The 57,671-nt window shown below is 47.8% G+C and carries 52 protein-coding genes (1 of these 52 running past the window's edge); 17 read left to right on the top strand and 35 right to left on the bottom strand.

The genetic code is table 11. The features are described from left to right. The 7 genes from AB1552_06295 to AB1552_06265 form a co-directional block, all read left to right on the top strand. On the top strand, positions 1 to 214 hold the final stretch of the coding sequence (locus AB1552_06295) for a hypothetical protein (protein MEW6053387.1). 287 nt of this gene lie to the left of the window's left edge; only the last 214 of its 501 coding nucleotides appear in the window; its start codon lies off the left edge, out of view; it ends in the stop codon at positions 212 to 214. Between the two features lie 36 nt (positions 215 to 250). Next, positions 251 to 670 (top strand): universal stress protein, encoded by a 420-nt coding sequence (locus AB1552_06290; GenBank protein ID MEW6053386.1) that lies wholly within the window; start codon positions 251 to 253, stop codon positions 668 to 670. Positions 671 to 723: 53 nt separating this feature from the next. Next, positions 724 to 879: a hypothetical protein gene (locus tag AB1552_06285; protein ID MEW6053385.1), complete on the top strand. Its 156-nt coding sequence runs from the start codon at positions 724 to 726 to the stop codon at positions 877 to 879. 14 nt (positions 880 to 893) lie between these two features. After that, positions 894 to 2,192, top strand: a complete 1,299-nt coding sequence (locus AB1552_06280) for a putative sulfate exporter family transporter (protein MEW6053384.1) — start codon at positions 894 to 896, stop codon at positions 2,190 to 2,192. A 291-nt stretch (positions 2,193 to 2,483) separates the two neighbouring features. Continuing rightward, positions 2,484 to 3,047 (top strand): nucleoside-triphosphatase, encoded by a 564-nt coding sequence (locus tag AB1552_06275; GenBank protein ID MEW6053383.1) that lies wholly within the window; start codon positions 2,484 to 2,486, stop codon positions 3,045 to 3,047. 50 nt (positions 3,048 to 3,097) lie between these two features. After that, entirely contained in the window at positions 3,098 to 3,388 is a 291-nt protein-coding gene (locus AB1552_06270; protein ID MEW6053382.1) for a hypothetical protein, read from the top strand. Positions 3,389 to 3,486: 98 nt separating this feature from the next. After that, positions 3,487 to 5,301, top strand: a complete 1,815-nt coding sequence (locus AB1552_06265; GenBank protein ID MEW6053381.1) for a carbon starvation CstA family protein — start codon at positions 3,487 to 3,489, stop codon at positions 5,299 to 5,301. A 68-nt stretch (positions 5,302 to 5,369) separates the two neighbouring features. Here the strand turns inward: AB1552_06265 and AB1552_06260 are convergent, their stop codons facing one another. The 7 genes from AB1552_06260 to AB1552_06230 all read right to left on the bottom strand — a co-directional run bounded on the left by AB1552_06260 (position 5,370) and on the right by AB1552_06230 (position 11,934). Beyond that, entirely contained in the window at positions 5,370 to 6,587 is a 1,218-nt protein-coding gene (locus AB1552_06260; GenBank protein ID MEW6053380.1) for a tetratricopeptide repeat protein, read from the bottom strand. Continuing rightward, positions 6,557 to 7,489 carry a peptidylprolyl isomerase gene (locus AB1552_06255; protein ID MEW6053379.1) on the bottom strand — a complete coding sequence of 311 codons (933 nt, stop codon included), beginning with the start codon at positions 7,487 to 7,489 and terminating at the stop codon, positions 6,557 to 6,559. Before AB1552_06255 ends, AB1552_06260 begins: the two co-directional genes overlap by 31 nt. A gap of 6 nt (positions 7,490 to 7,495) precedes the next feature. Then, on the bottom strand, positions 7,496 to 8,206 hold the full coding sequence (locus AB1552_06250; GenBank protein ID MEW6053378.1) for a uracil-DNA glycosylase: 711 nt from the start codon (positions 8,204 to 8,206) through the stop codon (positions 7,496 to 7,498). 26 nt (positions 8,207 to 8,232) lie between these two features. Then, positions 8,233 to 9,084, bottom strand: coding sequence for an NAD(+)/NADH kinase (locus AB1552_06245; GenBank protein ID MEW6053377.1), 852 nt, complete (start codon positions 9,082 to 9,084; stop codon positions 8,233 to 8,235). Then, positions 9,059 to 9,505, bottom strand: coding sequence for a tRNA (adenosine(37)-N6)-threonylcarbamoyltransferase complex ATPase subunit type 1 TsaE (gene tsaE, locus AB1552_06240; protein MEW6053376.1), 447 nt, complete (start codon positions 9,503 to 9,505; stop codon positions 9,059 to 9,061). Before tsaE ends, AB1552_06245 begins: the two co-directional genes overlap by 26 nt. A gap of 10 nt (positions 9,506 to 9,515) precedes the next feature. Beyond that, positions 9,516 to 10,193: a peptidoglycan editing factor PgeF gene (gene pgeF / locus AB1552_06235; protein ID MEW6053375.1), complete on the bottom strand. Its 678-nt coding sequence runs from the start codon at positions 10,191 to 10,193 to the stop codon at positions 9,516 to 9,518. 151 nt (positions 10,194 to 10,344) lie between these two features. After that, entirely contained in the window at positions 10,345 to 11,934 is a 1,590-nt protein-coding gene (locus AB1552_06230) for an NAD(P)H-hydrate dehydratase (protein MEW6053374.1), read from the bottom strand. Positions 11,935 to 12,149: 215 nt separating this feature from the next. On the opposite strand from AB1552_06230, the gene AB1552_06225 reads away from it, so the two are divergent. From AB1552_06225 to AB1552_06200, 6 genes are all read left to right on the top strand, one after another. Beyond that, positions 12,150 to 13,733: a PilT/PilU family type 4a pilus ATPase gene (locus tag AB1552_06225; GenBank protein MEW6053373.1), complete on the top strand. Its 1,584-nt coding sequence runs from the start codon at positions 12,150 to 12,152 to the stop codon at positions 13,731 to 13,733. A gap of 151 nt (positions 13,734 to 13,884) precedes the next feature. Further along, entirely contained in the window at positions 13,885 to 15,321 is a 1,437-nt protein-coding gene (locus AB1552_06220; protein MEW6053372.1) for a cytochrome c biogenesis protein ResB, read from the top strand. Next, a complete protein-coding gene (gene ccsB, locus AB1552_06215; protein MEW6053371.1) occupies positions 15,322 to 16,404 on the top strand; it encodes a c-type cytochrome biogenesis protein CcsB in 1,083 nt (360 codons plus the stop codon). 104 nt (positions 16,405 to 16,508) lie between these two features. Next, positions 16,509 to 17,471, top strand: a complete 963-nt coding sequence (locus tag AB1552_06210; GenBank protein ID MEW6053370.1) for an NAD(P)-dependent oxidoreductase — start codon at positions 16,509 to 16,511, stop codon at positions 17,469 to 17,471. Beyond that, positions 17,462 to 18,658 carry a pyridoxal phosphate-dependent aminotransferase family protein gene (locus AB1552_06205; GenBank protein ID MEW6053369.1) on the top strand — a complete coding sequence of 399 codons (1,197 nt, stop codon included), beginning with the start codon at positions 17,462 to 17,464 and terminating at the stop codon, positions 18,656 to 18,658. The genes AB1552_06210 and AB1552_06205 overlap by 10 nt, the downstream gene beginning before the upstream one ends. Next, positions 18,658 to 19,764: an N-acetyltransferase gene (locus AB1552_06200; protein ID MEW6053368.1), complete on the top strand. Its 1,107-nt coding sequence runs from the start codon at positions 18,658 to 18,660 to the stop codon at positions 19,762 to 19,764. The genes AB1552_06205 and AB1552_06200 overlap by 1 nt, the downstream gene beginning before the upstream one ends. Before the next feature lie 3 nt (positions 19,765 to 19,767). Here the strand turns inward: AB1552_06200 and AB1552_06195 are convergent, their stop codons facing one another. Continuing rightward, a complete protein-coding gene (locus tag AB1552_06195) occupies positions 19,768 to 20,568 on the bottom strand; it encodes a hypothetical protein (protein ID MEW6053367.1) in 801 nt (266 codons plus the stop codon). Between the two features lie 470 nt (positions 20,569 to 21,038). On the opposite strand from AB1552_06195, the gene AB1552_06190 reads away from it, so the two are divergent. The 3 genes from AB1552_06190 to AB1552_06180 all read left to right on the top strand — a co-directional run bounded on the left by AB1552_06190 (position 21,039) and on the right by AB1552_06180 (position 22,873). Then, on the top strand, positions 21,039 to 21,758 hold the full coding sequence (locus AB1552_06190) for a lipid-binding SYLF domain-containing protein (GenBank protein ID MEW6053366.1): 720 nt from the start codon (positions 21,039 to 21,041) through the stop codon (positions 21,756 to 21,758). A 179-nt stretch (positions 21,759 to 21,937) separates the two neighbouring features. Then, positions 21,938 to 22,477 (top strand): hypothetical protein, encoded by a 540-nt coding sequence (locus tag AB1552_06185; protein MEW6053365.1) that lies wholly within the window; start codon positions 21,938 to 21,940, stop codon positions 22,475 to 22,477. A gap of 234 nt (positions 22,478 to 22,711) precedes the next feature. Then, on the top strand, positions 22,712 to 22,873 hold the full coding sequence (locus AB1552_06180) for a hypothetical protein (GenBank protein ID MEW6053364.1): 162 nt from the start codon (positions 22,712 to 22,714) through the stop codon (positions 22,871 to 22,873). Here the strand turns inward: AB1552_06180 and AB1552_06175 are convergent. The 26 genes from AB1552_06175 to AB1552_06050 form a co-directional block, all read right to left on the bottom strand. After that, positions 22,847 to 24,301 (bottom strand): radical SAM protein, encoded by a 1,455-nt coding sequence (locus AB1552_06175; GenBank protein MEW6053363.1) that lies wholly within the window; start codon positions 24,299 to 24,301, stop codon positions 22,847 to 22,849. The genes AB1552_06180 and AB1552_06175 overlap by 27 nt on opposite strands. Before the next feature lie 112 nt (positions 24,302 to 24,413). After that, positions 24,414 to 25,655: a cytochrome C gene (locus AB1552_06170; GenBank protein MEW6053362.1), complete on the bottom strand. Its 1,242-nt coding sequence runs from the start codon at positions 25,653 to 25,655 to the stop codon at positions 24,414 to 24,416. 58 nt (positions 25,656 to 25,713) lie between these two features. Continuing rightward, positions 25,714 to 27,351: a PKD domain-containing protein gene (locus AB1552_06165; protein MEW6053361.1), complete on the bottom strand. Its 1,638-nt coding sequence runs from the start codon at positions 27,349 to 27,351 to the stop codon at positions 25,714 to 25,716. A 10-nt stretch (positions 27,352 to 27,361) separates the two neighbouring features. Next, positions 27,362 to 28,420, bottom strand: a complete 1,059-nt coding sequence (locus AB1552_06160; protein ID MEW6053360.1) for a peptidylprolyl isomerase — start codon at positions 28,418 to 28,420, stop codon at positions 27,362 to 27,364. A 77-nt stretch (positions 28,421 to 28,497) separates the two neighbouring features. Next, positions 28,498 to 29,958, bottom strand: a complete 1,461-nt coding sequence (locus AB1552_06155) for an IPT/TIG domain-containing protein (protein ID MEW6053359.1) — start codon at positions 29,956 to 29,958, stop codon at positions 28,498 to 28,500. 378 nt (positions 29,959 to 30,336) lie between these two features. After that, on the bottom strand, positions 30,337 to 30,822 hold the full coding sequence (locus AB1552_06150; GenBank protein ID MEW6053358.1) for a hypothetical protein: 486 nt from the start codon (positions 30,820 to 30,822) through the stop codon (positions 30,337 to 30,339). Between the two features lie 91 nt (positions 30,823 to 30,913). After that, positions 30,914 to 31,099: a hypothetical protein gene (locus AB1552_06145; protein ID MEW6053357.1), complete on the bottom strand. Its 186-nt coding sequence runs from the start codon at positions 31,097 to 31,099 to the stop codon at positions 30,914 to 30,916. Continuing rightward, entirely contained in the window at positions 31,099 to 32,307 is a 1,209-nt protein-coding gene (locus AB1552_06140; protein ID MEW6053356.1) for an acyl-protein synthetase, read from the bottom strand. The genes AB1552_06145 and AB1552_06140 overlap by 1 nt, the downstream gene beginning before the upstream one ends. Positions 32,308 to 32,406: 99 nt before the next feature. After that, on the bottom strand, positions 32,407 to 32,751 hold the full coding sequence (locus AB1552_06135; protein ID MEW6053355.1) for a hypothetical protein: 345 nt from the start codon (positions 32,749 to 32,751) through the stop codon (positions 32,407 to 32,409). Between the two features lie 16 nt (positions 32,752 to 32,767). Next, the gene (ccsA, locus tag AB1552_06130) at positions 32,768 to 33,595 is read right to left on the bottom strand and encodes a cytochrome c biogenesis protein CcsA (protein MEW6053354.1); all 828 of its coding nucleotides are present in this window, start codon (positions 33,593 to 33,595) and stop codon (positions 32,768 to 32,770) included. A gap of 130 nt (positions 33,596 to 33,725) precedes the next feature. Then, positions 33,726 to 35,183, bottom strand: a complete 1,458-nt coding sequence (locus AB1552_06125; GenBank protein ID MEW6053353.1) for a cytochrome c biogenesis protein ResB — start codon at positions 35,181 to 35,183, stop codon at positions 33,726 to 33,728. Between the two features lie 9 nt (positions 35,184 to 35,192). Then, complete coding sequence (locus AB1552_06120; GenBank protein ID MEW6053352.1) at positions 35,193 to 36,797, bottom strand: hypothetical protein; 1,605 nt, start codon at positions 36,795 to 36,797, stop codon at positions 35,193 to 35,195. 66 nt (positions 36,798 to 36,863) lie between these two features. After that, entirely contained in the window at positions 36,864 to 38,054 is a 1,191-nt protein-coding gene (locus tag AB1552_06115; protein ID MEW6053351.1) for a hypothetical protein, read from the bottom strand. A 22-nt stretch (positions 38,055 to 38,076) separates the two neighbouring features. Beyond that, entirely contained in the window at positions 38,077 to 39,384 is a 1,308-nt protein-coding gene (locus AB1552_06110) for a cytochrome c3 family protein (GenBank protein MEW6053350.1), read from the bottom strand. Further along, positions 39,377 to 41,161: a cytochrome c3 family protein gene (locus tag AB1552_06105; GenBank protein MEW6053349.1), complete on the bottom strand. Its 1,785-nt coding sequence runs from the start codon at positions 41,159 to 41,161 to the stop codon at positions 39,377 to 39,379. The genes AB1552_06110 and AB1552_06105 overlap by 8 nt, the downstream gene beginning before the upstream one ends. A gap of 237 nt (positions 41,162 to 41,398) precedes the next feature. Beyond that, positions 41,399 to 43,114, bottom strand: a complete 1,716-nt coding sequence (locus tag AB1552_06100; protein ID MEW6053348.1) for a peptidyl-prolyl cis-trans isomerase — start codon at positions 43,112 to 43,114, stop codon at positions 41,399 to 41,401. Beyond that, on the bottom strand, positions 43,105 to 44,175 hold the full coding sequence (locus AB1552_06095; protein ID MEW6053347.1) for a hypothetical protein: 1,071 nt from the start codon (positions 44,173 to 44,175) through the stop codon (positions 43,105 to 43,107). Before AB1552_06095 ends, AB1552_06100 begins: the two co-directional genes overlap by 10 nt. A 20-nt stretch (positions 44,176 to 44,195) precedes the next feature. Next, on the bottom strand, positions 44,196 to 44,777 hold the full coding sequence (locus AB1552_06090; GenBank protein MEW6053346.1) for a hypothetical protein: 582 nt from the start codon (positions 44,775 to 44,777) through the stop codon (positions 44,196 to 44,198). Positions 44,778 to 44,827: 50 nt separating this feature from the next. Then, on the bottom strand, positions 44,828 to 45,490 hold the full coding sequence (locus AB1552_06085; GenBank protein MEW6053345.1) for a GNA1162 family protein: 663 nt from the start codon (positions 45,488 to 45,490) through the stop codon (positions 44,828 to 44,830). A 63-nt stretch (positions 45,491 to 45,553) separates the two neighbouring features. Further along, a complete protein-coding gene (locus AB1552_06080; protein MEW6053344.1) occupies positions 45,554 to 47,776 on the bottom strand; it encodes a hypothetical protein in 2,223 nt (740 codons plus the stop codon). Between the two features lie 150 nt (positions 47,777 to 47,926). Beyond that, entirely contained in the window at positions 47,927 to 49,504 is a 1,578-nt protein-coding gene (locus AB1552_06075; protein ID MEW6053343.1) for a YncE family protein, read from the bottom strand. Next, positions 49,497 to 50,477: an NHL repeat-containing protein gene (locus AB1552_06070; protein ID MEW6053342.1), complete on the bottom strand. Its 981-nt coding sequence runs from the start codon at positions 50,475 to 50,477 to the stop codon at positions 49,497 to 49,499. The genes AB1552_06075 and AB1552_06070 overlap by 8 nt, the downstream gene beginning before the upstream one ends. A 77-nt stretch (positions 50,478 to 50,554) precedes the next feature. After that, entirely contained in the window at positions 50,555 to 51,670 is a 1,116-nt protein-coding gene (locus AB1552_06065) for a cytochrome c3 family protein (GenBank protein MEW6053341.1), read from the bottom strand. A 516-nt stretch (positions 51,671 to 52,186) separates the two neighbouring features. Continuing rightward, positions 52,187 to 53,296 (bottom strand): cytochrome c3 family protein, encoded by a 1,110-nt coding sequence (locus tag AB1552_06060; GenBank protein MEW6053340.1) that lies wholly within the window; start codon positions 53,294 to 53,296, stop codon positions 52,187 to 52,189. Positions 53,297 to 53,373: 77 nt separating this feature from the next. Continuing rightward, a complete protein-coding gene (locus AB1552_06055) occupies positions 53,374 to 54,390 on the bottom strand; it encodes a cytochrome c3 family protein (protein ID MEW6053339.1) in 1,017 nt (338 codons plus the stop codon). Between the two features lie 250 nt (positions 54,391 to 54,640). Continuing rightward, a complete protein-coding gene (locus AB1552_06050) occupies positions 54,641 to 55,387 on the bottom strand; it encodes a segregation/condensation protein A (protein ID MEW6053338.1) in 747 nt (248 codons plus the stop codon). A gap of 355 nt (positions 55,388 to 55,742) precedes the next feature. Here AB1552_06050 and AB1552_06045 point away from each other — a divergent pair, with 355 nt between their 5' ends. Next, complete coding sequence (locus AB1552_06045; GenBank protein ID MEW6053337.1) at positions 55,743 to 56,375, top strand: alpha/beta hydrolase; 633 nt, start codon at positions 55,743 to 55,745, stop codon at positions 56,373 to 56,375. A gap of 98 nt (positions 56,376 to 56,473) precedes the next feature. On the opposite strand, the gene AB1552_06040 is transcribed toward AB1552_06045, so the two are convergent. After that, on the bottom strand, positions 56,474 to 57,520 hold the full coding sequence (locus AB1552_06040) for a hypothetical protein (GenBank protein ID MEW6053336.1): 1,047 nt from the start codon (positions 57,518 to 57,520) through the stop codon (positions 56,474 to 56,476). Positions 57,521 to 57,671 lie beyond the last annotated feature (151 nt).

Raw genomic sequence — 57,671 nt, 5'->3', positions numbered from 1 at the left:
CCGCAATGAGGATGTGCCTTACTGGCTGAGAGGCCTGCAGAACTACATGGCCATGGAAACAGGCCGCGGAAGGTTCATGAAGTGGTTTCTCGACAGGTTCTGGCTCAGGATGACCCCGTCCCAGAGAAGGATTGCGCTCATCGTCCTCATCGCAGAAGGGATCGGGCTTGCAGCGTTTATTGCAGTGGTAATCGTCCTGCGGCTCATGAAGTAGTAAATACCAACTTCAACCATGAGAGGAGGGTGAACAGTGCAGAAGATTGTTGTGGCAGATGACGGGTCAGTTTTCGCCCAGAAGGCGATCGAAAAGGCCATTGAGTATGCAAAAAAGGAAGAAACCGAGATCATCTGTGTAAATATTATGGAAGATTTCTGTCCTATAGGTCTCACTGAAATCGACTGCAACGTGGTGAGAGAACTCCAGGTAAAAGAGTCAACCACCATTACTGCAAAGGCCATGGAGAGGTTCAAGAAAGAAGGAGTCAATGCAAGAGTCATCTCAGAGACCGGCAGTCCTGCAGAATCAATCATTGCCGTCGCAAAAAAGGAAGGCGCCGACATGATCATTGCCGCATCTCACGGCAAGCACGGGGCAAAAAAGTTCGCCCTCGGGAGCGTCACCGCACGCCTTATTGAGCATTCACCGGTACCGGTCCTGGTGATGAAGTGAACCTTTATTCTCCAGTGAGAACACTTCTCTGAAATTTTTCATGGAGGAAAGAAATGGCAGAAACCAGAGAATTTGAAGAGAAAGCAAAAAAAGTTTTTTCCGCTGAACGAAAAGAGGACATCTGGGTGCTTATCCTGGCCGCAATAACAGTCATTCTGGGGCTGACCGGGGTCATCACATCCAAAACATTTACATCGTTGTTCTTTTAAACGGGGGGCGATAAATGCAAGATACGAATGGCGGTATCATAAAGTATGTACCGGGTTTTATTCTTTGTATCATTCTGGGATGGCTGGCCCTCCAGTGGGACCAGTCAATACATAAATGGCAGAAGAATTTTCAGGAGTCGGAAAAGATCCTGAAGGCGTCTGAGAAAGAAGGCGGGGTCTTTTTGCCGTATTCTGAATATAAGGCTGCGGGCGAGGCAAAGTATCAGGATAAAGTCGCTGCATTCGAGCGTGGCGAGATAAAGGAAAAACCAAAGAAACCGTATTTCCTCAAAGAAAAGGATTACGAGGCTCTCGCGGCAACACAAAAAATTCAGTCCAGGTTCCGGTTTGGTGAAAGGATGATACAGTTCCAGCTTACCTATGTTGCAATCCTTCTGCTGGGAGGAATGCTCATACGGAATACAATCGGGCTCCCGAAGATCTTTCAGCCAGGGGCAGTCATCGCACGGCCTGTTATCAAGCCCGGAATTATCCTGCTCGGCGGCTATTATCTCTGGTCGAATCTCCTGAAAGTCGGGGTGTTCGCCCTCCTTTTAGTACTGGTGTTTATTTTTGGCACCACAGTCATGGTAGCAGTCCTTGGAAGAAAGATGAAGCAGGACAATGGATTGATGGGGGTCATGGCTGCCGGAACCGGCATCTGCGGCGTTTCCGCTGCGGTCGCGGTTGCACCGGTCGTGAATGCCAAACCGAGGGACTTTTTTTACGCAGTCGGTACAATTCTCCTTTTTGGAACGGTAGCCCTCTTTACATTTCCATATATCGGTAAGGCACTCGGCATGTCAGAGCCGGTCTTCGGCGCATGGGTAGGAACTGCCATTCTGAACACCGCCCAGCTCGTGGCTGCTGCAACATGGTATGGGCATGATTCACTGCTTACCGCAAACATCATAAATATTGTCCGGGTCGGGTTCATCCCTCTGGTCGTTATCTTCTGTATCTGGTACTACGTTATCAGGCAGGCGACCTCCGGAGAGAAGAAGGAAAAGATCAATACCTGGCAGGTAATAAAAGAAAAATTTCCTCTCTTCATTCTTGGGTTCTTCGCGATGGTTACACTGAATGAGCTCGGTGTTTTCACCGAGGAGCACAGAACCATTTTCGGCAAGCAGTTCCTCCAGATATTCTTTGCCATCGGATTTGCAGGGGTTGGTCTCAACATATCCTTTGATGACCTGAAAAAAGCCGGGGGCAAGGCTTTTCTGATCGGCTTCCTTGCTGCCACGATTAAAGCGGTGCTCTCTGCAATAGTGGTCATACTGATCGGCACAGAGGCCTTCAGGGTCAAGTGATGATCTGATAGGGTTTTTTTTCTGAAACTGGCGGTGCAGACCGGACTGTGAAATGCTCTATGATCAGGAGGCTAAGCCGTTCCTGTGGCATGCAGACAAGTGTGCACTGAGCAATGGAATAGTACCCAAATCCAGCGATAATAATCATTGCGAGTGTAACGAAGCAATCTCGTTTTTTCATGTGAGATTGCCACGTCCCGAATGCTTTCGGGACTCGCAATGCCTTGGTTATCAGATGTTTGAGTTTATTTATAACTGGATCTGGGTAGTATATATACGCAGAGTATCCTTATGCATGTATCTGCACAGCATATCCTCATTACCGGACAACCGGGCGTCGGCAAGACAACACTCATCAGAAAACTTGCCGGGCATCTGATGGTGCTCAATCCGGTCGGTTTCTACACTGCGGAAATACGTCAGGATAGAGTCAGAACGGGATTCGAACTTATCAGCCTTGCCGGACCACGAGGCATACTCTCCCACACAGATATCAAAAGCCCGCACAGAGTAGGCAAGTATGGAGTAGATGTTAAGGGTTTTGAGGACTTCCTCACTGCTATCCCGTTCCTTTCAGAACATACTGCTCTGATCATTATCGACGAAATAGGAAAAATGGAATGCTTGTCCGGGGTATTCAGGAGACTGATAAGGGATATTCTTGATTCGGACCTTATGTGCATCGCGACTATTTCCATGAAAGGCGGTGGTCTGATTGCCGAGGTAAAAAATCGGGCGGATGTCACACTCTTTGAAATTTCAATTGCTAACAGGGATACGCTGATACCGGATATCTTGCGGGTTATAGAACCCAAACGCCGGGACACATGGCAAAGAGGCTCATGCAACCAGTGACCGATGGATTCCGGGGAGCTTTTTCCTCACAAAAGAGGATACAATAGTGAATGCATTTCGTCGTGTCATGGGAGATTACTCCAACAGTTACTCAATACGAAGAAATCAATAATACATTGATCGAGGTGTTCCGCGGGTATTCCTGGCTTCGTCTCCTCCCGTCATTTTATATACTCGAGGCAGATTCCCAGAATGAATGGAATGTCATACATCAGAACTTGCTGACGATTGCCCAGAAGTATGAGGGTGAGGTAAATTTCCTCATGAGTCCCCTTTATGATGTTGACTCGGAATATTTCGTCTATCAGATGCCTGATAGAGGCTTCTACAGGAATTCATAAGATATCATATGCTGCAAAAGGTCATCTGGATTCTCATTTCCTTTGCGGTCGCATTGTCTCTCGCGGTCATAACAGAGGTTATTCACCCTTCGGAAAAGGTGAACGCCCTCTGGCTGCTTGTTGCTGCCGGATGTTTCTATGCCATATCATACAGATTTTACGCTTCCTTTCTTGCCGCAAAGGTCCTCACCCTTGATCGAAACCGTACTACCCCTGCAAAGAAACTGTTCGACGGAATTGATTATCAGCCCACAAACCGCTGGGTGCTCTTCGGTCACCACTTTGCCGCGATTGCAGGTGCAGGCCCCCTAATAGGTCCCATGCTTGCGGCCCAGTTTGGTTTCCTCCCGGGATTCCTCTGGATACTGATAGGTGCAACAGTCGGCGGAGCTGTGCATGACATGGTAATCCTGTTTGCTTCAGTAAGAAGGGGAGGGAAATCTCTTGCGCAGATCGCAAGGGATGAAATAGGTCCCGTGGGCGGGATTGCCGCAGCACTGGCGATTCTTTTCATTCTTATCGTCGCCCTTGCCGGTCTCGGCCTGGCAGTGGTAAATGCCCTTGTGAAGAGCCCTTGGGGCACATTTACCATTGCACTTACTATTCCCATAGCGTTGTTTATGGGAATCTACCTCTATCGTATCAGACCCGGGAAAGTCGGCGAGGTGAGTGTGATCGGGGTCATACTCCTGCTCTTTGCGGTCTTCTCCGGCCATTATATCCCCGGTTCATTCCTCGATCCCCTGTTCAACCTCTCAAGAAACACAATGGTATTTTCGCTTGCCGCATACGGGTTCATCGCGTCTGCGCTGCCTGTCTGGCTTCTGCTCGTCCCACGGGATTATCTTTCGACCTACATGAAGATAGGCACAATGCTCCTGCTTGCCATCGGGGTAATGCTTATTGCGCCAGATATACAGATGCCTTCTGTTACGAGGTTCGCTCAGGGAGGAGGTCCCATTATCCCCGGCACCTTATTCCCCTTTATGTTCATCACCATTGCCTGCGGCGCCATTTCAGGATTTCATTCCCTTATATCTTCAGGGACAACCCCCAAAATGCTCATGAACGAGAAAGATATTCCGTTTATCGGATATGGTGCAATGCTGGTTGAGGGCTTTGTGGCTGTAATGGCGCTTATCGCTGCAACTATCCTGATACCGGGTGATTATTTTGCCATCAATACCAACCTGTCTCTGGAGGCAATAGCGGATTTTGGCTTCCCTGCTGAAAGAATCAGCGAATATTCGTCGATGATAGGAACTGATGTGGCAGGGAGACCGGGCGGTGCGGTTTCTCTTGCAGTTGGCATGGCTTCAATCCTTTCGGGCATTCCGGGCATGAAGGGACTCATGCCTTACTGGTATAATTTCGCTCTGATGTTCGAAGCGCTGTTCATCCTCACAACGGTTGATGCTGGCACACGGGTCGCACGGTTTCTGCTGCAGGAACTCGGAGGAAAGATATACACGCCACTTGCAAAGACCGGCTGGTTACCCGGCAATCTTGGTGCGAGCTTTCTGGTTGTCTGTGCCTGGGGGTATCTCATTCATTCCGGGAATGTTTCCTCCATCTGGCCGATGTTCGGCGTTGCGAATCAACTCCTTGCCGCAATTGCCTTTGGGGTTGGGACAATGTTTCTCGTCAAATCAGGGAAGGTCCGGTATGCATGGGTGACTTTCCTTCCCATGGTCTTCATGTTTACCACCACCCTTACCGCATCGTGGGAACTGCTCTGGATATTCAGAGGTAAGGCGTTGAAGGCTGCCTCGAAGGCCGAGGCACTCACATTCCAGATAGATGCGTTCCTTGTGCTGCTGATGGCTGCGCTTGCGATAATCGTCCTGACAGATATGTCATACAGATTCTACAGATTTATTTCTGTTCGGACAGAAACGGTCAGAAAGATGTGAGGGGTAGCCGCTCCTCGTTGTGCAGGGATAATGAACCCGCCGTCTCTCTGCATAGCAAGACCGATGCTTCATTTCTTTTCTCGAAGCAATTCTCCGATAAGGGCTTTTATCCTTTTTTTCGTCTCGGGGAGAACTTCACTGTCCGGATGAAAGTCAGGTGTGCGCACAATAGGCTTTGCAATCACATACCCGTCCTCCGACCAGATAATTTCTATATCCCCGATACCTAAATTCTGGATTCTGTCCCTGATGGTTTTCTCAAGCTCATGGAACCTGCGGAAGCTGAATTTTGCAACATCAGGATATGACTGATGAACGTCCTGAAAAGATGTTCCGCTTTTTGCCATTTTTATCAGTCTCTCCGAGAGCATGATCTTTGTATATTTGTCAGTCTGTTCGTATCTCACATCCAGCATCTCAATGACTCTGTCTTCCGTAATGTCTTCCGGCATTTCCCTGAGCTTCGTGTTTATGAGGCTGGAGATAGCGAGGAATCTTGCAAGATATTCAGCCTGTTGCCGGGTGAACTTGTGCGTATCGATCATATCCTGCTGATACTTTGCATCTTCAGATATCCCGAGAGTTCTTGCCGTTTCATAGAGTATGTTCTCATTGATATAATCATCGAGGATATTTCCAGTCCGCCAGAGCACCTCCCTGACTCCCAGTTTGGTGAGGACAAAAGAGGAATTTACCATGTACGAGATAATTGTTTCATACCCGGTTATCTCAGACCGCAACTCTTCCGACTGCTTTTTCTCTCCTTCCAGAAGCGCCCTGAGATTTTCCCGCTCCTCTGCTGCGTTCAGAATCTCTTCCTCCATGAGCTTGATCTGTCTTTCTGTTTCCAGCAGCTTTTCATCCGCAATATCCTTCTCCTTCTTCATATCATCGGCTGATACAACGCCGTGCGTTCCGGGATCTTTCGGTCTGCCGATCTGTGCGATTTCCCGTGCCGCATATGCAATAAAAGGACTCTTCGGGAACTGCTGCTGCAGGGCAGAAAAAACGTTTTTTGCCTCATCAGCGGAATTGAGCCGGAGGAGGGATTTGCCGAGCCAGTACATGGCAGCATCTGCCGCTGAACTTTTCGGAAACTCCTTCAGGAAAGTCCTGAATTCTTCAACTGCCTTTTCCGGCATATAGGACAGGTATGCATTATATCCCTTGTCGAAAAGTGCATATTCATTCATTGCCGCCTGCGCATCTGCAGCAGCAAGCATCATGAACACCATGAACGGAAATAATTTCTGATTTATTTTACTGAGACAGAAGACTTTTCCCATAGCGTTTTAAGCCAAAAATTGAACATCTGCTCCCTTTTTTGTTCATACAGGGCATTGCGCAGTTCACCTCTGACTTCCTTATACTGTCTGAATTTCTCCGGGGTCCTTTCTTTGAGTTTCAGGATATATGCGCCTTCACTGACCCACACAGGTTCGCTCACTTCCCCCTCCTTCAAGGCAAACGCTGTTCCATCCAGGGGGGCAACCAGCGATCCTCTGACGAAAGTGCCGAGCAGCCCATCCTGACTCTTGAGTGGTTCATCTGAATACTCTTCCACAAGCATGTCAAAGCTGTACCCCTCATCCAGGAGAGAAGCTATTTTCAACGCCTTTCTCTTCAGGTCAGTAATCTCGGTAACCGTTGCATCATTGTTCAGCCTGAGAAAGATGGCATGTATTCTGAGAGTTTCCGGGGTACTCAGAAAATCCTTCTTATGTGTCTGATAGAAATCTTCCATTTCTTTTTCCTCTATGATAACCTTTGAGTCCACCTCAAGGCTTACAAGACGGGATATTACCAGTCTGTCTTTCAGCATATTCCGGTACTCCTTCATGCTGATATTTTCCTCCTGCAAAAAAACTGTCAGATCCTCATCAGAAAGGCTATTCATTGCTTTGAACTCTTCGATGGCCAGGTCAATATCAGCTTCATCTGCCTCTATCCCCTTCTTCCTGGCCTCATGGATGATGATTTTTTCCTCTATAAACCTTTTCAAAATATCCTCATCAATCTCGTCAGCAAGAGGTATTTCCCCGATCCCTTTTACAAATTGCCGGTAGTCCGCGATGGTAATCACTTCTTCGCCCACAGTCGCAAGTACACGATCGACTGTTGCTCCACGTGCAACATGCGGAAACTGAAGGACAGCAAGGATAACAATTCCCAGAAGCGTTGTCTTCATCCTGCATTATCCTTTCTTTCCCAGTCGTTCGAGCACTTCCTGCATATCGCTCCATGTCAGCCATTTGTCCTTCGGGTTTCTGATGAGGTAGGCAGGATGGAAGGTAGGCATAAAAGGTATTCCCTTATAGTCAAAAAACTTACCCCGTATTGCGGTTATCTTCAATTTGTCATTTCCGATGAGGGTGAGTGCAGATACTCTCCCAAGTGCCACAATAACCTTGGGTCTGATGATTGTTATCTGACTTTCCAGAAATCCTCTGCAACATTCGATCTCGTCAGGTTCAGGGTCGCGGTTCATCGGCGGCCTGCATTTCACAATATTGGCAATGTAGACATCCTGCCGCCTGTATCCCATCTTTTCGATCAAACGTGTAAGCAATTTCCCCGCATCTCCCACAAAGGGTCTTGCCTGCAAATCCTCCTCCCTTCCGGGCGCTTCCCCGATGAACATGAGTTCGGCCTCCGGATTTCCCTCGCCAAACACGATGGTCGTCCTTTTCTGGCTAAGTTTGCATCTCCTGCAGTCACCGATCTCCTCCTGTAAGGTTTTGAGGGCATCCCTGGGGTTTCCGGCCGGCATTCTCATGGTGACTGGCTCTCTGCCCATTTCTTGAACTCTGATCGGGAGGGTTTCAACACCCAGTGCCTGAAAAAACGCAATACTTTTTTTCAGGTTCTCGATCAAATCTTTTTCCTGCACCTTTGCGTCCTTCATGCTGTGCTAAATGCCACGGGTGGCACTCATCTTTCTCCCCACTTCAGTTTTGTTCTCAGAATATGATAATAATCCCGTTCACAGGGGACAAAAAACCTGGCCTTGAACTCGGACTTTCGTACCTCAACAGTATCACCCTGTCGCAAAGAGAATCCCACCTGGCCGTCTATGGTAAGAAAGACGTCTTCATTCCGGGATTTGAGTACTATTTCGACCAATACCTCATCCGGAAGAACAATCGGCCTGTTGGTAAGAGTATGGGGACATATCGGTGCAAGAATAATGCTCCGCAGAGTGGGGTACAAGATAGGTCCCCCGGCAGAAAGTGCATATGCCGTTGACCCTGTCGGTGTAGAAATTATCAGGCCGTCTGCCTTGAAAGTCGCGACAAAATTATGATTGATATAGGTTTCGAGATCTATTATCCGTGCCAGGGCTCCTTTGTTCACCACCACGTCGTTGACAACAATATAATCTGCAATGCATTCACTGTGCCTGATAACACAGGCCTTGAGCATAATACGTTCCTCAACGGAACACTCGCCGGTAAGAACCTGATCGAGAACCTGATATATGTCATCCCTGTGCACAGCGGTCAGGAAGCCGAGACCTCCAATATTTACTCCAAGTATAGGGACCCCTTTTTCACCAACAAGCCGTGCTGCGCTCAGCATGGTGCCGTCTCCGCCTAGAACAACGATAATATCCGAGAGTAAAGGTATCTGCGTGCGGGGCGTCCCTTCTATGTTCAGGACTGCCGCGGTCTCACTGTCCACATATGACACGCACCCCTTTTGTTTGAGCCAGGGCAAGAGTTTCTGGAGTATTTCGACTGGATCGGGTTGTCCTGTCTTAGAGATTATCCCTATGTTTTTCATAATTTCCCTCAATCACTATCTCCCGTGAATTTTCACCAGAGTATTCCAAGGTTATCTTAATCAAATCCTCCGGCAGCAATGCAGCAGCCCTCTCCGCCCATTCTACGACCGTAATGCAGTCGCCTCCGAGATATTCCCATAACCCCAGTTCATCCAGCTCAGTCTGATTTTCGACCCTGTACAGATCAATATGTGCCAGAGGAGGTACAGTTTCGTATTCAGCGATGATCGTAAAGCTGGCACTGGCAATTTCCCTCTCATTTAAACCCAGTACACTGGCGATACCTTTAATAAGTGTAGTCTTTCCGGCGCCCAGCTCGCCATAGAGACCTACGACATCACCCGGCCTCAATAATCTCCCGATTTCTGCCCCGATCTTTTTTGTTTCATCGGGACCGTGACTGATAAAGTGCTTTCTCATCCCGGAAGTCTCAGAATATCCCAATAAATCCGCCCTGACTCCCGTTGCACTCTCCGCTGAACCTGAAAGAGTAGTAATGTTCAGGATTGCAGTGGGTACAGTCGCCTGATATCCAGATATTTTTCGCCGGGATGCCGGCGGACATCGCCTGAAGCATGTTCACGGAAGCGAGGTCAATGAAGTATTTTTCCCCTCTGCGGACGTAGTATTCTCCTTCGCCGGTTGCCCTGTATACGGCCTCCTTGACTTCAGCACCGACCTCGTAGCAACTGCCCCTGATGCTCGGGCCCAGGGCCATGACAACATTCTCCTGAAGGGACCCGCACTGCGTGACCATGACAGCAATAGTCTTTTGCACAATCTGCGCTGCAGTGCCCCTCCAGCCCGCATGCACCACACCGATGACTGTGTGTTTTGTGTCATGGAGAAGAACCGGAACACAGTCAGCCACCTGCACGCCTATCAACACCCCGCGTTGCCGGGTCACCACGGCATCAGCCACTACAGGACTGAAATCACCATCAAGAAGGTAAACCCTGTCAGTATGTTTCTGCTGCGGCAGATAAAGAGAACCCTTCCTGACAGAAAGCAGCCTGCTGATCTTCTCCGCATCAACCCCTACTTCTTTCCGCGTAAAAAATGCCCTAACCGCTGCCCCGAATATCCCGGGAAAAATCAATGTATCCATAGCAGTGAACATGCCTATTGATTATAAAACAACTCAGCAGCTGCATGCAGACACGGTGTTGTCGTGTATTGGTACTGAATGCCAACATGAGTTAAAACGATCTGCATTGCCGGCAGAATTACATACACGACTTGGTCATCCAAAATAAAGATCAGATGATGCAAGAATTATCCTGTTTCATTGAACGGAAAGCCGCCGGCAATGCATCGATTATGTCAGTCGCGACAAGCGAGTGCTGGCCTTTCTTTTCAGCTGCGATATCTCCGGCAAGGCCGTGCAGGTACGACCCGAGAACCCCGGCCTGACTCAGGCTGACGTTCTGTCCGAGAAATCCGGACACCATTCCGGTCAGCACATCTCCGGTGCCACCGGTAGCCATCCCTGCATTTCCGGTCGAATTTATATAAGCTTTTCCGTCAGGAGAAGCAATGATGGTCGGAACCCCCTTAAGGACAAGAACCGTCCCGGTTTCCCCTGCAAAGGATATCGCCACGGCAATCCTGTCCCTCTCTATTTCATCACGGATGTCAAGCACTGTTTGTCTCCCCTTGTGCTGCCCCCGGTGTATCAGCCTGGCCATTTCACCGGGATGCGGTGTAAGAATTACACCTTTTTTTGCCCTGGGCAATACATCCTGATGGTGTTCAAGAGAATTGATGCCATCTGCGTCAATAACTATCGGACAGTCCGCATATTCCACAAGCCTCTTTACAAGTTTCCTTGTATCCCCAGAAACACCCATGCCCGGTCCTATGGCGAGGATGTCCGCAGAATTGCGGAGAAACCCGAGGATTGTCTCATATGCCCTTGCTGAAATCAAACCGCTGCTGCTGTCAGGCAGGCCAAGCACCATTTCTTCCCTGACGACCGACTGAAAAATTCCCTCAAGCGATTCAGGAACCCCGATCGTTACAAGGCCGGCTCCTGTCCTCAGGCATGCCCTTGCCGCCATGAGCGCTGCCCCTGTCTTCCCTTTTGACCCTGCAACAATAAGCACATGACCGTAGGTTCCCTTGTGCGAATATTCGCTTCTGAGAGGCATAAGTCCGGAGACAAATGTTTTTTCGAGCAATTCGGGATCGGATTTTCCGGCAAGGAGCAGTTGCCGGGGAAAGCCGATATCCGAAACAAACAGTTTGCCGGTATATTCTGCTCCGGGGTATAACAGGTGGCCTCGTTTGGGGAGACCAAATGTAACCGTGCAATCCGCCCTCACCGCATCACCCATAACCTGTCCGTTATCTGAAGATATCCCTGACGGGATATCCACGCTTATCACAGGCAATCCAGACTTATTGATGAATGCGATCACTTCCAGGAGCAACCCGGAAACTTTCCTGCGCAATCCTGTACCAAATACCGCATCCACAATGAGTGAATGACGGCCGATTACCGGTGCGTGTCCGGCCAGAAGTTCCTGCACAGGTCGTACAGGCACCCCAAAGTTCAACGCAGCCTGATACTGCGCCAGTGCATCTCCCTGCAGGGATTCGGGAGGCGTGCAAAGAAAAACCTTCACATCTCTTCCCTGGTTGTACAGATCCCTTGCAACCACCAGCCCGTCGCCGCCATTGTTGCCGCCTCCGGCTATCACGATACACTTCTTTTTGCCGAACAGTTCGTTGATTCTGGAGGCAACCGAAAGCCCTGCCCTCTCCATCAGTATCAGGCCGGAGAGCCCGAACCCACGAATGGTTTTTGCGTCTATGTCCCGCATCTCTTCAGCCGTAACAATCCTCATTCATGCCTCCCCTTTCCCGTACCGTTCATGGTAGCGAAACAATTTCCCTGCGGTTCATCCGTGCATTTCTGCGATCATGACAGCAACTGAGTTGAATTCATTATAGCATCGCTGCGTATAAAACATACCATGTACAGGACCGATTTTTTCCCTTGAATTGACGATTTTTCCCTCTCAATACTCAACAAAAACAAATTGACAAACAAGAGTTGAAAGTGGTACAAAACTTTATGCCATTCCCCGCAAGAAAGAAACAGCGCCTTGGTGAACTTCTTGTCGAACAGGGATTAATCAACAGCAATCAGCTGAAAGATGCCTTAAGAAGACAGGCTCAGGCCGGTGGACAGCTGGGATCTATCCTGGTGGAAATGGGCTATATCACAAACGATAACCTTCTGAACTTCCTGAGCAAGCAGATGGGCATCCCTTCTGCAAATCTTTACAAAATCGAAATTTCCCCGGAAGTCTTGAAAATCATGCCCCTCGAAAAAATAAAATCGATGAAAGTCATGCCGATCAGCTATGATGAGACTTCCATAACCCTTGCGATGGTGAATCCAAGGGATATGATATCCATACGGGACATAGAGTTTTCTCTCGGGAAAAAGGTCATCCCTGTCGTAGTGCCTTCTTCACAGATGGAGGTCGCAGTAGAGAGCCTCCTGACAAACCCGGGAGCCGGTCTCACCGGGGAGACTCTCGAAAAACAGATTCAGAGGGCTGAGCTGAAAAAAGCCGCGCCATTGATGTCTCTCCTGAAATATCTTGCGGGGTCTCCTGCCACTGACATGCTTCTGACCGCCGGGGTTCCTCCCTGCATCAAACTCAGCAACGACATAAAAAGGGCCTCCATGGACCCTTTGTCCCCTTCCGATTGTGAACGGTATGCAAAGGAACTGATGTCAGGGAAAGACTGGGAAACATTCACGCAGAAGGGCGATCATGATCTCGCGGTAACCTATCCCGAGATCGGCCGCTTCAGAGTCAATCTGTACAAACAGAGAAATTCCATTTCAATCACCCTGCGTCACATTACTGATATACTCTCTTCTCCCGAGGAACTGCACCTGCCTCCCTGGTTAAAGGAATTTGTCCTTCTCCCACAGGGCCTGATCCTGATATCAGGGCCTGCCGGTCACGGGAAAACAACAACCCTTGCCGCAATGGTAGACATCATCAACAACAACAGAAGATGCAATATCGTGACACTTGAGGATCCGATTGAATATCTCCACAAGCACAAAAAAAGCAATGTCAATCAGCGGGAAATCGGACTGGATACCGAATCGTTCTATGAAGGCCTGAAGCACGTATTCAGACAGGACCCCGACGTGATAGTCGTCGGCGAGATGAGGGATGCTGACAGCTTCGCTATTGCGCTGCAGGCAGCAGATACGGGGCATCTCGTAATTGCAACGGTCCATGCAAGCACCGCTGCATCCACAATAGAAAGAATTATCAACATATTCCCTCCCCATCAGCAAACCCTTATCAGAAACCGGCTTGCAGACAATCTTCTTTTTGTCCTTTCCCAAAGGCTTGTCCCTCTCAAGAAAGGAGAAGGAAGGATTCTCGCCCATGAAAAAATAATCAACAGCTTCGGCGTCAAGAACCTCATCAGAGAAAGCAAAACACACCAGATAAAGTCTCAGATGCTCACCGGCACTGATGACTACAGTTCGCTAGAGGCATCCCTTGCAAACCTTTTTCTCTCCGGTGTGATTAAGTTTGAGGACGGGCTCCTTTTTTCTGAAAATAAGCAGTTCTATAAAGATATGACAAAAACTTCCCAGCCCTGAAAGAGATTTTGACTGGGTGAATATGCGATTCTCCTTCCGGGCATATATAAGTATTCTCCCTTAAGGAATTTTCGGCATCCTGCTATTGAAATTTTCTTGTTATTGTCCAGGTAAAAATTTTAGAATATAAAACTTGAGAGGAAATCGTACCTTGGAACAGGAAAAGAATAAGACAATCGTTGACCGCATTTGGGATTTTCTTGCGTCAGTCAAACTTGCGATCATCATCTTCGCGCTTATTTCCCTTACATCTATTGTTGGAACAGTTCTGGAACAAAAGGGTGATCCGGCCCAGAACATGGAGATACTGGCAAAGCTTTTCGGGCAATCTCTGGCTCCATCCCTGTACAGCATCTTTTTCACACTCGGGTTCATGGACATGTACCACGCATGGTGGTTTATAGGTTTGTTAATCATGTTTTCCATTAATATAAGCATCTGCTCTCTCGACAGACTTCCCGGAATATGGAAACTTGTACGTGAGCCCATAGCGCCGGTATCTGAAGAAAAGCTGAAAAAGTTTCAGATCAACAGGGAGATCGTGCTAAAGGGCAACCCTGAAAAAGTCAGGGATACTGTTTCGGCAGCGATCAAGAATATTCGTTTCCGTTTTATGGAAACCCGGGAAGAAAATGGCTATCAGTTTTACTCCCAGAAAGGAAATTACAGCAGGCTCGGCGTGTATATCACGCATTTCAGTATCCTCATAATCCTCATTGGGGCAATCATAGGGCTTCGTTTCGGATTCAGCGGGTTTCTCAATCTTCCCGAGGGTGCGGTATCCGGTGTTGCCTTCTCAGGCAAGGACAGGGAAATACCGCTGGATTTTGAAATCCGTTGCGATAATTTTGAAGTCACTTTCTACGGCAAATCAGACATGCCCAAAGAATATAAAAGCTGGCTCACCGTAATAAAAGACGGCAAGGAGGTACTGAAAAAATCTATTACTGTCAACGATCCTCTGACATTCGGCGGAATCACGTTCTATCAGTCAAGCTACGGTCTTGTTCCCAACAGTGGCGGCAAGGGGATATTCATATTAAACGCTGTTTCATCGGACGGGAAGGCCTCTGCACTTAACCTGAGGTTTGGAGAAACGTTCCAGATTCCCGGCACCGACATAACAGGCAGGATCATTGACTTCAGCCCTGCGTTAAGGATTGACGAGCATGGACATACTTTCACCTATGCAAATCAGATGAACAATCCCTCTGTGCTTATCGATTTCACCGAAGGGGGGAAAAACAAACTTACCGGGTGGATACTCAAAAGGTATCCGGAGACATGGCATTTGCCGGGTGGACACCGGGTAGAATTTCTTGATTACTGGGGGGTTGAGTTTACCGGCCTACAGGTAAGAAAAGACCCGGGTGTGTGGGTAGTGTATTTCGGATGCATTGCCATGAGCGTTGGCCTTTTTGTCGCCTTTTTCATGAGCCACAGGAAAATATGGGTGAAGCTGGTCGAAGACAAAAACACCACCAGGGTTCTTATTGGAGCTACTTCCAACAAGAACAGGGCCGCCTTTGAAAGGAAGATCGATACAGTCATCGCGTCACTGAATAAAAAACCGGAAGGAGGGAAATAGATGGACAGTTCCCTTTTCTTTGGCATATCCACAATGGCATACATACTGGCCATGATTGTCTATATAACCTTTGTTGCGTTCAGGAAACAGCAGATCGGCATCACCGCAACAGCAATAACAATTACAGGGTTCCTTGCCCAGACTTCCGCAATTATTCTGCGGTGGAATGAATTTGCCGGCCTGAGCGGTCTGGGAATCTGGAAGTCAGCGCCTCTTACAAACCTTTACGAGTCGCTCATATTTTTCGTATGGTGCCTGATCTTGGGATACCTGATAATCGAATTCAAATTCAAGAACCGTTCATTCGGCGCCTTTGTCACACCGATTGCCGGTCTTGCATTGGCCTTCATAGATCTATCCGGTGTTTCAAAGGAAATTCAGCCTCTGGTACCGGCGCTGAAAAGCAACTGGCTTCTTGCACACGTCACCATGAGTTTCATCGCATATGCCGCGTTTTCCATTTCCTTCAGTACCGGACTCATGTACCTCATTATGACCACAGAAAAAAGAACCGAGTCTTCCTACATATTCTGGACCCTTACCTTTGGTATTTTTTCAGTTATCCTGGTTTTGATGAGTATCGATTTTCTCGCCTTTAAAGTCAAAGTAAGACCCGATGTCTTTGTCAAGAGCTATCTTTTCAAAACAACATTTCTCAACCCCTCCATGTTCGTGAAAACCCTGAGCTGGATTCTCTCCCTTGCTGCGCTTTTTCTCATATGGAGGTTCGGTTCGGTGCTCAGGACAATCATCACCAAATTCCATGTAACTGCTGAGATGCTGGATGAAATCACCTACAAGAGCATCGCTGTCGGGTTTCCGATCTTTACCCTTGGCGGACTGATTTTTGGCGCCATTTGGGCTGATCAGGCCTGGGGAGTATACTGGAGCTGGGATCCGAAAGAAACTTGGTCGTTAATCACATGGTTTATTTATGCCTTCTATCTCCATGGAAGGATGATTCGGGGATGGAAAGGAAAAAAGGTTGCAGTCGTGGCTGTCATAGGCTTTATGGCCGTAATATTCACGTATCTCGGTGTGAATCTGCTGCTCTCAGGACTGCATGCATACGGTTCGGCGTAGTGCCCTGCAATCAGTAGCCGATTTCATAGGTATGTCAGGATACTCGCAAACGGTAAAAGGGACTTGACTCTTCCCTGCTTCATTGCCCAAAATATTGACACCTTATGAAGGCTCTTGTCACAGGAGCTACCGGCTTCATTGGAAGCCATTTATGTGCAGAACTCATCAGGAGAGGGTTCGATCTTTCCTGCCTTTCACGGGAAACCTCCAGCCTCAGGTGGATCGAAAATCTGAATATCCGTATCGTGAAGGGTGACTGTACAGACAAGAATTCCCTTCTCCCCGTAATCGGCGGATTTGACTATATTTTTCATCTTGCCGGCATTACAAAATCCTGTACTCCTGGCGAATTTTTCCACATCAATGCAAAGGGGACTGAAAACCTGATAAATGCTATCGCTCAGCGTAATCCGGGAATCAGAAGGTTCATCTACCTGAGCAGTCTTGCAGCAGCGGGTCCAAGCAAAAACGGGGCTCCGGTTCCGGAAGACGCTGCCCCTTCACCCGTGTCCGATTACGGGAAAAGCAAGCTTGAAGGCGAAATGGCAGTCCTGAAATTTAAGGATGTCATCCCGGTGACAATTTTAAGGCCGCCGGCGGTATACGGACCAAGAGACAGGGATATGCTTGTCCTTTTCAGAATGATTAAAAAAGGTTTCTTCTTTGACCTTGGAAAATGTTATTATTCATTACTCTATGTAGATGATCTTGTTCAGGGTATAATATTATCTGCAGAGAGCGAACGGGCAGAAGGCAATGTATATTTCATCTGTGATAATAACTGCTATTCAGGTGAACAGATAGCAAAAGAAATATCCACTGCACTTGATGTGAGGGCAAGGCCGCTGAAAGTTCCTCAGGCTGCCATGCTGTTCTTTGCATTCCTTGGAGAGAGGATAAACAAGCAGGGGATTATCAACAGGGACAGAATAAAGGATTTCAGACATTCGCACTGGATATGCAGTCCGAAAAAGGCAAGAGAACAAATGGGGTATCTTCCAAAGGTCGGAATAAAGGAAGGGATAAAATGGACGGCGGATTGGTACAGGATCCACAAATGGCTGTAAAAAAATCAGCTGACATATTTGAGAAGTGCTATAAATTCGACAAAGCGAAAAAACTCATATCTCACGGTATATATCCGTATTTCCGGACAATCGAGAGTGCCCAGGATCCAGAGATTACCATGAACGGGCGGAAGATGATCATGGTCGGGTCCAATAATTATCTCGGCCTGACAAACCATCCGAAAGTCAAAGAAGCTGCAATCGAGGCGATCAGGAAATACGGCACCGGATGCGCGGGTTCACGGTTTTTGAACGGAACTCTGGATATACATGTCCAGCTTGAAGAGAAACTCGCGCGTTTCATGCGGAAAGACGCCGCCCTGATCTTTTCTACCGGTTTTCAGGTCAATTTAGGGGTAATATCAGCCCTTGCAGGCAAAGATGACGTCGTGCTTATTGATAAGATGGATCACGCAAGCATCATTGACGGATGCAGACTGTCTTTCGGCGAGATCAGGAAATTCAAACATAATGACATGAAAGACCTGGAAAGGGTCCTCACCGAGTATGAGGACAGGGACAAGCTTGTGGTTGTCGACGGGGTATTCAGCATGGAAGGAGATATCGCCCCTCTGCCTGATGTGGTTGCGCTCTCGAGGAAGCACGGCGCCCGGCTGATGGTAGATGACGCACACGGAATCGGCGTGCTGGGAAAAACCGGCAGGGGTACTGCAGAGCATTTCGGCCTTGAAGACGAGGTTGACCTCATCATGGGAACCTACAGCAAGTCACTCGCTTCCATAGGAGGTTTCATTTCAGGATCGTCTGATGTAATCCATTATATTAAGCATCTTGCAAGGTCCCTGATTTTCAGTGCCAGTCCCCCGCCTGCATCTGTCGCGTCAGTCAGCGCTGCGATTGATATCATTGAAAGCGAACCGGAAAGAAGAGAACAGCTGTGGAAAAACACCTTCAGGATGCTGAACGGGTTCAGTGACCTCGGCTTCAAAACAGGCCATAGCGAGACGCCCATAGTCCCGGTCATTGTAGGTGAAGACGAAAAAGCGTTTCTTATGGGAATGATGCTTCAGGATGAAGGCGTATTCGCAAATGTGGCCGTTACCCCCGCTGTTCCCTCGGGCATGGCGCTCATACGGACAAGCTACATGGCAACCCATACGGACGAGCAACTCGATATCGTACTGAATGCATTTGGAAAGGTTGGCAGAAAGCTAGGCATCATATAATGATAGAGGTTATTGAGGTCAAATCCCCAAGAGACCTCAGTGACTTTATACAACTTCCTTTCACACTCTATTCAGCATACCCTTCATATGTCCCTCCCCTGGTCAGGGAAGTGAAAAAGCTCTTTTCTGAGAAGAACCCTTTTTTCCTTCACGCATCTGTCCGTTTTTTCCTCGCAAAACAGAACGGAAGGACAGCAGGCCGGGTCGTCTCTATCATCAACCAGAGACATATCAATTATCACGACGAAAAAGCGGGTTTTTTTGGCTTTTTTGAATCCATGGAAAACACGAAAATTTCCTCAAGTCTCCTTGGCAGAGTCGCAGATATCCTCCGAAAGGAAGGCATGGATATCATGAGAGGCCCGATGAGCTTTTCGACAAACGACGAATGCGGCATGCTGATAGAGGGATTTGACAGCCATCCCATGCTTATGACTCCCTATAACCCTCCATACTACAATGACCTCTTGGAGATGTTCGGCATGACGAAAGCAAAAGACCTGTACGCCTATATCCTTGACATACCGGATGAGCTTCCGCGAAAAATCCACAGGGTGGCTGATCTTGCGATGAAGGCCGGGGTGCGTGTCAGGCCGATAGACAAAAAACGTTTCGGTAAAGAGATGCTCATTTTCAAAGAGGTATACAATTCAGCATGGGCAAAAAACTGGGGATTCATTCCTCTGACTGATGAAGAACTTGCGTATCTGGGAGATAACCTTAAGCCTGTCGTTGTTCCCGACATCACCCTCATCGCGGAAAAAGATGATGAGCCCATAGGCTTTATGGGTCTATTGCCGGATTTCAACTTCGTTCTCAAACATTTGAACGGCAAACTGGGACCCGTCGGCATAGTAAAGGCACTCTACTACGCAAAAAAAATTACCGACCTTAGACTGCTCCTGCTGGGCATCAAGGCCGAATACAGAAATAAGGGTGTCGATGCAGTCCTCTTCCGTGAAGGCTTCAGGGGTGTCAAAAACGGAGGGTATAAACGGGTCGAATTTTCCTGGATACTTGAAGACAATATCCCTACTCAGAGGCTTGTGGAGATGATAGGAGGCAGGCTCTATAAAAAATACAGGATATATGAAAAAACGCTGTAGAGATCATATCACATTGATGACCGCCTTTGCCGACCTTGCACGCCTTTCGACAGATATCGTCGTGAACAGCACGCAATAGCCTCTCGGCATATCATCAGGCATTTTGAACTGGATTGTCGATATATAAGTTCCCCGGGTTCTGATTATCTCCCTTTTTGCGATTTCGATGGTTTTCTCTATCGTTGAGAGTATTCTTGTTTCGGTTACCCGGATTTCATGCGTATCCTCATCGGAAAGCAGCGTATATTGCACATTCGCCTCCACAGTTGCGCCGGGCCTCACCGTCTGGGTTGCAACGAATGATTTCTCGATAAAAAATTTGGCGCTCTTTTCCTCCTTCTTCGTTTCAACCTTCTTCTGTTCTTCCGAAGGTGTTTCAGCCTTCTTCTTGTCCTCCTCTATCTCTCCCACCTTCTTCTGTTCTTCCGAAGGTGTTTCAACCTTCTTCTTGTCCTCCTCTATCTCTCCCACCTTCTTCTGTTCCTGGCGGGGCTCTTCAGCTTTCTTCTCCTCCTTCGGCCTTTCAGCCTCCCTCAGATCTTTGTACTTCCTCGCAGCTTCTTCTCCGTTTTCAATCTGTTTATCGATATATTTCACCGTGGAGATGTTATAGATATCAGTTACAAAGGCTCCCACAATGGCTCCCCCTGTATTTCCGGCAACAAGCGCACCTACCGCGCCCCCGGCAAGCGTGCGCAATGCTTGTTTGCTCTCAGGATCATAGGTGCCGTACCTCCCGGCACATCCGGTAAGGGAGATAAAAAAAAGACACAGGAATAGCAAATAAGAGATATTTTTTTTCATATTTTGCTCTTTCAACACTTGCGACTCTTCACGAAGAGAATGTTTTAAGGCTATTTTACAATTTTTTCAAGAAAATTAGGAAGATATAACATGCCGTAAACAGACAGAAAATTTGCTCCTTCCTGCGGTATGCCCTGAACAGAATGATTGCGTATTCACAAGGAGTCTTTCACCACAATGGAATAACTCACAGCAGTAGCGATACTGTCAAAACTTTCATTGCCTGTACAACCAGGCGTTTCATTAAGTCATCCTGTCTCATTTCGTCCTTAATCCGCCTGATTTGCCATTGGGGAATGCCCGTAAATGAAAATAATTATGTAAAGCGTCTGAATTTTATGTTATAATTCTGACAATAATTCACGCTCGCTACCTCGCAGAAATAGTCGTCTTATCAACTTGTTTCAGTCATGGATTCTCACAAACTGTTTTAGGGGTCACGTATAAACCAGTCAAAAAAGGAGGCAACCATGAACACAAAGAAAATTCCCGTTATTTTACTATGTCTTCTATTTGTGCTCACTGTTGGCTGTGCTGGTACGGGAAAACAGGCGACATCTGAACCTGCAGGAGAGGCAGAATGGGCTGCAAAAGCTGCACAAGTGCTGGAAACCCAAATGACCCAGGATTTTGACAAACGAATTCCAAACAGACTATTGCAGAAATCTGAATGTGTTGCGGTATTTCCATCGGTCCTGAAAGCAGGATTTGTTGTAGGTGCAAAGCGTGGCGACGGTCTGGTAAGCTGCCGTGACAAAGAAACCGGTGAGTGGGGAGCGCCAGCATTCTTCAGGATTACCGGAGTAAGCTGGGGGTTACAAATTGGTGCGAAGTCAGCTGATGTAATTCTGCTCGTTATGAACCAGAAAGGGATTGACGCGCTGTTGAAGTCAAAAATTGCATTAGGTGGTGATATCGGAGTTACCGCCGGTCCAGTGGGTCGTGATGCCGCTGTTGGAACCGATATTCTCCTGAAATCCCCAATGATAAGCTATGCCCGCAGCAAGGGGGTATTTGCCGGATTAGACATTGAAGGATCAACCATCAACTATACCAGTGAGGCGAATGCAAAAATGTATGGCAAAGAAGCTGATGCCCGTAAAATACTGTTCGACACAAAAACAACACCGAATGACATGAAGGTATTTCATGATACATTGACAAAATATGCATCAAAGCCTGAGAAATAATACCCCAACGCATAGTCATTGCGAGTGTAGCGAAGCAATCTCGTCGTATCATCTGAGATTGCCACGTCGCGAATGCTTTCGGGACTCGCAATGACCTGTTTCCCAAACGTTTGAGTTATTTATCGCTGGATCTGGAAATACTTATAGAATGTGTATAAAAAAAGAAAGGAGAAAAAAGGATGATATCAAAAAGGCTGTCGATAATCATTGGCATATGTCTGCTGATCTTCTGCTTTGCAGGTAACAGTTTGAGTGCCCAATCTGCCGGAGACAATGAGGTTCAGATTTCAGGTGGTTTCTTCAAATCACAGGGTGCCGATGTCGGCACAGCAACCCTGGATGTGGGATATGGGTACTATCTCTCAAGGGCCTGGCAAATCGGGATAGCACAAACGTTGAACTACAATATTATCGATGATGCAGATGATACCTGGACCGCCTCTACTATCCCCTTTGTGAACTACCATTTTCTCGGCTTGTCCATGAATGACACGTTCCAGCCCTTCCTGGGGGCATTTATTGGAGCAATCTACAACGATGATGATGCAACCGGAACAGCTGGTCCAAGTATAGGCTTCAAAGCATACTTGAATGAAAAAACCTTCGTAATTACCCGCTACCGCTATGAATGGTTCTTTGACGACATGGACCTTGGTGATGTCACTGACACCAGCCATGGCAATCATGCGGTCACATTAGGATTGGGATTTGTGTGGTAGGTGAAGAAATTAATCATATTGCTGTCATAGAATAAAAAAACAAGGTTACGCCAGTAATTTTCGAAAAAGGTGCCTGAGTCGGTAATTTCACTGCAGGCACCTTCTTTCTTTCTTTGATGCAGGAACCTCTTTGAGCCCTTCTTGAATCGTTTTCTATTCTTATTGCTTCTGTATTCACTGATACATCCATTAAAGTCGCCTGGAAACATTATAGGCATATGTGAAACAGAACGGTTGAAGCAGCTCGAGACTGTCAGAAAAATGCATGACGCAGACCTCAAGGCAGGGTACTCAGGAGATTTTCTGGATGATCTGCTCGAAAAAAAATATCCGCATTTTGGATATGATTATGCGGGAAGACTTCCCGCATCAGGTTCCTACTCCGGCCTTCGTTAACAGTTTTTTTATCTCTTCGGGGATGGCTCCCTTCATATCTTTCGCCAGATATGAGTCGTTGGCGATCAGATCGATCACCTTCAGCATGAATTCCCTTTTGCGTTCGCTCATGCTGTCAAGTGAAAGCAACTTGTGCATGTAGAATTCCCTTGATGCCCTCCCGAGTTCGTCCCTTACTTCAGGGAGCGTCAAGGATTTCGGCCTCACAACCGGCTCGACAAGATTATATCTGCTGTAATCCTGCACTTCTATATACGGAGCCAGAGAGGGATAAATATCCGAATACGGCCATGGTGCTATTGCCAGAAAGAATGCAAGGTCTGGGTTATAGTACTTTGCCAGTTCCACAGATTTCCGGATGGACTCCCGGGTATCATCCGGCATGCCCAGCACAAAGGAGGTTTCTGAAACAATATCATATGCATTGATGATCTCAAGGGCCTTCTTCGATTCCCCAACCCTTATATTTTTTCTGAACATGTCCAGGGTATCCTGCGAGGTCGATTCTACCCCCACATAGATGTGGTCCACTCCGGCTTCCCTGTATTTCCACATGATGCGTTCATCCCGCACTATATCATCCACCCGCGTCTCGAGCAGGAGTTTTGTCCCGATCCCCCTTTCGATCTTCAGGTCCAGGATCCGTTCCCACCTTTCCCGTGACAGCGTTGGTGTCTCATCAGCGATCATCACCACATTTACGCCGTACACATCCCTCAGATATTCAAGCTCTTCAACAAAATTCTCCGCGCTCCTCGCCCTCCACTGACGCTGCCAGAAAAGCTGCTGGGAGCAGAAACTGCACTGCTGGTTGCATCCCCGGGAGGAACTCACAATCGCGAGCACGGAATCCCGCATCGGCTTATACTTGTACATCGGCCACTCTATCAGATCCCATGCAAGAGGAAGGGCATCCAGATCTCTTATGTATTCACGGGAAGGGGTAACGATAATCTCCCCGTCTTTGCTGTATGCTATCCCTCTGACTTTCCTCAAATCATCACTTGCCGAGAGGGTATGCATCAGTTCGACCATCGTCCTCTCACCCTCTCCCCGCACAATAAAATCGACATAATGAGAATGATCCCTGAGAATCTCTTCATAACAAAATGTCGGATGGACATTCCCAATCACCGTAACCGTCTCGGAGTTTAATGCCTTGGCAAGCTTCAGCACCTTCAGGCCGTCCACTATTTCAGCAGTAAACGAGGTCGTCGCAACCACATCAGGCCTGTAATCGGTTATTCGTTTCCCGATCTCTTCATAACCGTGCCAAAGGCTCATGGTGTCATAGATGTAGGGATCATACCCGGCGGCCCTCAGGCTTCCGGCTATGTAAACGAATCCGACATTCATCCACACCCCCGCCGACTCCACGACACCGGAATGATAAGGCGGGGTTATCAGCATTATTTTTTTTCTGTGCACTTCCGGAATTTCTTCCTTTTTTGAATTTATTATGAAAATTATTGCAAAAAATATACCATCTTGAATACAGACTCCTTAAAAATCGTACTCCATGCAGCCAGACAGGGGCAGGTCACGGGTCATAGGCCATTCTGTTGTCTTCATGATCATCACACCCCCATCGTGGTTGTCCTGACTGACCCGGATATGTCTCATTTTTGGGAATATAGCAGTATATTTCGTCATAATTGCTCGGATTGGAGGATTTCTTGTACCCTGTCATAACACCCATCATCCCTCCATGGAAAGAGGAAAAGGATTTATCAGGACCGGTGGTTTTCACATTCCTGTAGTTGTACGGAAACGGTTCATCCTTGTATACAATAAAGCGGCTTCTCTTTGCTCCGTGCGGGATGGTGACATGACACATCACGCATGGCACGCCTGTGTATTTCTCTGATTCCTGAATGCTTGCACCATTTGGATATTTGCTTATTTTGGGCCATTTGTCATTTCCGGTATGATTGCCGTCATCATGTACCTTATTCATAAATTTTCCGCCACTGAACAGTGTATGACAGTTGGCGCAAAAGAGATCGCTGTTCCAGTTGTTCCGGTTATTTTTCAGGTCATACAATGTCCACAGGAGCCCGTTCGTCTTGTTTCGAGGCCAGTATTTCCTGGTTCCTTTCAGTGCGAATTGATACGCTGAGCCATGGGGGCCCGTTGTGCTTGAAACCTCATGACAGTCCGAGCAATTGATGAGCTGATTCCCGACATTTTTCCATGAAGATGACATCTGAGCAGCCGCCAGCGCTCTCGGAGCATACGAACCTGTCATGCTGTCCAGCGTAGCCCGTACCGGATGGGCTGATTTATTGGCCGGATTGAATTCCATTGCCTGATCCGTGAGATTGTATCCGGATGGGCCGACCATGCCGGTCACTCCGTGGGGAACTGCGCCGAATGCATAATAGGAATGGCATGCAAGGCACACCTGGTACTGTTTCTGGGCCGGGTCCGCAGCCGAGAAACTCGTAATCTGTGTCCAGAGGGGAGCTCCGGCCGGTTCCACTCCGGAGTAAATCATCCATTCCGTTATGTATGAAACATGTTTTGCTGTGTGGGTCTCTGTTCCGTGACAGTCCGCACAGTACACGGGTTGTCCTGAAGTCCCTCTGTCAATCGTATCCATGACGATCTGTTCCATGCTCGCGTGGCACTTCCAGCAGGCGGTACTCGAAAACCCTCCGTGTTCATTTACCAGGTTCGGAGTATGGCACACGGTACATTCCGTAAGAGGAATGCCCTGATGTCCTGCGAATGCTGCAGAACTTGCCACTATGAGGAGCAAAAAAATCATATACCTTTTCATCTGCTACCTCCCGCAGTTCATATTGTCATACAGAATTCCGGACATCCGTTTCCGCATGTTACAACACGCTGAATTTTCCTTCAGAGACATGCAGCCTGCTGGTTGTGCAGGTGATACGGAATTTCATCCAGCCAAATCCCTTCAATTTCGGCGCTATCGGGGTCACATCAATCTCCGTCCATCCGGGAGAGTTGATCGTAAAGGATACGGATGAAGCAGAATCTATGCTGATACCGTCAGATTTGTAAGGGTAAATTTTCACGGTCTGGGGCTTGCCATCGTTTAAGGACTTCACATACAGCGAGAGTGATATTCCCGCATAGGATACGCTGTCCTTATTCAGTCTCATCGCGATTACCTTGTTCTCATCCGGTTTATTTTCTATGGTGAATGTTTCTCCGAGGTAATTGTCCCTGAATTTTGCGGTGATATCCGACTTTGACCCGGCGTTATCCGAATAGGAGACTGATTTCAGTTTCTGTATCCACAGTACCTGATCAGCATAGACCGCAACCGGCTCCGGCAATGCCTCAACCGTTATGACCGCAGTATCCGAAGCAGTTGCTCCGCCATTATCGGTCACTGCTAAGGTGACTGCATAGATACCGGCAACCTTGTACACATGTGATACTGAAACTCCGTTCTCTGTGTTTCCATCTCCGAATTTCCACGTGTACTGCACGATGGTTCCATCCGGGTCATAGGATCCTGAACCGGAAAAATTCACGGTTTTGCCAATCTGGGCTTTTTGATCAGCTCCCGCATTGGCATGGGGAGGCTGGTTGGTTTTGCCATGGTGGGCCGGGTGACAGGCGCTGCATGCAATGTTGCCGCCTGCCATGCCATTATCGATTGAAACCTTTACCACGGGGTCAGCACTGGCATGACAGCTGAAACAGTAGTTCGGTACAGTATTGTTTTCATGCTCGGTAACCACATTCGAAACATGACAGTTTGCGCATCCTGGTGACGGCAGGGATGTCCGGTCATGCTGACTCGTGTGGTTTCCAAAGGAGACGTGGCAGTCCGCACAGTAAACCTCCTGCCCGTTTTTGCCTGCTGCTATTGCATTGATGACAGCCGGATCACTGCTTGAATGACAGACCGCACAATCCAGATACCTGTACGCATGTTCGGTGACCACATTGGTCGCATGACAGTTCCCGCAGTCCTGATACGGGACAACGGCCTTTTCATGGGCAGCCTCATGGGACGCAACTCCATGACAGTCACGACAGTAGACAGGCTGGCCGTTCATGCCCCTTTCAATAGCCTGTTGCATGGTCTGATTGGCGCTGTCATGGCATGCGTTACAGCCGATCCCGCGATTTGAATGTTCAGTTACCACATTGCCGTTATGACATTGGAGACAATCCGGAGAATCTATGAAGGCCATATCATGCGCAGCTTCATGCCCTGTGCTTCCGTGACATATCACACAGTCCCGTATCACTTCAGGGTAATAACTGTTCTTTGCCGGGTCCCATCTGATCGCATGGCAATACGTACACGCAAACCCCTCCGCCTGAATCAGGAGGTGATGCCTGTCGACCATATTACCTGAATGACAGGCCCTGCAGTCAGTTTCTGTGAGGGCAAGGGCAGAGATGTCCTGCATGGTCCAGCTTAGGAAGCATATTACAAGCGCTGCATACATCTTCAGGGTCCTTCTGCGTATCAACATATCCTGTCCCACGGCAACCCCCTTATTGAATTAATTGAGGAAACTCTTCTATTTTTGCCTTCGCCCTCAAATCGCTGATGTGCTCACCAATCCTCTTCCGGGTAAGCTCTCTTGCAAGATATCTCCTGATGAATTCTTTCACCTCATCCAACGGTATGAGTTCCTCCGTCTTTTTCCCGAGTACGGTAATGATGTGAAACCCGAATCTCGTGCGGACAATATCACTCAGTTCTCCCTCCTGCAATGAAAATGCGACCTTATCGAACTCTGAAGGCATATACCCTCTGGAGATGTGTCCCAAATCACCACCCTTTGATGCACTGTCACATTCCGAATACTGCTGTGCCATCTCCGGGAACTTCTCTCCGTCTGCAATGAGATGGTGGATTTCTTCGATCTTTTCACGTGCTCGCCTGATTGCTTCTGGGTCTCCGTCGTTTGGAGCCTTGATCAAGATATGACTTACCCTTGCGGAATATGGTCGCATAAAGCTGTTCCTGTTTTTTTCGTAATATTGCCGAATGTCTTCCTCCCGTATTTCTGGGTTCAAAATCCCCTGCCTTTCGAGGTATGCTTCAATCAGAAGGTTTTTTCTTATGGAATCTCTTGTTTCTTTTGCCGTCATCTTCATATTCTTTATCGATTCCACTAATTGCTCTCCCGAAACAGCTCTTTTCCGCAGCATTTGCATCTGTTCATCAATCCTGTCCTCTATTCCCTGAACAACCATATCCCTGCTTGCCTGGAACAAAAGCTCCTGTGTAATCAGTCGTTCGAGCGGCTCCTTCTGGAGACGCCTCAACAGTTCAGGTGAAGTCTTTTGCAAGCCGTGTTTTTTATATTTTGAAAGGAGCTTGTCTACCTCAGGGTCGAGCTGGCTTCTATAAATATTCTGTGCATTGACTTTTGCCACAACACTATCGCCACCTTCTGATGCCAGTGAGAAGGAGAACGGGATCATGCACAGGAAAACTGCCATCAGCCCCCAAACAGCAGGAAGGCATCTTATTTTTTCTGCGATGAGAATCCGTCCATATGGCATATATAATGCGCTCTGAATAAACAGATTCTTCTTTTTCATCTGTATGTGTTCCTCTAATCTTCCTTCTATTCGCAAAGCAGGGGATGCACTCATCCCCTGCCCTGCGATTGTTTCTGCTATCTCGTAATCTTCGATGATGCCGAGCCGAATAAGGCTTTCACAGTCACTACCGCATTGAGTTTCGCATACGGACTGGTAGCAACTATCCTGGTATTGCTCCATGAGCTGATCGTGCACCTGGTGCCATTAATGGTGACGCCAAGGCCAGAGTCATAACTCCGTGACGGAGCAGCCCCAAACCCGGAACCACTAATGGTTACGGTGCCTTTCCTGTTCAGTTTTGCGGATGCTACCTTCACAGGGGTTACGACAACCAGTGCCATGACATTACTGGATTTGCTGCCCTTTACGGCACGGAGAGAATAATTGCCTTCAGGAAGAGTTCCAGGAATTGTCACATTCATCGAGGATTCGCTGATCAGCCCGGGGGTCAGGGTAAGCGAGAAACCGTTGTCTGCAGTCAGAAGAACATTGGAAGCAAGTTCGATCGGCCCTGTCGGTCCCTGAACGGCGTTGGTAAATGCAGAACCAGTAATCGTGAGCGTAGTATTTGCGCCTGCAGGCACACTGTATCTGCTCATCCCGCTGATATCAGGGATCACTGCGCCTGAGTAAGGAGCGGCTGAAGCAGTCGTAATCGGGGCATTCAGATGACATCCGTTGCAGTCAGCATTTGCCCCGATATGGCCCCAATATGCATTTTCCTTACCCGGGACAATGCTCCCGATATTCGCACTGTTAGGTGAGTCGACCTGAATATTGTGCAGCGAAGCAACACCATGACATTTCTCGCAGTACCTGATATCAAGCCCAACTGTTGGTCCATTGGGAGAATGGCACAGGAGGCACGTCACTGTCTGTCCCGCAAGCCCCAAGCCGGTGCTGTGATGGGTATCCGCATTTCTGTACACAGGTATCGGGATACCCGTTGAGCTATCGGTGCCGGGCCTGTGACAGAAGGCACATCCTCCCTGACCGTTTGTTCCTGTCCCAAGGCCTGTGTACGGCGTTACCATGCTCTTGGGGTACGTGGGGATATAATGGCCGTCACCGGGGTTGTCAATTGGGCCATGGCATGCCTTGCAGTCCTGAGACTGGGCTTTTGCTGTCAGGTGATGCACAGATGCCTGACCGGCAACCTGTACATGGCAGAGCAGGCAGTCCCTGAAAGTCTGGAGCACAAATGACATGGATTTCGGGTCCCATACAACACTGTGGCAGGTCAAGCATGCGTAAGTGTCGGCAGTTGGGCAGATGTCGTTCGGCGCGGCAGAAGGACACTGCACCGGCTGGCCGACAAGCAGATGATGACGGTCGGGAAGAGTCCCCGGATTGACGATCGTCGGGTCTTCATGGCATAACCTGCAGTCAGGTTCTATAAGGTTGTTAAAAACACTGTCAGGAATACCGAGAAGCTGATTTACGGGCGGTGGAGGTACTGTCGCCAGAATCGTCAGGGCTGTCGAGAAAAGCATTACTGTAGCCAGAAAAAGAATTACGGGCATTTTTCTTTTCATTTCTTTCACCTCCTTTCTTTTAAAGTTACTCTTGCCCTTCGGATACAACGTGCCTTGACACACTGTCAAAGCAGCTATAATTTAATTGTCATATAAAATATTAGCAAATGCTTTTTTTTAATATGCCCATTTGTTTTGCTAATTGACGATATATTATTGTTATTTATTGTTTTATTATGTTTTTGCGTTGTAGCTGAAATTATTTTTTGCTTAATACGATGAGATTGCTGACAGTTTAAAAATGTCTTCATTAAAGCCAACAGAAACCTTAATGAGCGCTGCCTGAAGACAGGAGGGAGAATCTAGCCGGGATTCATGTGTTGAAAATGATGCGGACTACATGCGGGATTTATTTGGGCGATGCGCGCAAAGCGCATTTTACTCTTTGCTGTGTTTTTTTTCCTCTTTCTTTATGCTGATCAGTGTTATTGTCCACGCGCTATTTTTATTCAGCGTGTATTCCATTTCATAGGATATTCTTTCGGTAGGCAGTACTACCTGTTTGGTTTTCAGACTGCGGTAATTATATAGCCAGTCCTCGGCCGTAGTGACTTTTGCAGTATTCCCCGAAAACACGACGCTCCTGAACTGTATCTCTTTCAACTCCGCATCCATGTACATGTCAGCATCATCCCATGCTGCTATCCAGAAATAGAGCTTCCGCAAAACCTCATCCGATGCAATATTATTGAGGGGGGTCATTTCCCCCATCTTTGAGGCATGGATGAGCCCTTTGTGATAGTGCATGATAACACTCTTCACTGCAGAAGTGTCCTTTGCCCTTTCAATCTGCGTGCAGGAAGAGAGTAATAAGAGCAGAAAGGCAAGGGAGACCAGTATAACGCTTTGGAATTTACATTGCATTAGAGAATTCCCTCATTCCCCCTTTACCAAAGGGGGATTACTGTACTCACATGTTATACGCCTGTACAACATAAATGCTCCATTGTAGCTCTTATAACTTTCTGTTCTTCTCTGTTTTCATTGAATCCACAATTTCCTTGAGTGAAGGTCTTTTTTTGCCTTCCTTATTCCCGTCCCGCAGCATTTCTCCTACAAGGGAAGAACAACTGCACAGCTTGTCATCCATGCCGATCATTTGATCCGTTATAGCCTTTTTTTTCTTACGCCCCCATGTCATCAGCCTCTCCGTATCTTTCTGTAAACAGATCCGGTCCTGTTCAGATTCCTTTTAAGCAGGAATTTTACCATCTGCGTCATGACCTTTCCTCCATGAGAAATTTGTATCTCTTCAGCATCGAACCTTCCCGGATTTTTCTTCCATCTTCCGATTACTTCAAAGCCTTCGCCGGTTCTTAACCCGAGGTTGTCAGTCTGCACCGCCATTACCATTGCGCGGTTGATTAAATCATAATGCCTGAGAAGACCTGTTTCACCCGGAGGAAGTTCCTGAAACCCGTTGATGTCCACTACCTCTGTTCTGACCCACGGAGGTATGATTTTATACCGCTTCCCTTTGTTTCCATTCAGTTTGTCTTTCAGGCAATTGTCAAAAAAATTGGTGCTTATCTCTCCCATCCCAAGGACGTTGATGCAGTAATGCTCTGCCACTCCCAGAATCCATGCGCACTTTTCGAAATATTCCTCTCTGGAACACTCTCCGAACTGCCCCATATACCCTCCGCCATCACATACCCTGCTTTGGGGTGGAAGCTGAAATCTGATGCCGTCACTTTCACACGCATTCAGAAAATAGACAAATCCCGACGTAGACCCTATTAAGGCGACCGGCTCTCCCGTATCCTCTGCGTCCATCAGTGATTTCAGCAGCATTTCAAGATTCAGACCGCGCATGGTGATCAGATATGCACTGTCCCGGGTTCCGAATTCGGTTCGGACCTGCTCGAGCCCGACTGCCATTCCCATTCCGGGCGCCATCCGCGGAGAAGGGGTCATCAGAAGGATCTTCATCTTGTCCGCATCAGGAAAGACATATTCCCTTGTCAGCAGTCCGTTGGCCGCATTGATAAGAGATACCGCTCCCTTATCACGATAAATACTTCCCTTTTTCGCAGGGTCTGTAGTGCCGCTGGTAAAATATGCATGTTCCGCCCTTTCGACCGGGAACGACATCAGGACGAATTTTTTAAAGGCTAACGATGGCACCGCCGGTATCTCTTTCCAGTGGGATATTTTCCGGGGAGATATTTTTTTGCTTATGCAATACTCACGGTAAGGTGCGATGGTATTGTACTGCAGCTCAAATGTCCTTACTGCCAGCTCATTGAACCCGTTGTCATCCTGGTTCTCAATCCCTTGCTGAACAAACTCAAGGATGTCTTTGTCAAGCTGTTTTACAAACTTTGCATCAAGTGAGTAATCAATCATTTTCTTTCCTTCCTCAGCGGAAGGTCAATGCCTGCATCTGCATTTGCTCCCGCTAAAAAAACCGCAGATGGCTGCAATTTCCTTATGTCCCCGAATTCTTCAGTAATATGCATTACTGTAAGCCCAGTAGGTACCCGCAGTAAAAATAATTCCGAGCAGAATATGCTTGAGAACGAGTATCTTCTTTCTGACTGATTCCAGCCCCGTGTCGTACATATTCCGGTAATACCATGTTCTGAAGAAGCCTGTGATAATGATGATTATCAACGAGAATACCCCTAGCCAGAAAAATACCTTCGTTATCTCTCCCAATGTCTCAGCAGGAATCCTGTGCACCAGAGGAACCTTGTTTCTGAGCAGATAGATAACAATGAGAGTGCTTGCCCAGAAACCCGTAACCAGGTCATGGAGGAAACTGTTTATAATAATCAGCCAGTACTTCATTCCCCTCGTCATGGCACTACAAAAAGAACTCGGTATGAATGGTGTCGACGACAAACGGGATTACAAACAATGTCACCATTGAAAACACGAAACAGACGATCATCAATACTGCAGCCTTTTCTCCTTTCCACCTGAAGAACCTCCTGAGATGCAGATACATACCAAAGAGGAGCCACGTGATCAGTGACCATGTTTCGATAGGGTCCCACCCCCAGTATCTTCCCCAGCTTTCATTCGCCCAAATGGCGCCTGACGCAACCGAGATGCTCCAGGCGACAAATCCGAGGCCTGCAAATTTGTAACTGTAGGTATCAAGAACTTCGAGGGAAGATATTTTCCGGAAGAACCCCTCCTCGCCCATTGTCTTTTTCAGAAGAAAAAAAACCGCTGAACCCAGCGCAATCAATAACGATCCCGCAGCGAGTTTTGTAAACCCGATGTGAACCCAGAGCCAGATGCTGTGAAAGGTCGGCGGCAGGTTCTTTATTTCATGGGCTGAAAACAGCCCAACAGTCATGATGATGAATGAGGCAGGAAATATGATTATGCCAAGTGCCTTTAATTTAGGAACACGAAAAGCAAAGATTGCAAACATGATAATCACCACCCACGCAATTGAGGAAAACCCTTCAAGTCGCGAAAGATACGGGCCGTGTCCGGCAGCATACCATCTTACACCAAGGGCTGCCGTATGGGGGAGCAGCCCTGCGATGGCAATCCTGATCCCGGTATTCAGCCTTTGATCTTTCTGAAAGAATATACCATACACAAGAACGACCGTTGCAACCGCATAAAAGAAAACTGCTGTCCAGTGGAATATTGCTTCATACTGTAAAAGCTGCATTTTTGTATCCCCGTGGTCTGATTTCAGGATGAAAACATCATGTTACTGCCGCGCCGACAGAATACGATCCGAAATGACAGGATAACAGTAATCATTTGCAGGTTTGTTCCCAGAGTAAGCATTAATGATTCTATCTCACGCTGGACTGCAAATTTGCCCTGTCCCATTCGCACTTGCAGACCCTCTCCGCACGATCCGTTCTCCCCGTATTCATTGAGAACACCTTCTCCATATCCGCAATGATTTTCCCGAATTCATCGGCAAAGAGCGCCTGATACTTCCGGCTGCGTCCGCCAATGATCGCTACGCCTTTCCCGTTTTTTTCCCCGTGTGTTATCCTGATCTCGCTGTAGGGCATACAATAGATAAGGAATGCACCGAGGGCGCTCAGGAAAAATCCTGAGTAGACAATTGTCATGCCGTGACTTTTCACAAAAAACAGCCCGCTCCAGTAATGGATCTGTGCCAGAGTAAAGGCATTTTCTCCGATGTATATCTTTTCATTAAAATGAACCCTCCGGTTGAATTTCACAGCATCTTTCTCCCTGACCACCAGATCCACAACCGGATTTTTCAAGTAATACGATGGCTCTTTGACATCGGGATAGAATTTCATATCAAATATATACCCGGTTGCAGGGAAGTCCGTCTTTCCTGTAAAGGGATGCGTTCTGCGGGACGGTGAATCCAGCAGAAAATGTGTGACGAACGGCGGTGCGAACGGCCTTTCGAGAAGAAATGTCAGTGCATACCCATACTCAAGTGACTGATAGATTCTTACTCCGTTGTGAGTTACCGGACTGTCGACGCTCAGCACCTTTTCCTCCCTGCGCCCGTCTTTATCAATCAGGATGAGAACACTTTCCAGGCTTTTGACCGCACCTTTATGCCAGTAGGCAGGACTGAAATCCCTGAGATGCACCTGGAAATCCAGAGTGAAATCATCGGCAAATACTCCTTTGCTTCCCGTCTGCCAGTCTTCCTTTTTCCCTGAAAATGTTTCCGTATGTATGAGGCTGACAAAACCTCTTTTCTGTAAAGCAAGGGCATAGAGGGCTGCAACTATGATGCAGAGAAGTCCCAGATGAAAAAGAAAAGTTCCCCATCTTCCCACCCTGTTTTTTGAAAATAATTGAGAATATTCTTCTTCATTGTCCCGTGAAATCCTGTACCCCCTTTTTTTCAATATATCCCTTATCCCCGAAAGGCTATCCTCCTGTAGGGATTCAGAGACCTGCATTTCTGAATAATTATCGAATTTTTCCCGGATATCCCCTGACCCGGCAATTCTGCGTGATCTGAGAAGAAAACGAAGCTGTTCAATACTGAACCACAGGAGGCTCAGTGTCATTACGGCTACGATTATCAGAAACCAGACAGACGTATAGACCCTGTTCAACTGCAGAAGGTCGATCACATGATAGACCACCGGACTCTCAAGTTTCCAGTTTTCGAAAAATTGCGGGCTTTTCTGGGTTGTCTGCGGAATGCTCACACCAAAGAGGCAGGAAATTCCCACAAGCAGGAGCATCACTACAACTGCTTTCGGGGAGAGAAGAAATTTCCTGACGGACTGAATACCATTCATGAAAATATGCTACGGATCGTAGCCTCCATCATTAGTTTCATGATCGGAGCAGCCCCATCTCGGTTGATTTGTCTTGTCGTAATAGGTTTCATTGTTCGGAACATAACAATATTTTTTATCATAATTATCAGGATTGGTATGCTTTTTATACCCTGTCATCACGCCCATCATGCCACTGTGATATGAGGATGAAAATGCCTTATCTCTCCCGGTCGTTACAGTGTTTTTGTACTGATGGGGACTTTGTGTATCCCCTGCCGGACGGCCATATACAATCAGTCGGCTCCTTTTATATCCGTGCGGTACAGTAACATGGCACATAACGCAAGGAACGCCGATATATTTATCTGTATCCGGAATATTCGAACCGTTGGGGTATTTGTCTATTTTAGGCCATCTGTCATTATTGCTATGATGACTGTCATCGTGGACATTATTCAGGAATTTGCTTCCACTATACAATACATGGCAATTCACACAGAAGAGATCGCTGCTCCAGTTATTCTGATTGTTTTTTATATCGGACAAAGTCCAGAGCAGTCCGTTCGTATTGTTGCGAGGCCAGTAGTAGGCATTTGGCCTGGCAGTGCTTGCCTTCAGCATGAACTTTTTGTTCGAGCCGTGAGGTCCTACGGGACTTGTTGCATCATTCCCGTGACAATCGGAGCACCACATCGTCTGAGTTCCGATATTCGTCCATGGGCTTCTCATACGCGCCCCGTTCTGTGAATTTGTCAAAGACCTAGGCGCATAAGAACCGATCTGATTGTTGAGAGTCACCTGTACCGGATGGGCGGATTTGTTTCCCGGGCTGAACTCCATGGCCTGGTCGGTAATAGAATCGCTCGAAGGTCCGACAATCGTTGTCACACCGTCAGCATCCTGAAGGGCGTAATAGGAGTGGCATTTATAGCATATCTGGTATTCCTTAGCACTTCCCACTCCGACTGTCTTCAATTCATTGAATACTGTCGGCGGGCTCCAGAGAGGAGATGTTGCGGGCTCAACCCCCCACACTCCCTTGAGCAGGTTGGATACAAGATTATTATTGGCTGGATTGCCTGCATTGTAGGTATGGTAGGAGGTGCCGGGGTCGCCGATATAATGCGGCTCATGGCAGTCAGCGCATTCCGCATGGCGCATGCTTCCACGGAACGGTGCACCGTTCTGGCCTGATTCAAGCTTGCTTAAGGTATGCCGCCCGCTGTATTCCGAAAAGGGATGATGGTATGTCTTCTGGCGCTGCATTCTGATATCCCGCAGTACAAGACTTCCGTCATGACAGGTCTCGCAGAAAACCTCTTCGTAGGAAAAAAGCGCAGCAGGATCAGGCCCTGATGACACTCCGCTGTTTGGCAGGGGTTCGGATCCTTCAAGGCTTGCATGTACCTCATGACAATGTCCGCAGTTTCCTGTGGCAAAGGTATTGTATTTGGGATCGATGCTCGAACGGTTGACACCTCTTGAGCTGTCTCCGTGCTGTGAATCAACATAGGGACCGCTCGATACTTTTTGAGGATAAAGCAGGAAGCAGAAAGCAATCAATATTGCGCAAATACCAATTAGAACAACATTGCAGATAATGCTGTCCTTACTGTTCTGCTGTTTGTTCATTGCCTTTCTCCTTCGTTCTCATGACAGTCCGCTCTCTGCATAGTGCCCTGCACATTTTACTGCCCGCTAATTCTTTCCCGTATGACATGCGTTGCATCCGTTCGGCAGGCCGTTTCCCGGCCAGTTTCTGTAGTCCCATTTCAGAAGATGCGCATAATCAGTTGCATGGGCAGCGTGACAGGAGAGACAGGTAACTACATCGTTCCCCGGCGTTACCGAGCTGCTCATGGAATCGGGCACTGTCCTCCTTCCTACCGGGGCGATTGTGCTGTAAGTGGTATATCCTGCATACTCTCCGCTTGCAGGCAACAGGACATCAGTCGGATGGCGGGTAAATGGTGAAGAGGTATCCCCGCCTATCCCCGTTAAGACATGGTAGTTTCCGTGACATGTCGCACAGAAGCCGCTGATCGAGCTGTTGCTCGGCCGCAAATACATGTTTGGAGCAGCGTGGCAGTCAGTACATGTGCTTCCCATTGGCGTTGACGTGCCGTAGTACTCGTTGTGATGCTCGCTGTTGTAATTCTGCCATTTGTACGAACCCGTGTTTTCAAGTCCTTTTACCCCCCTGAGGAAGCGGTAGCTGTTCTGATTCTTGTCGGCAACATCACACTTCCCTTCCACATTCTGATGATGGGCGCCTTTCAGGCTCCCCAGTCCGCTCCCGCTGTTGTTGAATTCCCGCCAGCCATGGCAGCCATTATTCCCTGCACAGGTAAGTTCGGTATTCCTCGCCATGGGATCATGATATCTTCCCGGTGCATCAGTGAGGATATCGTCGATTTTGCCGATGTCAATCACATTGTGTCCTTTTCTGTCTGAGGCTCCGGTACCCTTTGCACCAAGAATATATGCAAAATTCCCTCCCGCAAGGTCTCCGGTGTTGTCTGTATGATACACCTGGGGAATGGCATTACCTCCCATCGTCTCAATTTTGCTGGTTCTGCCCATTCCATGGCATCCGAGACAGTCACCCCGGACCAGGAACTTGAAAGGGCCTGATCCTTTCCATGGCTTGCCGTCTGCACCGTATGTAGCCATGGCAGTTCCGTTCTGACTGTTATGCATGGTATGACAGTCGCTGCAGTTTCCTGTTATCTTTGCGTCAGAAGGAACACTATGCAGCAGAATGCATGCATACACGAGCAGATTACACAGAACATGCATGAGCATTCCTCCTGTCTTTTCCGGGAAGAAAAAGCGTGTATGCGTCTTTCCCTCCGCTAGCAGCTTTCTGCCCGTGACTCCCTTATCCATGCTTTCATCCTTCAGCTTGCGACTACCTCTTGTGGCACTGGATACAGAGTTGTCTCTTCCTGTCAAAGTAAAGCATAAACTCGGCCTTCGACGAATGCATGCTGTGACAGGTAATACAGGAAACCGGCTGACCATTCCGCGGGTCTTTCACATCCTGTCCGAGCGGATGGGTAACTTTGTGCTGCTGTATGTGGCACCTGGCACATGTCTGAATACTTTCTGCCCGCAGGTAGAGCTCATGAGAAGAATGCGGGGGATTATGACATTCAAAGCATTTCCTGTCCTTAACCGGAACACATTTGATTGATCGCAATGCCTTTTCCATCATTTCTGTCCTCTTCCCGGTTTCCTTGTGACACGTCATGCAGATCTGCGATTCCTTTACAGTCAGGTTCTGCCTCTTTGATGCGTGGTAATTGTGGCAGAGCACACAACCTCCCTTTTCATCCCGGATATGCGCGTCATTCTCCCTGACTCTCAGGGTATCCTTTTTATGACAGCTGAGGCATAACGCGGATCCGGATATCCTGGTAGTGATTTTTCTGTCTGAAACGATCGGATCATGACACGTGTTGCATTGTTTTCCGAGGAAGGCGCTATGTCCATATGGTCCGAGATGGCCGCCGGAATCTGATGCGTGCCCGCTGTGGCATGACGTGCAGTCTGATTGGGCAACAGCAGAAGCTATTGAAACACCCCCCACCCTGCAACCGGCTGAGTGGCACTTTCTGCACAGTTTTTGTGCGGTGTCCCGCATAAGGTTTTCCTGGGACGATGCATGTGCATTATGACAGGACGAGCATTCCCCCTCTCTGAAAGGCTTGTGGGCAAATTTCTTTTTTGCCTGATCCTGTATAGAGGAGTGACAGTTCCAGCAGAGGTCCTTCTGCGTTTTTACCAGGAGATGTGTGTATTCACCGCTGTGTGCATGATGGCAATCCGTGCACACCCCCTTCTTTAACGCGCGATGTACATATCCCTGGTCAAGATTTCTTCTGACCGCATCATGACAGCCCAAACAGAGCGTATTGATATCCTCTCTTACAAGTCCTTTCATGTTGCCTGCATGCGCATTATGGCATGAGAGACATCTGCCGTCCCTGAAAGGGAAATGCACCTGACTGCCGGACAGTCTTTCCCTGAGTTTCACATGACACTTGTAGCATACATCAGGAACTTTTTCTCCGGGTTTTCCCTGGGCAAACACGTTCCCGCTCAGGAAAACGGCCGTCAGAAAAACACATATCGCGATTATGTTCGCGGGATTCCCCTGTCCCGGATCTTTTTTCCCGATTCTTTGCTCCCGGCGCTTTGTTGTTTGCTTATTCATGACACGCCCTGCATTCCCCTTTGGAAAAAGGATCATGTTTCACTTTCCTTATCATGCCCGGCTTTTCGCTCACATGTGGCTGATGGCAGCTCAGGCAACGCTTGATTCCGGATACAGGTCTTGCATGTGCCTTCAGCATCTTCTCTGAATCTGACGCGTGGCATTTCACGCATAAATCCGGGTCTTTGCTATTCAAAAGATATTTTGCATCTCCGACATGAGAGGTGTGGCAGCTCAGGCAGTCTCCCTTTTCCATCCCTATATGGCCCTTTCTTGCAGTGGTTGTGACAATTCTCTCGTGGCATGAAAGGCAAAGCTCCTTTGGCCTGTTGAGAAGAAGACCCGATATTTTGGTTCCGTGAGGACTGTGACATCCCGAGCATTTGCCCTCTTCAAACGGGAGGTGCTGGTTGTTTTTCACTTTTGCCTCGATATCCATTTTCTTGTGGCACCCATAACACAGACCGGGCATGGATGACCTGGTGTTGGCAACATACTCGCTCGCATGAGGATTGTGACAGACGCCGCAGGTCTTTTCCCTGAACGGTTTGTGCGTTACCTCTTCCTTGAGTGCAAGGTGCATATTGCCGTGGCAGTTCATGCAGAGCTGATCAGGTGTATTGTTCAGCAATCTCGTATAGGAAGAGGCATGGGCTTTGTGGCACGAGGTGCACTTTTTGTTGTTCACCGGCGTATGGACATATGTCTGAAAGAAATCCTTCTCCTGCTTTTTATGACAGGTGTAACATAACACTGAGACAGGTGTCTTCATCATTCGGGGATTATTGCTGCCGTGCGAATCATGACACTTCCCGCATTCGTTTTTTGAAAATGGCATATGCGCATATTTTTCCAGGAGTTCCTTTTCTGTCTTCACATGACAGGTTAGGCAGAGTTTCTTCTCCGCCACCTTAAGATACAGCCGATTCTGAGACGCGTGAGGGTTATGGCAGGCGGTACAGCCTTTATCCCTGATAGGCGGGTGCAGGCTGCTCTTTTTAAGAATATCAGCCTTCTGTGTGTGGCAATTGATGCAGAGGCTGTTTTTATCCCGCAGCGATACCTTTGGAAAATTCGCTGCGTGCGGACTATGGCATTGCATGCATTTTCCTTCCTCAACCGGCTGATGCCTGAACGGCTCTCTGAATCCTTTCTCCTCTTTCTGATGGCATGTGTAGCAGAGTTGCCCGTCCGAAGCAACGACTCTGAGAGGAGAAACGTCGCTGGAAGGTTTGTGGCATGATGAGCATTTCCCAAGCTTCATTGGCGAATGAACTGACTCCCTGAGCAATCCCGCATTTGATGAACTGTGGGGGGTATGGCAACCGGTGCATCTTCCTTTTTGAACAGGATAATCCCGGTGAGCCTTCCTGAATTTTTCTTCTGTATAAGAGTGGCAGGTATTGCATAGTTCGGTCACATCTTTGACAAGATTATTTTTATACTTCGACCCGTGCGCGGTATGACAGGTCAGGCATCCGTCAGATAATGGTTTATGCCGCTGGGGACGCATAAATGGTGTCTGATCATGGCACTGGAGGCACTGCTCATTACCTGTTTTTTTCAGGAGGGACTTGGTATCCGATGAATGGGGATTATGGCAGGGAAGGCATTTCCCCTGGTTCACCGCTGAATGGACATGAGCCGTCTTATCCATTTCAAGGGACATCTGCGTATGGCAGAGGTAACAGAGTTTTTTCTCTTCCCTTTCCTTAAGGCTCAACACCGCTATTTTCCCGTGACGGAGATGACACGCCTCACAGTCATGCTTTGCCATAGGAGAATGGACATGCTTCTTCCCAAAGGCACTCATTTGAAGTTTATGACAATCAAGGCATGGTTTGGCCTGAAAGCCCCTTCTGACAGTCTGGTCCGGTGCGCACGTGAAGAAAACACCCAGGATACACAACACCAGAAACATTTTGACAATTTTTTTCATTTTCATAAATCCACTCATTTCATGCGTGTATTCAAACGTATTTTTCGTTTTTGCAGCAGATCACGCAGTGATATCTTACTGCTTCAGTTTTTCTTTCAGCTTCGTGATGTTTTCTTCATGCACTCGTATTTCTGCTGCCGCCCTCAACTGCCTGAGGTACTTATCCTGAATGTTTCTTATCTGCTCTTTTATATATGCTTTGGATACCGTGTCCTTAATATGCGCATATGCTTCAGTTTCTTTTTCTGTCATTTCCTGTATCCTGAATATCCCGTATGATGAATCTAACGGAATTATCGGGCTTGTTTCTCCGGTGCCCATTGTTTTTATCACTTCTGCAACGGGCCGTGGTAAATCTTTCCCGGCAATCCATCCGGCATCGCCTCCCCGCGATGCTGCCGAATCAATTGACTTTCTCTTTGCGAGCCAGGAAAAATCTGCCCCCTCCGCAATGCTTTTCGCGATTTCCTGAGCATCCTCCCTTGACTTCACCGTAATCTGCAGCAGCCGGTAACGCACCGGTTTTGCGAAATCCTGCTGATGCGCTGCATAGTACTGCTGAAGGTCTGCCTCACGAACGGTTATCTGGGGAACTATCATTTTCCTGATATAGGTGTTTTTGAGAATCTCGTTCTCATACCGGATAGTTACAGCCTGTAAGCCGGCATCGGCCTTATAATGACGTCTGAGTGCTTCCTGATCAACGACTTTGCGGTCAATCCACGCGTTGACGATATCCTCACTGGACTTATCGGAAGACGGCGGGTTCATCCTGACCAAATCTGCAACAGTCAGAACTGCACCATTCACCTCGGCCACAGTCCTCGCATCATCTGCACGTATCCCGGTCTCTTCCCCTGTTTTTTCTGATTCAATGGAGGACAGAATTTCCCGGTCAATCCTTACCGCAGATTTTGCACGGAGTTCCTTCAGGTACTCCTCACTGCGGAATTTTTCTTTCTGCTTCCTGAGTTCCCGCTCAATCCTGCCCCTGAAATCCTGGTACTGCTCGGCAGGCGCACTGCTTTTCCCGAGTAAATGTATGATGTAGTACCTCTCGTTTACTTTGACAATCTCACTGATTTCTCCGGGGTTCAGGGAAACGAGAGCGTTTTCAATATCTCCTGAAACAGTATTCCTCGTGACAGTGTATTCTGCATCACCATCCTTCATGGAATGAGGAGAATGGTCCCTGGCAAGATCTCTGAAATTTTCTCCTGTCCGGATTTTCTCCAGAATTCCCTGCGCCTCCTCACGCGACTTCAGTTCCATCAATTCAAGGGTAAACCTCTCATAATTAGTTCTGAAATGCTCCATGATTTCTTGCTCTGATACCGTAACCTTCTGCACAATCTCCTGGTTATGAAGCCTCACGACCGACTCCCTCAGAAAAAATGCGTCAACAGCCTGTCGTACCTCAGGATATCTGTCCACGCCGGCGTTGCGTGCTTCGTGGACGATCAACCTGTCGTCGATCAGTCTCTGTATGAATTCTTCCAGATCCAGAAGTCCTGCAGATGAAAGGTCTTCTCTCCGGTGTGCAATGTTCAGAGAGTATTTGAGATCCCCTTCCGTTACACGTTCACCGTCAACAACAGCAAGCACCAACTCATGCTTGGTGGATAAAGCACAGCCGCTGAAAACCATCATCCAGCAGAACATAACAAGGATAACGCCAAAACAGTACATACCAGTCTTCATGGATGTCTGATTCATGATGTGCACGTCAGATTTCTGTTTTCTGTACCTGACTTTCGTGCTCATTGCTCTTTTCTGTCTGTCTATTGCCATTTTGCCCCACTCATGCCGTGTACAAGTTCCGATACAACTTTATACGCCACATTTTCTGCCGCTCTCAGCCTTCCCAAGCCGAACACCGAAATGGAATCATCGCCTCTTGCCTGGCTGCTGTCGCACCACAGCATCTTTTCTCTGCGGGCATCAAGCAGTCGTGCGCATATGGAAACCTCAGGAGGTGTGCTTCCTTCCCCCTCAGCATACATGTCCACCGTGCCCAGAATGACTCCGTCAACCCCTGAAGATTCTGATATGGCGTCGGTCGTTCTGAAATCAAGCTCTCCCTTTTCCCTGACCCGGAGATTCATCAGCAGGCATCTGACGTCACCGAATTCTATTGGTTCAAATTGCGTATGCCTGAACAACTCAACAATGAACATATAAGTGATGATCATTCCGGCATCCTTGACCCTACTCTTGTTCTGAAATGGCATTACTGCCACCCTGTAAGTTGCTTCTTTTTCCTTCAGCGGCTGCACCGTACTGAATGCCCTGAGCATTTTATCAATAACTGCTGCGCTTAGTGTTCCTATATCTGATATCCTGCCGAGTCCGAGAACCGTGGCAAAATCCTCACCAGTGGCAGCAGCGTGGTCAGCCCAGAGGATGGCGCCGCTTGACAAATCCACAAGCCTTGCAGAGAAACCGGCCATCGGGTTCTCCCGGTTCGAAAATGTGTTGACGGCACCGACAAGGACTGCGTTTATCCGGAGTTCATCGCGCAGTTTACGTGCGGTATCCCTTGATATGTAGCCTGTGCATCTGACCCTTTCTTTCAGCAAAAATTTGTCCAGACTGTCATCATCCAGTATCTCATACCCCAGAGATTCAAGCTTCTCCCTTATGACCGGCATGACGATCTGCAGGGCATTCCTGTCTTCTGTCAGGTTCTCAAAAGGGAACAGGGCGATTCTCTCCCTGAGACCTGTCCGGTCAGCATACACCGGGCTTGCAGAACCAAATGAACAGAGTGTAAAGAACATGATGCATGGCAACAGGAGCATTGTTTTCCTCAGGAATTGCACTTCACTCTCTGTTCTTTTTCCTGTATTCATTGCGTGTTTTTTCATACTTTTTATTTATGCAAAGTGCCGATTGCTTCTCTGACTACCTTCAGCACGGTCTCGCTCATGGTATCGGCTCTTGCACCGAAATGCTTCGATGCAAAGCTCGCTCCTCCGCCTGATTTTGTCACAGACCAAATGATGCTCCCGGAACTGGCATCAGACATCATGAGGGTCAATGCAACTTCCGGAGCAGATACATTTCCATCCCTGATTTCACCGTATTTGTTGACAGCGCCGAATATTACTCCCTGAACATTAAGGGACTTTCCGATAGCCTTCATCTGCTCTGCATTTGGAGACTGTCCCGTTCTCAGCTTCAGGGCATCGAATACGGAAGATACATCTCCGGGACAGACAACATCCACCAGTCCTGAAGCCAGCAGTTCGCTGATGACGACCTGGCGAACGGAATCACCTGCAAACCTCTCGTTCGTATGATTATCCAGAGGGAGCACTGCTACCCGTTTGACATAACTGAAATCCGTATCCTGGCTGATATAGAATGAAGAAGCACCCCTTCCGCCGCAACTGATGGAAACCGAGAACAGGACAATAAACAACAGAGAAAAGGGTATTCGTGACAGTTTCATCTCTTCCACCTCTTGTAACTAAATAAATATTTGATATTCATCTTCCTGGTCTAAAACAGTGTGTCAAGCGCATCTTTTACCACACGCTCTGCAGTTTCGCTCAGAGAAACTGTCTCCGAGCCGAAATGTCTGGTCCAGAACCCGGCTCCGCCCGAGGTATTCCGGACTGACCAGAGAATGTCTCCCGTTGACGTACCAATAAGTCTCAGGTTGATGGTAACCTCCGGATAGGAAACCGAGACTCCCCGTGATATTCCGAAAAATTCCACAGAACCCAGCATAAGCGCATCCGCCTTCAGCGCTCTTCCGATTTCCTGCAATTCCGCAACTTTTACGGCATCGGCAGACCTGACCTTCATTTCCCTGAATGTCCTTGTCACTTCTCCAGGCTCCACCACATCAACACCCCTCGAAAGGAGTTCTGAAATCAGTATGATCCTGACTCTATTGTCGGCATTTTCATCGATCGTAAAATTCTCCAGAGGGAATACTGCGATCTTCTTGAGGTCATCAGGATTGGTATTTCCCCTGGTAAAATATTTCGGGCCGCAGCTGTAAGCAAAAAAAACGGAAGCACAGAGGACAAGGAGCACAGAGAATAACCCTCCGGATACCAGAGCACCGTGTCCCCGGTCTTTTCCGTTTGGTCTGCGCCCCTTGCCCGCGGCTTTCGGCTGCTGGCCCTCAGCTGACAAAAACTCTTCTTTCGTCATGAGTATTTGCTGTACCATTTTTAATGAAAATCAATTTTGCAAGATATGTGCCATTATTCATTACTACCAGAATCTTCCTGTGAAGTTTGCCACGAGGTTATACGTCTTCCGTTTCGTTTCCTGATCATTATGTATGTAACTGTAGTTGACCTGCAAATCCAGGAATCGTGTGATATACCAGATGACATACCCGCTGATGGTGTCCGTCGTTTCCGTCTCTGCTTCTGTCTCGTTTTCTGTATTGATGTGCTCATAACTGAGATTGAATCTGACAGACGGCACAATGAGCCAGTCGAGCAGAATGCCTTCTGACATCCGGGTTTCATCGTCTGTATCAGCAATTCTGAAGCTCCCCGAAAGGCTGATGAATCTGCCTGGCCGGTAAGTGACAATCAGGGAAGCATCATTCGATTGTGAAGAGGTGCTTCCTGACGTGCGGCTTAATCCGTAGGTAAGGTTTCCTGAAAGATTCGGGGTAAAGCGTGTATCGAGGGTGCCCCTGATATAGCGCGTTGAAGAGGAGGTATCCCTGAAAGCAGTTTCAATATTTTCCCGAATACTCCCTGCATATGTTTTCGACTGCGTGTATCCGACATCGGTGATCATGTTGACATCACGGTAGATTCTTGCACCAATGGTCAAAAGATACAAATTGTTCATTGATTGCTTCTCGGTGAAATTATAGGTATATGTACGTACATACGACAGGTTTGTATCGAGTGTCGGCAGGGGTGCTGAACTGAACGAAACAGAATAGGTATCAGACCGCAAATCCATCTCCCTGTTATTATCGAATGCCTCATTTCTCAGGAAGCGTACAGTAGTAGTCAGGAGTCTGTGGGCAAACCATACTGAGTTCAAACCGTAGGCCCTCGTGATATTGCTTTTGAGCTTCTTCCCGTTGTCCTTAATGGAGTCGCTGAGGAGATTTGCAAAGGCACCGCCGATCGACTTCGCTATTGACGCCGGATTCTGATCCGACCTGTTCAGGAAGTAATTCAGAGAAAAGGTAAGCCTCTGTACGGGTCTCAGACTTGCATTGAAATTAATCCCCTGGGTAAAAAATGTGGTTACATCAGTGGTCTTTCCCGACTGCGGTATCTCATCAGTACCGAACACCTCGATCTCTGTTACCAGCAGATCAATAACCGAGGCATTCTCCATATTGACCGCCCTGAAATAGAGGCTGTTCTGCGGAGAAATCAGCCGTATCTCATACCGGTATATATTGTGCAGCGAATCATATGCTGATACGGTAACACTCTGAATGGCAATCTCCGCCCAGGTTCCAGGAAGGTTAAAGCTGCTGCGATACACCCGCCATTTCGCACCATCTGTGAGGTTTGTCTCCCCTGTAATATCCTTATTCACATACACGCAGATGGTATCAACAGGTTTTTCCGATGAAAACAGCTGCACCCCGATATTGTGATATCTTTTTCCGTTCTGACCGATATTGATCACCCCTGAAGTCGAAGCAGCCGGTACAGTATGGATATTGTCACTCAGGGAAATCGTTGAAGCAAGGGTATCAACATCGGGTTGAAGCTGGACTCCTGAGCCGTACATGCCAAGAGACGGTGTCCTCTTGAATGATACGCTGCCTGTCTCGGCAGCAAACTGTTCATTTTTGTACCGCACATAACTGCTCTGATATCCTGCCGAGACACTTGCCTTATTGCTCCAGAAGGTCCTGCTGTACCCGAGGGTAAAGAGCCCGTTGACACTGTTATTGATTGTTTTGGTTACCTTCTCGAGCGGGGTCTTGTGTTCATCCCGTGTGTAATTGATGTTATACGACATCCTGATGTCTTTGTAGACAAGGTCATACCATGAACTTCCGGAATATTTTGTATACGCTGTGTCGGTTTTCCTCACCTTGAGGTGATCGTATTCCTTTTCCCCGTCAAATTGCAGGGAAAACGCAGGAAGTTCGTAGGGAGTGAGAGTAAAGCGTGAATAGGAGAAATCCGTCGTTATCCTGCCATTGTTGTTAAGGTTTGCAGTGTTCCACTGATCAAGACGCCGGTACCCCGCATCCAGCCCGTAGAGAGGGGTTCTGAAAAAGATGTCCGCTGCCGGCTCCAGGGCTCTCAGGTACGATTTTGTCACGTCACCATCCGCATCTTTGGTATGCGCATTCGTTAACGTCGACCTCAGGTAGAGCTGATAGGAAATTACCGGGGTGACGGCTTTATCAAAACGGAAATAGTAGTTCTGATACAGGTTATCAGACGTCTGTGTTCTGTCTCCGTTTTCATACTGTGTTGTTTCTGTATAGTTCATGTTCATTAGTGCATTCGGACCTTCTGCAAAAGCAAAAGAAAACAGAAAAGCATGCAAAATTGCGCAGAGACCGAAGAGTTTCAGCACTTTCGCTCCCCGACCTTTACTCATTGCGCGCTACCCTTCCGCCCCTGTATTTTCTGCCGTCAGCTAATATGGGAACATGGCTATGCCGAAAGGTCTCTTGCCGACCGGAATAACCTGTTCAACCCGCCTTGTTGTCTTATCGACAACAGAAACATCATCCGATCCTCTGTTGACGACATATATCTTCCTTCCTTCCGGATCAAGAAGCATTGACCTCGGCAGACTCCCTACCGGGATCGTTCCAATCACAGGGGACATCGTGGTCAACCGGTTACCGAATGCCTCTGAAAACGGCCTGATAATCATGATCTCTCCGGTGCTTTCCTTCAGGAGATACAGTCTGTCAATCTCAGTGTCTGCAATAATGCTTGTCACTGAAGTTCCTATATTGGAAATGGAACTGACCGCGCCTGCATGATTACCACTCACAAACTGTGGGATATCCAGTACCGAAAGGTTTTCATGGTTATAGTTCGCTACGTAGACTTTTCCCCTTGGATAGTCGACTGAGAGCGCAACCGGGTTCCATTCAACGTTCGCGTGCATCACTGCATCGGCTTTGCCCCTTGATATGTCCATTCTGATTACCGATACACTCCTGGAATTCTTGTTTGCGACATAGACATTGAAAAACTTTTCCCTGTATCTTCTCAACAAGGCAACTTCACCCCCACCCAGGAATCTCGAGGCAGAAAGGTTCTCAGCAGCGGGATCTGCCGACAATGCCACAGGGCCTTCCCCTACGCTGATCCTTTCAATCTCCTGATACAGTGCCGCATCAATGACCGATACATTGTTTGAGCCGAAATTGGATACGAAGAGGAGTTCCCTTTCCGGAGATATGGCAACAACCGCGATCGCCTCCGGTTGTCTTCCAAAACGCACGGGGATTTCTGTCTCGACCTTGTTTGTGGTTGGATCTATGACCGAAACACTGTTTGATCCGGTATTCGCCACATAGATCCTCTGACGCTCCCTGCCGGGGCTTGCTGCAATACCCCTTGGGTTTTTTCCGACCATAATGGTGGCTACTGTCTCACCCGTCTGTCTGTTGAGAACAGAAATGTTGTTGGAGTACTCATTCGTTACATATATCAGAAGAGAACTCAGTTCGGGAGTCTGGCCCCGAACCGTCAACAAGGGACGAAACAGATATCCGTCGACAACAGATCCGTCAGCGTTCCAGTGCAAAAACAGGGAGGTATTCTGGCCCCGCCTTACCGCAGCATCAATGTCAATCTCTATGCCTTCCGGCGGCAGCGCCAGATGTGCTGAGGTATCTTTCCTCTGTATGAAAGCCTGAGTCACACGCAGCGTAAGCTTGCGGTATCTGCCTTCCTGCAGAGCTTTTTCACATATCCTGATCTGTGAGCCTGTTACTGCGACAGAGTTCACTGAGACAGGGATATTCATGATCTCCCTGTATGTCCCGTCATCAGACAAAATACTGACAGCCGAAAGATCAAAGGTGATATCTGTTGCGGTTATTTCGGGGACCTTGAGGAAAATGGTGATCTGTCCTTCCGTTGCATCTGAAAATACCGCGTGCTCCCGGACGGACGCGCACCCGATAAGCATACTGAAAATCACGCAGAGGAGAGCATACAGCACATTTCTTTTCAGATAAGCGAGTCTATTCATTCGCCTGAAACACCTCTATCCGGTCGTTAAACGTATCAGCTACCAGGATCCTTCCCTCGGTATCGACAGCGATATCCTTCGGATGCTGGAACCACCCTTCTCCCCACCCCAGACCACCGAATTCAAAGAGGGTCCTGCCCTCATAGTCGTAGACTGACACCGTATGCCGCATGTAGTCTACAACGTACATCCTTCCCCTCTGGTTATCAACCGCAACCGCAAGAGGCCTGCTCAATTTCCCGCTGCTGCCTCCTTTCACCCCGAATTTAAAAAGAAACTTTCTTTTTTCATCATAGACGTATATATGCCCTTCTTCTTCACTGACCAGATAGATTCTGCCGTTTTCATCCACCGTGACATTGCTCAACTTTATTTTCCTGTCGTCCTCCTCTGCAGTGAGAACTTCCAGAAGCTGTCCATGGTTACTCAGGATGACAATGCCCGGATAATATGCTGCTGACGCATAAATATTCCCTTTTTTGTCGACCGCAAGACGGTAGGGTATGAATAATTCAGCGTTCTCGAAGCCTTCTATATAGATATCGCGCACCCATTTCAGGCGCGCGTTATACACCGATATCCTGTGTCTCGGGTTGTCTTTCGACGCGCTCTGCGCAACATAAAGATTTCCTTCGGAATCCACCGTCAGCCCCTGGGGTGTCTCGATTCCGTGACATTTGGACAATGTATACACAGGAAACAAATCTGAAGTATAGATAATGATTCTCGATTTGGCATCAATTATGTAGATCTCATTTCTTTCCGGCTCTGCAAAGATACATGAAGGAAAGTAAAGCTTTCCTCCTTCCTCATCCTCGCGTATGCTGTCGATGTAGGTAACAGAATCCGGACCTGTCTGCGCCATGAGTGCTCCGGGCATCAGGAGTAACAATATGGTGATCAGACAGAGAATTCCCTTTGTTATTTCCACAGATATTGTTTCACTCTGATATTCTCTTGTTCCCTTTTCCATTTCTCTGATCCGTCTTCTTACTGTTCATAAAAAAGAGGGCAGAGGGTTATTGCCCTGCCCTCTTTTCGTGTTGCCTTTTAATCGGCATTTTTCTGTGTATGACAGGTAAAACATCCCGTATCAGCAGTCCCTGTCCCGGCCTGAATATTTGCATACGTCCATCTCAGAATGTCTGGTTCTGAAGAGCCGTGAGCCCTGTGGCACGAGATGCAGGTAACGATATCCGTTCCCGGAGTAACCGTGCTGCTGCTGGATGCGGGCACCGTGGCACGTCCGACAGGCGCTTCAACACTGTAGAGATTGGAATTGTCAGGGTTGTACGTTGCATATTCGCCGGAAGCCGGAAGATCAACATCAGTCGGGTGTCTTAGCCATGGGGAGCCGGTTGCGGTGTCGTCAATCCTGCTGTGGAAGTACCCGTGGCATTGTGCACATGAATAGCTTATGGTTCGCTTGTTGTTATACGCGGTGTAGGTCTGGTTTCTGTTTGCCGTATCATTCACGCCGAAATATTCATTGTGGGTACTGGCCGTTTCAGCCCAGTTCCATCCGGCTTCCTCAAGTCCGTTGATGCCGCCAAGGAACCGGTAACTGCCTCCTACCGACGTTGGAGCGTTTGCCTGTGTCGCAGTTCCGCCTGTGTTTCCGTGGTGTGAGCCGAAAATTCCACCGTCATTGGATGCACTGCTGTGATTGCCATGACATCCAAACTGTCCTGCGCAGTTGAGCTGTGTTGACCATGCAGCTCCCCCTGCATTGATCTGTCCGTCATTCAGCGCACCGGGAGTTGCAGCCGGATGCCAGCCGGGCGGCGTCATCCCGAGAGCCACATCAGCACTGGCAATCCCGTATACATTGTGGCCTTTCGCATCGTCACGGCCGGCAGTACCGCTGGCAACCCAGTAGAAATCACCGCCAGCCAGTGTCTTGCCTGCACCCTGACCAGCCGGATCAGTGGTATGGTAGACAACCGGCGCACCGTAGCTGTTGACCTGTCCTGTCGAGCCGGTATGACATCCGATACAGCTTGCCCTCAGCAGATACTCATAGGGCGCATCCCTGTCTGCCATTCTTGTGCCGTTCTGGCTGTTGTGCATGGTATGGCAGTTCGAACAGACTCCTGTGATGGCATACACATTGCCGGATATGAGCAACAGACTGAGAAGCATTATGAAGCATACTGCAGATTTCATTCGCATTCTCATTCACCTCCTTTCTTTTCAGGATCACAGCGCTTTTCATGTCTATATGATTATTATTTTATCTATTGATAATTATTATTTGCTAAATTCTATGTATGACATTCTCCCACATATTCTCTGTGAATCTTGGAAAAAATGACATTACAATAATATTAGAGCAAGCTTCATGCCAATTTTACCCTTAAGAAAAAAATAATCGCTGAATCGTGATTAATTAGCTTTTGCTAATTAATGTAAAGACAGAGAGCAAATTTTGTCAAGTTTTTTTATCTTTTGCTTTTTTGAGAGGATGCTGCAGACTTCCGGGGGTTGATTACAGATGAGACAGATACACATTCACACAACGGGGAAACGCCTTCAACCCAGATCCAGCGATAAGTTTCTTAAGAGTTTAACATGCGTGTCATTGCGAGCACCTAAAGGGTGCGCGGCAATCTCCTATGCGCAGGCAAGATTGCTTCGTTACACTCGCAATGACAATCCCTATCGCTGGATTTGGGCTGATAGTCAATGCCCTGCCTTACCGGTATGACACGTTAAACAACCCTGCCCGCCTTTCCCTTTTTCCGCTTTCATGGTTTCATAATCCCATCTCAGAAGGTCAGGGTATTTGCTCGCGTGGGATCTGTGGCATGAAAGGCACATGAGAATGCTGCCGGCATCAACAACAGCCTCACTGCCTGTAGGCTTATCATAGGCTACAGGAGCCTCCAGGCTGTACAAGAGATATCCACTGTACTCGGAATTTGCATAACCGCCATGTACAGTGTTGAACGCGATGTCGGCAGGATGTCTTTTCCAAGCCGCATTGTATGAATGGCCTACTTCCCTGCTGCCGCCGAGATTAGGATGCGGGTGAAATCCGGCGTGACACTGCCCGCACAGGTAACTGATGGTATCCGTGGTATCATGGTCAACACTGCCCTTGTAGCCGTTATGGTCCGTTATTGCAGCCTGATACTCCCATTCATTGTGTTCCTTCCCTTTCACTCCATAAAGAAAACGGTAGCTTGTTCCTACTGTTGCACCGTCAATATCCGAATCATCGGCATGATGTGCCCCGTAAACGGACTGGTAAGGATCTTCTTCTGTCCTGTTGCCATGACATCCCCATGTACCTGCACAGGTCAGTTGCTGGCGTCCCGGCCAGCGTGCTGGACCTGTTCCTCCGGCAATAACAATATTGCCGACAAAGGCGGGGGGAATATCCATGGGCGGATTTTCCTGGCGTGAGATTCCCCGCACATTATGCCCTTTTGCATAGTCAGGATTAAACCCATCCGCCACATAATAGAAATTCCCTCCCGCGAGATCATCGTTTTCATTATGATGAAGAACCTGGGGGATCCGCGCTTTTCCTGCCGTTACGATACTTTTGACACCATTTGGATCCTGTGCATGACAGCCGATACATCCGCCTTTCGAAAGAATCGGAAAAGGGCCTGTCTGGCTCCCGTACGCCCTTCCCTCCCCCTCATAACTGTAGTGCATCGTGTGGCAATCCTTGCATTTTCCCTTTACCCTCGCATCAGCAGTTACTGTAAAAACACAAAGGCCAAACAACATGGAAAAGAGAGAAAATACCACAAATAATCCGAAATTCATCCCTCTTCTCATTGCATCCTCCCTGTTCTGCTGTACTTTTGGGAATTTGTGCTGTGCTCTATGCTTTTCACTCCATACTCTTCGCATATTTATTTTCCCGTATGACATACAATGCAACCGCCTTTTTCGTCTTCCCCGGTAAAGATATTGTCATAATCCCATCTCAGCAGGGATTCGTAAGGTCCTGCATGGGCAAGGTGGCAGGACAGACAACTGACTGCATCTTTTCCCGGGGTAACCACATTACTGGGAGACTGAGGAAGCACAGGCCTTGCAACCGGCGCATCCGGATTGTATGTCCGGTAATTGGCATATTCACCATTTGAAGGCAGGACAATTCCTGTAGGGTGCCTGAACCACGGGCTTTTCACGGAGGATAGTTTTCCTGTATGAAACTCGCCGTGACAGCTGGTACAGAATTCATCAATCGACGGAGTATATTCATTATGCTTATCCGCTGTAGCATGCCTGTTCCATTCATTGTCCTCATATCCCGTGACACCCTTCACTTTTCCGGCATTCCTCAAGTAACGGTAACTCTTCGCGGTTGTGCTTCCGTCGATTGGCAACCCCACAGCATGGTGGGCACCGAACACAGCCTCAAAAGGGTCTTCAATATTTCTGTCCCCGTGACAACCGTTCGTGCCCGCACAGGAAAGCTGCTGCCCCATGTCATACCCTGTGAGGGAGGGATCAAGTTTCCTGCTGTACCCGGGAGGCACATTCCTGAATTTCGCATCAACTGAGGCAATGCTTTTTACATTATGTCCCTTCCTGTCACCAAAATCCCTTGCGACAGGGTAGAAATTCCCTCCGGCAAGGGGGTGTACCGGCTTCACGTTGTTGAAAACTACAGGCACCCTGTTGCCACCGAGCAGCTTAATAGTCTCGCTGGTGTTATGAGAATGGCAGTTGATGCAGAAGATATCTCTGAGCACAAACTGAAATGGCTTTCCTCGCATGGTTTTTTCCATCATCCCGGGATACAGGGAATGGCATGCATCGCAATCCCCGCCTACTACCGCTTCACCCCTCTCTGGCGCATACGTGAACATCGCCATGCACAGCACAATGATACCCATAACTAAAAATATCTTTTTCTGCATAGGTCTATATTTCATAGCATTTGCATATTTAATGCCACTTTTTTGTATCAGCATAAAAAAATTATAAATTCGTTAACATAATCTTTTACTTTATGTTATACTTTAAATATATATAATTATTATGATTATTTTATAATTTCTCGTCACTTGCCTGACTTCAACGCATCAATGAAGCTCTCGCTTAATGTAGCAATTGCCGGAGAGTGAAGTCAATCAGCGTTTCACAGACTGTGAAAAAATTTGTAGAGGTTTATTCCTGAGTGGACGCCTGGTTCACTGCGGTGGACTGCCGGGCAGGGTTAATTACCCATATGTTTCCGAATGCCTTTTCCTGGTACGCCCTGATAAGGCCGAGCCTGATAAGCTCTAGGAGTGCAATGAAGGTCACGATGATCTGAACCCTTGTGATGCCGTCTTTGAAGAGTTCCTCAAATCTGACCGCATCCTGTCCTTCGATTATCTCCATGATCGTGGACATCTTGTCCTTCACCGTAAGTGTTTCCATGGTAATGGAAACAACCTCGGGAGGGGCCTTATCGAGGATTTTTTTGAAGGCACCGATGAGATCAAAAATGCCGACATTGAAAAGACAGAGTTCGCCCTCTTCTTCCTCTGAAAATGGTTCGCGGTGAAAAATCTTCAGCCATTCATCTTCCCGTATTCTGAAATCAGCGGCTGCTTCCTTGTATTTCTGGTACTCCAGCAGCCTCTGGACAAGCTCATGTCTCGGATCTTCCTGCTCTTCCGGCGGGGCTTCCTCATCGGGAGGCAGGAGCATCCGCGATTTTATCTGGATCAGGGTTGCAGCCATCACAAGAAACTCTCCTGCAATCTCGAGGTTCAGTTCCTTCATCATCTCGATGTACTGGAGGTACTGACCCGTGATAACCGAGATCGGGATATCATAGATGTCTATCTTGTTTTCCCTGATAAGGTGCAAAAGCAGATCAAAGGGCCCTTCGAAGACAGGTATCTTTATGTTAATGCCATCAGCCATGGTGCGTATGTATTATACCTCAAGAGAGACCGAAAAAATTTACCGGCAGACGCTTGTATTACCGGCTTTTTTTCCTGTATAGTCTTTAGAAAGCCCTTCCGGGCAGGAGCAATCGTTTCCCATGCGGTCAGGACTCAAGACTTTTCTGAAAGATACCGGAAAAACTATGACAATCGTGTTAATCAGTTTTTTTCTTCTCTTAGCCCTTCCCTACTTTTTTCAGGATAAGATGATCTTTTTTCCGCAGCGCCTGACCGCAGAAGAATCAGAAAGAATTGTGCACGTGCATTCTCAGAATTCTCAAATTGAGAACATCAGTCTCAAAACTGAAAAACACATTCACCTCAGAGGCTGGTTGGTAAAAAACTCAAACCTCCAACAATCTCCTCTCATCATATATTTTGGCGGCAATGCCGAGGAATTGTCATATCTCATTCACTATTCCCACAGAATTCAAGGCTGGTCACTGGCATTGATCAATTATCGGGGGTACGGACTGAGTGAGGGGAACCCGGGCGAGAAGAATTTCTGTGCGGATGCAACCGCCATCTATGACTATTTTGCAGGAAGACCTGATATTGACAAAAACAGGATAGTGACAATGGGAAGAAGCCTGGGAACCGGTGTTGCGGTCTTTCTCGCGAAGGCAAGAAACATAAAGGCAGTGATCCTTGTATCTCCTTATGACAGCCTGGTGAGTATCGGAAAGGAACATTTTCCGTTTCTTCCCGTCAGACTTCTCCTCAGGCACCGGTTCGATTCTCTCGCGATAGCCCCGCTGATCACTTCACCCTTGCTGGTGATGGTAGCCTCTGAAGATACGATAATACCCGTCAAATATTCAAAAAGACTCGCGGAGAAATGGGGAGGGCCGCATATCTTTATCTCGATACAGGACGAGGATCATAACACGATACATGAAAACGAGGACTACTGGAAAAACATCAATGAATTTCTGGCAGGGGTTAAAGCAGATTGGCCGCAATAACAGTTCGACTGATTGCGTTCATTGTTGTCAATTAGATCGTAACTGTTTGAATTTCTCACCAAGAACTGCTGACTGTAAATAAGCTGGGGTTCCGAGTTTCAATTTTTATTCGGACCGGACATTTTCATTTTGCCTTGGCAAATAAGTGGGAAGACTCCTTTACTTTTTTTCAATAAATTCAGCAACTCTTCTCTCACTTTGATTATCACTGATTCCCAATCTCCTGGTGAAGGCTGACGAAATAACCTCATAGTGGGGTACCATGGACTGTCTTCCCGCTCCAGCATCCAGCGCCAGTCAGGCACAAACGGCAGAAGAGTCCAAACAGGCACTCCAAGTGCTCCAGCCATGTGAACTGTTGAATTGTCTATAGAGATAACCAAATCAAGAGCAGCAATTTGCGCAGCAAAATTGTCCAAGTCTTTGAGGGGATCCGCATCTATCCAGTTGTGGATTATAACTTTCATTTTTTCTTTCGTATCCTCAATATCCTTTGAACAATCTCCATACTGTAAATTTATAAAGTCTATATCACATATTGTCAACAATATACGCCATTGCTCAAGTTCAATAGACCTTTTTCGCGTCTGATAAGGGGTACTGCCGCCACGCCAAGATATGCCTACTTTCAAATTATTTCCGAGTGAATCATACCGATTGCGCCAAACTTCCATCTTATCTGAATCTGGCCTTAAATAGGCTTTTATCTTTGAAAAACTGGCAAGGTCGGGCAAGAAAAACTTGGCTAAACTACCTATAGCAATTTGCATATCTGGTATCGGAAGTTCCATTGGATAAGTAGCTTGTTCGATACGTTCTATTATTATCGATTGAGGAAACGATCGAGCAAAAAGCGGTACAAGTCTTTTGTGTGTTTCGACTATGCATAACTCTGCTTGAGAAATCACTTCAGAAAGACAAGATGCAAACATTATTCTATCACCTATACCCTGTTCATCACGTATCAATATATTTTTTCCTTTAAGAGGAGAACCGTCCCATATTGGGTAAGGCAACTTATTGAAATGTTTAAATTGTTCATCCTCTTGCAAACGCCACTCAAACTCCTTCCACCCTTGCACAAAATTGCCAGAAGTTAAAAGTACAGATGACATATTCCAATGTGTTTCAGGTGAATGCGGCATTAGCTGAATCGCTTTTTCATAACAATTGTGCACGCCATGAGTTAATGATACCGAAATCAGAAAAAACTGGGTAACACTTTTCCATTCAGGGTCACGGTTACAAAACCTTTCTTATTCAGCCAGGCCTCGACGGCAATACGCCAGGCCGCCT

The sequence above is a fragment of the Nitrospirota bacterium genome, assembly GCA_040754395.1.
In the GTDB taxonomy this organism is placed as follows: domain Bacteria; phylum Nitrospirota; class Thermodesulfovibrionia; order Thermodesulfovibrionales; family SM23-35; genus JBFMCL01.
Note: the sequence above shows the minus strand (reverse complement) of the source record. Positions and strands in the feature narration are given on the sequence as shown.

What these genes read in the sequence shown, in the direction of transcription:
- AB1552_06065 (MEW6053341.1), bottom strand. Translation starts at nt 51,670, where the DNA reads ATGAAATCTGCAGTATGCTTCATAATGCTTCTCAGTCTGTTGCTCATA.
- AB1552_06110 (MEW6053350.1), bottom strand. Translation starts at nt 39,384, where the DNA reads ATGAATAAGCAAACAACAAAGCGCCGGGAGCAAAGAATCGGGAAAAAA.
- AB1552_06250 (MEW6053378.1), bottom strand. Translation starts at nt 8,206, where the DNA reads ATGAAGGACGCAAAGGTGCAGGAAAAAGATTTGATCGAGAACCTGAAA.
- tsaE (MEW6053376.1), bottom strand. Translation starts at nt 9,505, where the DNA reads ATGAGAAAGCACTTTATCAGTCACGGTCCCGATGAAACAAAAAAGATC.
- AB1552_06140 (MEW6053356.1), bottom strand. Translation starts at nt 32,307, where the DNA reads ATGATTGATTACTCACTTGATGCAAAGTTTGTAAAACAGCTTGACAAA.
- AB1552_06085 (MEW6053345.1), bottom strand. Translation starts at nt 45,490, where the DNA reads ATGACGAAAGAAGAGTTTTTGTCAGCTGAGGGCCAGCAGCCGAAAGCC.
- AB1552_06125 (MEW6053353.1), bottom strand. Translation starts at nt 35,183, where the DNA reads ATGAATGGTATTCAGTCCGTCAGGAAATTTCTTCTCTCCCCGAAAGCA.
- AB1552_06150 (MEW6053358.1), bottom strand. Translation starts at nt 30,822, where the DNA reads ATGCAATGTAAATTCCAAAGCGTTATACTGGTCTCCCTTGCCTTTCTG.
- AB1552_06120 (MEW6053352.1), bottom strand. Translation starts at nt 36,797, where the DNA reads ATGAACAAACAGCAGAACAGTAAGGACAGCATTATCTGCAATGTTGTT.
- AB1552_06135 (MEW6053355.1), bottom strand. Translation starts at nt 32,751, where the DNA reads ATGAAGTACTGGCTGATTATTATAAACAGTTTCCTCCATGACCTGGTT.
- AB1552_06275 (MEW6053383.1), top strand. Translation starts at nt 2,484, where the DNA reads ATGCATGTATCTGCACAGCATATCCTCATTACCGGACAACCGGGCGTC.
- AB1552_06080 (MEW6053344.1), bottom strand. Translation starts at nt 47,776, where the DNA reads ATGAACTATACAGAAACAACACAGTATGAAAACGGAGACAGAACACAG.
- AB1552_06060 (MEW6053340.1), bottom strand. Translation starts at nt 53,296, where the DNA reads ATGAGAAGAGGGATGAATTTCGGATTATTTGTGGTATTTTCTCTCTTT.
- AB1552_06075 (MEW6053343.1), bottom strand. Translation starts at nt 49,504, where the DNA reads ATGAATAGACTCGCTTATCTGAAAAGAAATGTGCTGTATGCTCTCCTC.
- AB1552_06285 (MEW6053385.1), top strand. Translation starts at nt 724, where the DNA reads ATGGCAGAAACCAGAGAATTTGAAGAGAAAGCAAAAAAAGTTTTTTCC.
- AB1552_06245 (MEW6053377.1), bottom strand. Translation starts at nt 9,084, where the DNA reads ATGAAAAACATAGGGATAATCTCTAAGACAGGACAACCCGATCCAGTC.
- AB1552_06260 (MEW6053380.1), bottom strand. Translation starts at nt 6,587, where the DNA reads ATGGGAAAAGTCTTCTGTCTCAGTAAAATAAATCAGAAATTATTTCCG.
- AB1552_06040 (MEW6053336.1), bottom strand. Translation starts at nt 57,520, where the DNA reads ATGCCGCATTCACCTGAAACACATTGGAATATGTCATCTGTACTTTTA.
- AB1552_06190 (MEW6053366.1), top strand. Translation starts at nt 21,039, where the DNA reads ATGAACACAAAGAAAATTCCCGTTATTTTACTATGTCTTCTATTTGTG.
- AB1552_06070 (MEW6053342.1), bottom strand. Translation starts at nt 50,477, where the DNA reads ATGGAAAAGGGAACAAGAGAATATCAGAGTGAAACAATATCTGTGGAA.
- AB1552_06100 (MEW6053348.1), bottom strand. Translation starts at nt 43,114, where the DNA reads ATGGCAATAGACAGACAGAAAAGAGCAATGAGCACGAAAGTCAGGTAC.
- ccsA (MEW6053354.1), bottom strand. Translation starts at nt 33,595, where the DNA reads ATGCAGCTTTTACAGTATGAAGCAATATTCCACTGGACAGCAGTTTTC.
- AB1552_06280 (MEW6053384.1), top strand. Translation starts at nt 894, where the DNA reads ATGCAAGATACGAATGGCGGTATCATAAAGTATGTACCGGGTTTTATT.
- AB1552_06095 (MEW6053347.1), bottom strand. Translation starts at nt 44,175, where the DNA reads ATGAATACAGGAAAAAGAACAGAGAGTGAAGTGCAATTCCTGAGGAAA.
- AB1552_06205 (MEW6053369.1), top strand. Translation starts at nt 17,462, where the DNA reads ATGGCTGTAAAAAAATCAGCTGACATATTTGAGAAGTGCTATAAATTC.
- AB1552_06195 (MEW6053367.1), bottom strand. Translation starts at nt 20,568, where the DNA reads ATGAAAAAAAATATCTCTTATTTGCTATTCCTGTGTCTTTTTTTTATC.
- AB1552_06160 (MEW6053360.1), bottom strand. Translation starts at nt 28,420, where the DNA reads ATGAAAAAGAAGAATCTGTTTATTCAGAGCGCATTATATATGCCATAT.
- AB1552_06090 (MEW6053346.1), bottom strand. Translation starts at nt 44,777, where the DNA reads ATGAAACTGTCACGAATACCCTTTTCTCTGTTGTTTATTGTCCTGTTC.
- pgeF (MEW6053375.1), bottom strand. Translation starts at nt 10,193, where the DNA reads ATGGATACATTGATTTTTCCCGGGATATTCGGGGCAGCGGTTAGGGCA.
- AB1552_06155 (MEW6053359.1), bottom strand. Translation starts at nt 29,958, where the DNA reads ATGAAAAGAAAAATGCCCGTAATTCTTTTTCTGGCTACAGTAATGCTT.
- AB1552_06270 (MEW6053382.1), top strand. Translation starts at nt 3,098, where the DNA reads ATGCATTTCGTCGTGTCATGGGAGATTACTCCAACAGTTACTCAATAC.
- AB1552_06255 (MEW6053379.1), bottom strand. Translation starts at nt 7,489, where the DNA reads ATGAAGACAACGCTTCTGGGAATTGTTATCCTTGCTGTCCTTCAGTTT.
- AB1552_06230 (MEW6053374.1), bottom strand. Translation starts at nt 11,934, where the DNA reads ATGAGGATTGTTACGGCTGAAGAGATGCGGGACATAGACGCAAAAACC.
- AB1552_06200 (MEW6053368.1), top strand. Translation starts at nt 18,658, where the DNA reads ATGATAGAGGTTATTGAGGTCAAATCCCCAAGAGACCTCAGTGACTTT.
- ccsB (MEW6053371.1), top strand. Translation starts at nt 15,322, where the DNA reads ATGGACAGTTCCCTTTTCTTTGGCATATCCACAATGGCATACATACTG.
- AB1552_06185 (MEW6053365.1), top strand. Translation starts at nt 21,938, where the DNA reads ATGATATCAAAAAGGCTGTCGATAATCATTGGCATATGTCTGCTGATC.
- AB1552_06055 (MEW6053339.1), bottom strand. Translation starts at nt 54,390, where the DNA reads ATGCAGAAAAAGATATTTTTAGTTATGGGTATCATTGTGCTGTGCATG.
- AB1552_06115 (MEW6053351.1), bottom strand. Translation starts at nt 38,054, where the DNA reads ATGGATAAGGGAGTCACGGGCAGAAAGCTGCTAGCGGAGGGAAAGACG.
- AB1552_06170 (MEW6053362.1), bottom strand. Translation starts at nt 25,655, where the DNA reads ATGAAAAGGTATATGATTTTTTTGCTCCTCATAGTGGCAAGTTCTGCA.
- AB1552_06210 (MEW6053370.1), top strand. Translation starts at nt 16,509, where the DNA reads ATGAAGGCTCTTGTCACAGGAGCTACCGGCTTCATTGGAAGCCATTTA.
- AB1552_06105 (MEW6053349.1), bottom strand. Translation starts at nt 41,161, where the DNA reads ATGGCAAAGCATGACTGTGAGGCGTGTCATCTCCGTCACGGGAAAATA.
- AB1552_06145 (MEW6053357.1), bottom strand. Translation starts at nt 31,099, where the DNA reads ATGACATGGGGGCGTAAGAAAAAAAAGGCTATAACGGATCAAATGATC.
- AB1552_06050 (MEW6053338.1), bottom strand. Translation starts at nt 55,387, where the DNA reads ATGGCTGATGGCATTAACATAAAGATACCTGTCTTCGAAGGGCCCTTT.